Consider the following 43,657-nt stretch of genomic DNA (forward strand, 5'->3'; position numbering starts at 1 on the left):
AGCACTGATTTGCCATTGGGCGCCATGGTCGGGTCATAACCGTAATGCCTGATACTGATCCGATCAAGGATTTCTCCTGCAACTTCAATCACCTCGGAGGGTTGAATTACCGCCTTATGCGGCTGGTCCGAGAAATCCCCTGAAACCCCCAGCGAAACCTGGATCTGTGATGCAAATATCGGCAGCGTATTATAATATTTCCTGATGGTTTCATTGGTATATCTACCGTGCAGCAATGAAAAAATCGTATTATGGCCGTCACCGGCAGAAATTAGCCGGTCAGCCCGATGCTCGGTTCCATCAGCAAGACAGACCCCTACCGCGGTGTCATCTTCGACGATTATTTCGAGAACTCTTTTTTTATAATGAACTTCTCCACCCAGATCCAGATAACGCTTTTCAATACTGCGCGCAAAGGGGAGCGAGCCACCCACCGGATAACCAGCATCACCGCAATGCATCCAGGCCAGAGTCATCAGCATGGCAAGCATGGAAAAATCCGGCTGGTCAAAGGTGATTGGAAAAGCGTATCGCAAGAATGGATCTTTAAACCGCCCTGCAAATTCCTGAACCGTTATACGACTGTATTTTTCAAAAATCGGCATCAGCGGCAGCATCATGAGTCCGACCTTTATTCCGTATGCAGCGCCGCTCAAACCCTCATCCATGGGTTCACCCAGCGGTACCAGCGCCCGTGCCGCATTGCAGAATTCCGTGATAATTTCATCATCAGCAGGCGACAAGTCCTTCATATGCCCTTCAAGCTTATCAAGGTCACTATAACAGGTAAAACATTTGCCGCCCCTTGCTTCGACCCTCATGAACTCCTGATGTTGAATTATTTCCCTTCCCTGGACTGCTCCAAGTTCCTGCCACATAAGGTTATAACGCGTTTGGGGTCTGGTTCCCACCAACCAGTGAACACAGCCGTCAAAGGTGTACCCATTGCGCTTCCACGCGGTGCACAAGCCGCCGGGTTTATCATGCAGTTCAAAAATCCGGGTACGGTAACCATTCATCCGTGCATAACATCCTGCGGATAGGCCGGCGATGCCAGCGCCGATTATGATAATTGATTTGTCCATTATTCTTTATCTATTGATGAAAATTATCTAGATTATGAGATTTCATTGATTTACTATTCCAGGGGTCGGCTTACTTTCCACAAAACTTACAATTGACGGATTCTAACAAAACGGTTCATATCTATCAATAAATGAGTACTTGACACAACATTGAATCCATAAAGACTCCTTTTAAATGCCAGAAAACCTGCTGGACCAAGTGAGTTGCTAAATCTTTTTTATTTTATACTAATTTACAGAGTTATCCTCATTTATACACCTGTCATTCGCAAGAGAGCAGATTTGACAACTCGACATACAAAGTGTCATCATGCCTGAAGGATATATTTCCCTCAAGACCTAACCCTTCAGATACTCATTAAAAATACTTAATAAAATCCTTCGGACCGAATAGCCAATGGGACATCTTGTCGGCAAGACTTTATATAAAAGACTCTCAGTCAACATTGACAATATGGGTTTTCCCATCGCCGGGAACCAGGCATTTTTTGCTGTTCTCCGTCACCTGTATTCTGAAACCGAGGCGAGCATTGTTATTCAATTGCCTTACCGGCTGTCCTCATTACAACAGATCGAAAAGCTTACTAAAATCAGTTGCCCAAAGCTCGAACATTACCTTGAAAAATTATGCTTTAAAGGCCTGGTGATAGACATCTGGGTTGAAGACCAATATCTTTATATGCCTTCACCTTATGCTGTGGGTATTTTTGAATTCACCTTCATGAAAACCGGGCCCGATGCTGATATCCGGACAATTGCCAAACTTTTCCATGAATATCATTTGTCTTTCACGAAAGGCGACAGGTCATCAGAAAACCGTAAAAGGACAAAAAAGCCCCTGCCTTCAATAGGGATTATGCGGACAATTCCCTATGAGGAACATATTGCCCGTGATGCCTATGTGGAAGTACTTGACTACGAAAAGGCAAGCGCTATCGTCGAGCAATCAGGGGATAAAATGGCGATCAGCCATTGCTCTTGCCGTCACCAGAAGTATCATGCCGGAACCAAGGAATGCGACCATCCGCTTCAGACATGCTCCAGCTTCGGCTGGATGGCGGACTTTGTAATCCGCAGAGGTCTCGGCACACCAGTCACTAAAACACAGATGCTGGAGAATATCGCCCGTTCAAAGGAATTAAAGCTTGTCCTGAACGCGGATAATGTAAAGCAAAATATTACTTTCATCTGCCATTGCTGCAAATGCTGCTGCCATACTTTAAAAAACATGCGGCTTTGCGGTTATCCTAATATTGTGGTCACCTCAACGCTTATTTCAAAAGTCGATGAAAAAAAATGCATCGGCTGCGGCCTGTGTGCTGAAGCCTGCCCGGTTGATGCGATTAAGATGGTTCCCACCGGTGATAAAAAGAAAAAAAAGAAGCCCGTGCTTGATCAAGAAATGTGCCTGGGATGCGGTATTTGCGCCCAGACCTGCAAGACGGACGCGGTCCTGCTGGATAAACGAGAGCAGCGGGTGATTCATCCTGAAAACACCTACGAACGGATACTGCTCCAGTCCTTGCGGAACGGCAAACTGCAGCACCAGCTCTTTCCAAATCCCCAACAGATCACTCATAAAGCAATGCGAGGCATACTTGGTGCTTTCCTGCGGCTCGACCCCGTTAAACGCGGACTCATGAGCGACATTCTGCGCTCAAGATTTCTAAGCGCCATAAAAACAACCACAACAATTTTTGGTGCTTCCCGCAGTTGGCCTGAGTAACCATGATCAAACAAAAATTTAGAAAAATACTCATCAAGGCTGTCCGTTCAATTTATTATTGCCAGCGGCATATCATATTAACGCGCGACCTGAAAGTTCCTAAAATCTCGCTGGATGATATTCATATTCGCTCTATCAGAGAGGACTCCGAAGCACTCACAGACCTCAGCAACCATGTGCCGCATAAGGCAAAAATAATTCAACAGCGACTTGAGGCCGGGGTTGACTGCTATGTGGTCTACAATGACACAAACAAAATGATTGCCTACGGTTGGTATGCAACCAGGGACTTTTATGAACCGATGCAGGACGTTACTTTCATGTTACAAAAAGGCCAGGTATACCCATTTGACGTTGAACTTTTGGAAGAATACCGGGGGCAGTTCATGCTCGCCCCCAAACTTGCCTATCTTTTCTGGAACCATTACATCACATTAGGATATAATAACATAATCTGCATGGTTGATCTGAAGAATACCGCCAGCTTGCAACTTCATGCCTTTATGAACTTCAAGGAATTCGGTGAAATGATTTTGACCCGTTTCATTTTCACCAAACCTTTCACCACCCGAAGACGCTATACAGGTTCATATTTTGACCAATAATCACGGAATATTTCCAGCTCGACGCCTCGGGCGCTAGCTCAATATCATCCTGAAATCCTATACTAAATGTCCAAACTCACTGTCGAAACAATCCGGGATATTGCTGGTCTCGAAAAGCTGAAAACCTGCTGGGATGAATTGCTTGCAACAAGCGAAGCTGACCCTGTTTTCGGAAGTTACGAATGGACCCGGATCTGGTGGCAATCCCATTCGGCAGATAATGTCGATCCTTTTCTGCTGGTTTTCACGCTTAACAAAACGGTAAAAGGGATTATCGGTCTTTACCATACCCGCGCACAACAGGGGCCGTTCACCGTCCACACCATAAAATCACTCGGGGTGCCTGCAGCTGATTATTATAATTTTATTATTGCGGATGAATTTAAAGTCGAAATAATCAATCAATTTGTGGAAAACCAGATAACACAAGGTGATTTCGACGCCATTGCTTTGCGACATATCAAATCATCCTCCGGCAATCTGGCGGAGCTCGTCAGGATTTCCAAAAAGAACGGGTTGATCGCGGTTATTGAACAAACCGAGCCCTGCCCGTATATCCGTCTTGAAAAAACCTTTGAAGATTACCGGCAAAAACAGCTGAACTCCCGCAGCCGTAATATGTACAGCCGGAAATATAAAAAACTCCTGGCCTTGGGGGAAATCCGCTTTGAAATGGTTACGGACAAGGCCGCAATCATCAAGGTTCTCCCAGAAATGGCGGCGCTTGAAGATAAATCCTGGAAAGGGCCCCGGCAAGTGGGCATATTCGCCTCTCCCGAAAAAAGAGACTTCTATTTCAAAGTCACCGAAGCCCTTGCAGAAAAAGAACAGGTCGCCCTTCACTTGCTCTGGCATAATGCCAGGCTTTTATGTTATTATTTCTGTTTTCTGCTTGATGACAGACTTTATTTTTACAATACTGCCTTTGACCCCGAATACAGCCGTTTCTCTCCGGGATCGTTGAGCTTTCTCGATTTGATTAAATGCTGCCACGAGCGGCGAATTATAATTATCGACATGCTCCGCGGCGGTCATGATTATAAATCAGGCTGGGCCGCGCAATGCACCGAAAACATCAATCTGCACCTTTTTCCCCCTACGATCAAAGGGCGGATACTGGCTCTGCTTTTCGAGCTACGGCTTAATTTGCGGAAGTTGAAACGAAAATTTATAGGCAAGAAACATGAAAACTGAAGATGCACCAATTTACATTGTTTCAGGACTGCCCCGTTCCGGAACATCGATGATGATGAAGATACTGGAAGCGGGCGGACTGCAGACCATGGTGGACAATATCCGCACCCCGGACGAAAATAACCCCAGAGGCTATTATGAACTGGAGGCGGTGAAAACCATAAAAAAAGACCATTCCTGGCTCGCAGAGGCCAGAGGCAAGGCGATAAAAATCATCTCAAAACTACTCCAGGCACTGCCTACCGGATATTCCTATAAAATTATCTTCATGAAACGGCGGCTCGAAGAAATAATTTCATCCCAGGAAACCATGCTCCAAAGAGAAGGAAAATCAGCGGCTGTTGACGGCAAAAAACTTGCGGCCCTGTACCATAACCATCTGGAGGAAATTGAAGAATGGCTTTCCCGGCAAAAAAATATCGAAGTATTGTATGTCACTTACCACGAAGTCATTGCCGACCCCAAAACCAACCTGCAATTGTTGAATAACTTTTTGGATAATTGTCTGATTATCGAGAAGATGGTTCGTGTAGTTGATAACAGCCTCTATCGGCAACGAACTGATCCTGGCCGGGTTTCAGATCATCAGGAAAACACAAAAATTTCCGGGAATACCGTAGAAGAAAACGCCACTGCCGAATCCAACAAAAAAATAGAAGATCAGCTCAAGGCTCTGGGATATATGTAAAACCAACCTTCTCAATCCGTAACCGTAATGCAAGACGACAGTTTCCTGATTCTGGAGAAATCTTGACACATACAAAGGTGTTACCCATGCCGCTCCCTAATTTTTTTATTATTGGCGCGCCAAGATCCGGCACGACCTATATGCATAATTGTTTAAAGCAGCATCCTCAAATATTTTTCCCGATAATAAAAGAACCCAGTTTTTTTTCTTATGACAAAAACAACCCGAAAATTGTTGAATTATACTCAAAGCTAGATGCTGCTTATGGGCACAAACTTATCAGATCAATGGATGAATATGCCAATCTGTTCATTGATGTAAAAGACAAATCCTCGATCGGCGAATCATCAACAAATTACTTATATTTCCCAAATACTGCTCAAAATATATACAAACATGTACCAACGGCAAAAATCATTGTTTCGCTAAGAAATCCTGTTGATGCTTTATATTCAATATGCACATGGGCATATATGTATAAATTCATTTATACACCTTTTTTTAATCTCTCAATAAAAGAACAACTCAATACAATTAACGAATTCGATAGATTCTATTTCAATCCTTATTTTTATTATAAATATTTATCTGAATATCTTTCTGTATTTGACAGAAGCAGAATAAAAATTGTTATTTTTGAAGAATGGATTAAAGAGCCTGAAAAATGCATTCCGGAAATTTTCAATTTTCTAGAATTAGATACAAAGTCTAAAGTAGAATATAATGTTGAAGAATTTAAGAGTGATATTATCAGGTCTCTTTTTATTAAAAAAATTATCAGAAGATTTTTTTTAGAAATATCAAATATCATTAATCCGTTTTCTGCCAAATTTGCATATTCATTAAAAAACAGAATAAAAGCCACGTTCCACACAAAACCTCCTCCAATCTCACCGGAGTCGAGAAATGAATTATTAAAACTTTATCATGATGATATCATGAAACTCCAAGACCTCCTCGACCGGGACCTTTCTTTATGGCTCAAGTAATTCTTGAATGACACTCAGAAAATTATGAATATTTTTATTTTATCATCTGCAATCGAAATGTACTCTTTTCAGCTCGCCAACGGCCTTGCGGAAAAAGACAACGTGATGATTGGCATGCGAAAATCCGAGGGTCTGAAACTTTTTTCTCAGTTTCAACCTTTTATTTCCGCTTCCAAGGTGACGAGTTACCTGACCCCTCATTATGCTTTTCCTGATCCCCGTTGTTTCTGGGAAGGACTGAAATTGTACAGGGAAATAATACATCATGACTCGCATGTGCTGCATTTCCATTCTGGCAATCTTTTTGCGGAATATCTTATCGCCCTCTTCCTGGCCCACAGAAAAAAAATCCCTATTATTACCACCTTTCATGACACATCTAACCATTCCGGGGAACAGCGGAAACTGCGGCATAAATACATCAGCTCAAACCTCATAATGCATGTAACGGATCATGCAATTGTGCATGGTAAAGTTCTTGCTGATGACGGTGTAAATTTCGGCTTTGACAGGAGCTTGATTACTGTGGTCCCCCACGGCAATTATGATATCTATCATCACACGGCCAACCCCGCAGAAGAGTCGCAACCCGTACCGGGCAGGGTCCTGCTTTTCGGAAGAATGATTCGGTATAAAGGCCTTGAGATTTTAATCAAGGCGGCTCCCGTCATCGCCTCAAGGGTTCCCAATTTAAAAATTGTTCTGGCCGGGACTGGCCCTGAGCTCAATCGCCTGCTGCCGGAGGTGGAAAATAATCCCTTATTTGAGGTGCACAACAGGTTTATCGATTCGGGAGAAGTAAAAACTTTTTTCAGCCGTGCAAGTGTAATTGTCCTGCCGTACCATGATGCCACCCAATCCGGTCCGCTCCACCTCGCATACACATTCGGGCGACCGGTGGTCGCAAGCAAGGTCGGCGCCATCCCCGAAGCCCTGACCGATGGGATTGAAGGCATTCTCGTCCCGCCTGATAACCCTGAAGCCCTGGCCCAGGGACTCACCAGAATCCTCCTTGATCCTCAAACGGCTATGGATATGGGGCTGAATGGAAGGGAAAAGGCATCCACCCGCTTAAACTGGGCCGGCCCAATTGCCGAGCAGACAAGAAAGGCTTACGCCAAGGCTGTCGATCACCATGAAAACCGAAAAAAATACCTTCGCCCAAGCTTATTAAAAATGTTACTAAAGAAGTACACCTCTAATAATTAAAACAGTTAGGCACGGATCATCTTTCAATATCATCTAAGTTAAGGACCGCAAGGTTTATCCATTCACAACCGTTTAATTATGCTGAAAAAATTATTCCAAAAGAAAAATAAAAAGGTTGCGGTGCTTGGCCTTGACGGCGTGCCATACACCTTGCTGGTTACGATGATGAATAATGGTCACATGCCGCATCTTGAGAAAATCATCAATCAAGGGACCCTCACCAGCATGACCGCCTCCATCCCCGAAGTGTCCTCCACTTCCTGGAGTTGTTTCATGACCGCCGTGAATCCGGGAAAACATGGCATTTACGGCTTTATGGAAATTGACCCCGACTCATACTCCTTCAAGTTTCCTAATACGAATGATCTGGCGAGCAAGACCCTTTGGGAGATTGCCGGGGGGAATGGCCTGAAAAGTATTGTTATAAATATTCCATCCACCTACCCTGCAAAACCTCTAAACGGTGAACTCGTTGCCGGCTTTGTGGCGCTTGACTTAAAGAAGGCATGCTATCCCGAATCAATGTTTACGCATTTATCTGGCATGGGATACCGTCTCGATGTTGATGCTGGCAAAGCCGCGTCATCAATGGATGCATTTATCGAGGATTTAACACTCACATTTAAGAAACGAAAAGAAGCCATCCTTCATTATCTCAGAAAAAAAGACTGGGACCTGTTTGTAGGTGCCATAACCGAGACAGACAGACTGCATCATTACCTTTGGGAAGCTTGGGAAAACTGTGATCATCCGCGTCATGCTTTCTTTATAGATTTTTATACAGAACTGGATACATTCATCGGGGATTTCCATAACCTACTTGATAAGCAGACCCCTTTTATCATGCTATCCGACCATGGCTTTACAACAATCAGACAAGAGGTGTATCTGAACCGTTTTCTTCAGGAAAAAGGCTATCTGAGCTTCACTTCTGATTCGCCCAGGTCTTTTCAAGATATGGCGCCACAAAGCACCGCATTTGTACTTGATCCTTCCCGGGTTTATATCCACACGAAAAAACGCTATAGCCGGGGATGTGTTGAAACCAGTGATTATAAACAACTATGCGATTGCCTAAAAAAAGATCTGCTGGAATTTCAGATTGACGGGAAACAGGTAATCAAGGAAATCTTCGATGCACGCGATCTGTACATCGGCAGGGAAACCCATCGCGCCCCTGATCTGGTGCTTCTGCCCCATGAAGGATTTGACCTCAAAGGCAAGATAACCGAGAGAAATTTATACGGCAGAGGACTGCTCACCGGCGGCCATACCCGCGAAAACGCCATGCTCTATATCAATCGGCAAATACCATCAGGCAATCCTAATATTACCGATGTCGGAGCAACCATCCTTGATCTCCTGGGAATCCTCACAGCGGATCTTGATGGAAAAAGTCTGGTATAAAAGATTATGCAATCGACAAACGCAACAGACAGGAAGATTCTGGTTATCGGCATTGATGGCGGCACATTTGATGTCATCATGCCGATGATCGAGGCCGGGCTTCTGCCGAACCTTGGAAAACTCGTGCGAAACGGTATTCGCAGCGAACTTCTTTCAACGATTCCACCGGTTACCTCCCCGGCCTGGTCCTCTTTCATCACCGGCACCAATCCCGGCCGCCACGGGGTCTTCGGTTTTTTTGATCGAGATCTTGCCAATTATGAACTCAACAGCGTCAACACCCTGATGAATCTCACAAACATGAAAGGCATTCCTTTCTGGCGGGCATTCAACAGATACGGCAAAAAGGTCGGCCTGATAAATATCCCCTTGACCTATCCCCCCGACAAAGTTGATGGATTCATGATTTCCGGAATGCTTGTGCCCGAAAACGCCAAAGATTATTTCCATCCCGCCGAAATCCGCTCAGACCTCGACGGCTACCAGGTGGATCTTCAAGGTTTGCGGGACAACAACAACTGGAATGCCCGCAACCTTGTAATGGCCGACCGGGATGGATACATCCGGAAGGTTTTTAAAATGACCGAAAGCCGTGCACATCATGCGCTTAAATTCATGAAAAATAAAGAATGGGATTTTTTTATGGTTGTGTTCACCGGTTCTGACAGAATCTGTCATCATTTCTGGACAGATAATGAGACCGGCGAAGCCCCCTCCCCGTTAGTCAAAAAATACTACCGATTCCTTGATGAAAAGATCGGTTCGCTCATCGAAGGGTCCGGGGAAAAAACCGTCAAGATTATGATGTCGGACCATGGATTCGGCAAAGCCCCTGAGAAATCCATCAATGCCTTTGCCTTAATGAAAAATCTTGGATATCCGGCGGTAGGCCTTAATGAGAAATTCCGTTTCCTGGCCAATAAGATTACGCAGAAAATGGGCCTCCCCAGAAACAAGGTCGAGCTTGATGAAAGCTACTGGCGTAAATCCAAGGTCTTTCCGGTGCCGATTTATGGAAACTTCTTGGGCATAAGCATAAATACCATTGGCGAAAAAAAATGGGGAATTGTTCAACCGGGGCATGAATATGAATCGATCATCAAGGAAATCATCGCGCAACTTGAAACCATGAAAGATCCTGAAACCGGCAAGAACATTGCAACCAGCATCTTCCGCAGGGAGGACCTGTATTCAGGGCCGCATCTCACCCAGTCGCCGGATTTGACAATTCAGTTTTCCTATGATTATCAGATAGTATTCAGACCGCTCAAGAAACGAATAATTGAACGGATCAAGCCGGCAAGGACAGGTGATCACCGGCGCGAAGGAATTTTTATTGCCCACGGCCCGAATATTCCCCAAGCTCTGCTGAGCAGACCCATTGAACTTGCGGATGTGACCGCCACCCTTTTTGCCCTGCTTGACATTCCTTGTCCCGCCAGCTATGAGGGCCGGGTTATTCATGAAGTCATGAGCAATGATTTCAAGGAATTTGCCAGGAGCAACGAATTCGACAACTTAAGCCTTGAGGTGGATGCCCGACAGGGGGGGACTGACGAAGATTTTGAAAAATCCAAAGAACTCTTGAAAAATCTGGGTTACATGTAATCCTCGGTGAGGAGCCGGCCGATCTTGAACAGCGAAGATACACCTCACACAAAAAGTAATACAAGGAATCAGGAAACCTCTTTTTCGATTCTCAAAAGCGCCGGCATCGGCGGCATCGGAAGCATTATCTTCGGCGTTGTCAACTTCCTCAACAATGTCCTGCTCACCCGGTATCTTGGGGCGGAATCCTACGGTGTCTTTGTCTTAAGCACTACCATCATCTCCTATCTGATTCTCATATGCCTGCTCGGCATGGAAACATCCATGCTGAAGCTCATTGCCGAATACCGGGCAACTCAAGACACACCAAAGCTAAAAGGTTCTTTATGGGCCGGGATGGGCACTCCCTTTGCTTTCAGCATATTCGTAGTTCTCATTCTTTATTTTTCAGCTGATTTTTTCTGCGGCTCCCTGCTCCATAAACCGGAAATTTCTCCGGTATACAAACTTCTGCTCCTCTCGGTTCCTTTTTCAGTACTGGTCCGCGTTCTCCTCGGGGCGCTGCAGGGGGCCAAGGCCATCAAATTCAGGGTAATAATTGAACGGATTGCCACCCCTCTGCTTCGCGCATTGATTATCGTTGCAGTAATCATAGTCGACCGCGGGGTAACCGCCCTGGCAACAGGTTATGTCATTGTTGCAATTGCAGGTTCGGCTCTGAGCATTTATTATCTGACCCTGGCGATTCCAGAATTTTTTGCCAAAGACAAAATGATAATTGAAAGCCGAAAGATTAAAAACCTCGCAGCAACAATTTATTTCACAAGAATCTGCCAACAGGTGCTGACTAAGCTCGACATAGTAATCATCGGTTATTTTCTTCCCGCCGCAATGGTGGGCATCTACAGCGCCGCCTCCCGGATTCCACCGTTGATAGCCGTGCCGATGGTTCTCGTCAACCTTGGATTCGCGCCGATAATCTCGGCCATGCATGCCCGATCCGAAATTGAAGAGTTAAACCTGCAACTGAAAATAACCACTAAGTGGATTATAACCGCAAGCCTGCCGCTGCTGTTTCTGCTTGTTTATTTTGCACCTGACATCCTCAGAATCTTTGGAAAGGATTTTGCCGCTGGCGCAACGATTATGACAATCATCTGTTTCGGTTTTTTTGCCGATTCGGCAACCGGATCATCCGGATATATGCTGATGATGACCAATCATGCGAAATTCAATCTTCTTAATTCCATTATCACCGGCATCCTCAGTGTCCTCTTGAATCTGGTTTTGATACCCAGGTTTGAATTGATCGGTGCAGCAGTTGCAAATACAGTTTCTATCTTGGTACTTCAGATCCTTCGATTGATACAATTATTCTATTTATTGAAAATTCATCCATATTCTCTTGATACTCTCAAGCCGATTTTCAGCTTAATAATGGCCGTTGCCATCGCCCTTTTGGTCAACTTCATCTGGTCTCCGGAAAATGTTCTCTTTTCGTCTATTGCAACCACCGTGCTTTTCCTGGGATGCTATGTTCAAGGACTACGCATCCTGAAATTTTCCCCTGAAGATGAAATAATATTGAACCGCATAAAAGAAAAAATTTCAGGGCTTGTGAACAAAATTTTCGGATCTAAAAAAACATTGGAGTGATAAATGGTGCCTTTTCTGGATAATCATCAACTTGTTTTCATAGGAGGTCTTCATAGAAGCGGCACTTCCCTTTTGCATGAAATTCTCCGCGATCATCCTGAAATCAGCGGCTTTTCAGATACCGGGGTCACTCAAGACGAGGGGATGTTCTTGCAAAACGTTTACCCGACAGCCAAACCTTTTGGCGGACCGGGACGATTCGGATTTGACAATAAATCGTTCATGGACGAAGATCACCCACTTGCAACCGAAGAAAACGCCAAAAAGATTTTTATGGAGTGGGGCAAACACTGGAAGCTGAATAAAAAATATCTCATGGAAAAATCGCCCCCCGATCTTGTACGAACAAGATTTCTCCAAAAGCTCTTCCCTCATTCGTTATTTATCATAGTCCTGCGGCATCCGGTTGCCGTTGCATATGCCACAAAAAAATGGGCCGGATCCGGCATCCCATCTCTGATAGAACACTCCCTCCGATGTTATGAGAGATTCATGACCGACAAAGCTTATCTCAACAAATTTTTCATACTCAGATATGAAGACTTTGTCCGGGAACCGGAAAAGATCCTGAACTCCATTACAGGCTGGATTGGCATTAACCGAATTCAAACCAATAAACCAATCCGCTCTGATATTAACAAAAAATATTTCCTGAAATGGGAAGAGGACCAGACGAATTTTGTAAAGCAGATTCTTTTAGGATATAAGGACCTTCCGGAAAAATATCAAAAAAGATTCAACAATCTAGGGTATTGCATAAAGGATATTGAGCAACTGATGCCTGTTGCCTGGCTGGGGCCGAATTCGGACAACAAAAAAAATATCTAATGGCAGATAATTCTCTTTAGAGTCGGGCTTACGTCAATTCTACTGTAATTGCTACTGTGGGATCTTTCCGGTCTCTTCGGCAGAGTCCTTCTTCCTTTCGCGCCTATCTATAAAAATCAGAGCGAATGCAATCCCCATAAAACTCCAAAAAGGCGTATTGAGCATTACATAAACATAGGCAACAAGATGATGAATACTGAACGCTACTATCCCTCCAATCAAAGCAAAAGCGGTGTAACCCAACAAGTCATCTTTCGATTGAAAGGCCGTTTGCAGCAACTTGAACAGCACTACTACGATGATGAAGCAAAAAGACAACATGGCAGGCAAACCCATTTCCGCACCAATCAATAAAAAGTCATTGTGTACCGGCCAGGGGAAAACGATGCTGATCCATTGGAAAATATCATAGTGCTGGTTAACACTGGTATAGTTTCCCAATCCAACACCCAGAAAAGGATTATGGAGAATCATATTAAGCGCGTTTATCATCAGAGGAATTCTTATGATTGCGGAACCGTAATCATCTTCAAAAAGCCGTTGCCGAACCGATTCGCTGAGAGCAAGAATCAAAACAATAAATGCAACAATCACAATTGAAACAAAGAATAGCGAAAGGACCTTCCTGCCGGACAATCTGCAAATACACCCATAAAAGGTCAATGTTCCCCCGACGGCTAATCCCATCCATGCTCCTCGAGAAAATGTCAGAATTTCCAGGGTAAAAGCCAGGAGGATTACCGGCAGGAAAAAACAAATTTTCGTGCGAAGTTGAATTTTCGTAAAAAATAAAGCGAAATTGATTGGAATTATGAAGGAAAGATAAGATGCCAGAGCATTTTTTGACATCGACCCTCCCACCCGAAGCAACTCCTTAGAACCAGCCGTCACAGTTTCAACTGATGTTTCTGTTTCACCGAGAAATCCCAACCCAAGGCTACTTCCTGAGATTATTTGCGCCAAACAAATAAATGCTTGAAAAAAAACAGACACAAGAAATAAGTAAAAAATAAATTTCAGAATATCCTTGGTCCGAATACTGTTTGCAACAATCAGAAAAGTCAAAAAACATTTAAAGACCGTCACCAGGGACCAGAACTTAATCACAGTAGGAGATTCGATCCGTGGACTCCCAAGCACCGCACTCATAAAAATCAGCAGAAAAGGAATTGAAACAGGCAGGATCAAATCAATATCCTTCCTCTCTATTGAACAAAGTCGCTTCAGTAAAAGCATAAACAGAAAAAACAATGGAATATCATATCCATAAATCACTACACCAACTATGGGCTTGAAAAAGTCCCGCGCCGGAATGAGTATCGGATGATAGTTGAGACCGATGGGCAAAAGAAAGAAGAAACCAAAGGTTAAAATGGTTTCTTTAAAGGGGCTTACGATAAACAACATGGCGCCGAAAATTATGCACAGAAAAAACAGCGACCATTTGATTTCGATGGAACCGATGGTTGCAACGACAATGCCGACTACTAAACCTATGACAACTACAAGTAACTTATCAATTACCTGTAATGGAGGCTTGCTGGCGGAATGCGCATCTAATATAACCATTGGTAGAGCCAGGATGGAATTGGCCTGTGGATTCGATTCAGAACTGCTGAGTTCAGGGTGCAGTTATGGTCGGTAAATTTGGAAACGGCATTCTGGAGTACTTTAATGTTGCTTCTGCCGGACTGGATGACAAGAAAGGTTTCATCCGACGCCAGAGCTATCGCAATGGCATTATGTGAACTCATGATCGGCACAGAATCTATTAAGATAAAGTCAAACCGTTTCCGGAGTCCATCAAATGTTTCCGTCAGTTGCTCAACGGACAACTGGCAATCCGGATTTCTGGTTTCAGTACCGGTAAACATAACATACAGATTTCTCGGTTCAACCTGATTGATTGCGTCCGAATCAGTGAAATCCTTTGCCAGCAATTGCTGAAAACCCGGTTTTGGCGCCAGTTCGAAACAATTAAATAGCTGCGGATTCTGGAAATTTGCGTCAATCAACAGCACATTGGAGTTTTTCTCACGAGCAGCCAGAAGCCGTGCAACATTCACGGCAAAAGTAGTGCAACCTTCACCTGAATGTGCAGAAGTGAGTTGAAAAACCCGCTTGTTGTTTTCTTTGCGCAATGTGCTGAGATGAACACAGAAATCCCCGGTCTGCTTTTCTTTGGTAAGATCGAGAATCGCAACTGTTCCTGTATTCATTTTTTCTTCTGCCATAATTGTTGTTCTCTAATCGGAAAAAATACTGATCAAACCTTTTTTTCATCTTTTTTGGGGTAGGCGCTGATTACCTTGAGCTTAACTGATGATTCCACATCCGCCGCGGTTTTGACCCTAAAATCAATAAACTCAAGAAAAACCGCCGAGCAAATTGCTGCAAAAAAACCGAAGAATAGACTTAAAACTATAATAAGGAGTCTCTTGGGAGAATCCATTTTTACCGGTATGTCAGGATAATCAACGATTCTGACATTTGCCAAATCGCGCTTCAGGCGCTCTTCGCTGGTCTTGGTGTCTTCCAGTTTTGAAGCATAAAGCTTGAGTTTCTCCATCTGGAAATCTTTCATTCTGAGCAGATTCTGGAGTTTGGCATTGTGTTCGGTAAGGGCGAGACCTTCGGTGCGCAACGCATCAAATTTTTCCTGCAGATTCTCCTTTTTACGGATCATGGTCTGCAATTCTATTTTGCTGGTCCGAAACGCTTTTTCCATTTCTGTCCTGATATTCGTACGAAGAAGCTCTATTTGTGATGTTATATTTTTATAATTGGAGCTGTTCTCCGAGTACTTTCTCTTTATTTCATTCTGCGTCATCAAAAGAGGCACCAGAGCTTTATCCAGCTCTAGGATAGCCGGTATGGCATGCATTTCTCTTGAAATAGCTATTTCCGCGATTTTGCCTTCTAACGATTTTTCAAAAAAATAGATCTGGTCTTCCTTTTCACTAATATCAACTTCAAGGTGCCCCAGATCCTGCAATAGCTGGGACAAACGCATCACATTCTCTTTATTTTGCAGATCAATATCAATGATCTGATTTTCTCCCAACAGGCGGTTAATCTCGGTTTCGGTTTTTTCCAGGTCATGAAAAAATTTATCGGTTAAGGTACTGAAGAGTTCCCCGCCCTGAACGTTTGAATACACAACATCATGATGTTTTACGTAAACCTTGATCAGTCGGTCCAAAACGACTTTGGCAGCCTTGGCACTTTCCGCTTCAAGAGTAACAGTGAACATATTGGTCATTACCACCTGTTCCGTTTCCAGGGAATCGTAGAGCAGGGTTAAGTAATAGTTGAAAATGGGCACTTCTTCGAGAAGTTTGATATAGACCAGAAACTGTTTTAGTTTCTTTTTTGTAATACCGACAGCCTTCACCAGCCAACTCAATTGGTCCTTGGGCAGGTTCAAAGCTATCGCCTGATTCTCATCTAAAAATGACTGAATGGTTTTCCTCAAAACATCATTGCTTTTGAGCATCTCCATTTCCGTGTTAATTTCCTGGGGGTTTACCGGTGTGAATGAATTTGGATCCCTACTTGTGGTAATAACGGAATTGGCGTTGCTTTTGGGGAGTACCAGAATTGTCGCGGATGTTAAATATGTCGGAGTCCAGAAATATGCATAGAGTCCGACCAGACCGACGATAATCAAATATACCGCCAGCATGTGATATTTCCAGGAAAACAATATCCTGGCGAAATCCTTAACCGTATGGAGATTTGTAAGTAACATGATGTCCTAAGAGCCGTTTCCAGTAAACAATTTCTTATCTTAATAAATCAACTTGGTCGCTAAATGTATATCCCACCCCTCTAAAGAAAGGTATAGACTCGGTTATTTGGCTGGCAATCTGACTGATCTTGGTAATCTTTGTGCGAGGCACAAAAACTATATCGTACTGGGAAAGCACCAGGTCTTTGCCGATATTTCCCGTCTCAATAATCTCGCCGTAATCAATAACCTTCGCCATTGGCTTTCCTTTGCCGTTCCTGCTGATCACAAGAATCGTACTCAGTTCAGCGGTGGCAAATGAGACTTTTGAACTGGCCAGGACCTGGCTTAAAGTTGTGGTGCTGTTGATCGGGTAAAAACTCGGTGCTCGTACCTCTCCCAAAACATAGACCTGATTGTTTCTCGCTTCAACCAGAGACAAGAAGACCTGGAGATTCATACTGTATTTTTCCTGGTAGAGCTGGTTAACTCTATTGCTCATTTCTGCAAGATTCATCCCCACCACTCGAAAGTCCTTTACAGCCGGGAAAGAGACATAACCGTCGGGTCGCACTCTCACCCTGCGCAACTGCCCCTGATTCTCTGAGATGATGGCATTCCTGAGCTGATTAAGCGCATAATAAAACCTGTTCAATGTGACTGTAACAACAGGCTCCGAAATCAGGTCGGCATAGCGTTCAGCGATCTTTTTTTCAAGGTCCGTCCTGGTCATGCCGATTACTTCCAATTTCCCTTTTGGGGGAAGCGCAATGAGGCCATCCGGCATGACTGTCTCTTCCCGGTTCAACTCAGGATACAGATAAAACTCTATTTTTATGATATCACCGACGCCAATTCTGTATTCATTGGAATTCTGAGCTAATTCAAAATAGAATGTCGCCTCAATTATGTCTTCCGGTCCGATCAGATAGTCACTTGTATTCTCCGGAACAGAGTAGTCTTCATAGACGGTATTATTTTCTACATCGATAGACGGACCGACACATGCAGAAATCAATGCGCTTAAGAAAACCAAGAGCATTAATCGCATCATTTTTCTATTACAGGCTGTCTCAAGTATCTCAATCATTATCAGCTTATTACTCCTAATCTCTGTTGAATGAAACAAAAAAATAGGGCACTGCGGAGCAACGTAATAAATAATTACGTTAACTTCAAGTTGACCCTGATTTTTTTTAATATGCGCCGGTTCTTTTAATTACCGCAGGCAAAGTCAATAATAGGATCTTCAAATCATTAAATAAACTCCAATTATCTATATATTCAAGATCAAGCTTCATCCATTCTTCAAAATTAATCTTATTTCTGCCGCTCACCTGCCAGGTACAGGTAATCCCAGGGAGTACACTTTGACGGCGGCAATAGCAGTACTGACTAAATAATTTATAATCCCTCAAAGGCAACGGGCGTGGACCGACCAGGCTGATATCACCCTTGATGACATTAATTAGTTGAGGTAATTCGTCAATGCTAGACTTACGTAAGAAATTACCGATTCTGGTAACTCGCGGATCATTCTTCATTTTAAACGCGGCACCGTCCATTTCATTTTGGGTCTCGAGTTCCGCTTGAAGGTTTTCAGCACCGATAAACATTGTTCTGAATTTGTAACAGGTAAAAATCCTTTTATTGAGCCCGACCCTTTGCTGCAGAAAAAAGATTGGCCCCTTAGAGGTGGCTTTTATCAGCACAGCAACTGTTATCAATAATGGCGAAATCAAAAGAAATATTGCCGTTGCTAGAACTATATCCAGCAGACGCTTAATCACATACTGCCAACTTTGCATTGGTGAATCATACAATAGATTGCCTACCCTGGAATCGTGCAGAGAAAAATGAGACTGACCTGAAAGAGAATGTTTATGAGAATCAAACAGAGGATATGCATAACGGACAAGAACGCCCTGTTCCTCTGCATAAAGTATTGCTCTTTGGATAGCATCGAATTTGGAGCGAATCGGCAAGGCTATCACCACTTCGTCAATGACGTTTTCACGAAGTATCAGGGGGAGCTGGGAAATTGTCCCAAGATAATTCACCTGCTGTGGATGAATTACCAGCCGATCATCGACAAATCCCAACACCTGCATGCCGAGTTCTTTTTGTTTCTTAATCTTGTCTGCCCAGTCGTAAGCAATTTTATTTGTCCCCACAACTAAGACTTTTCTCAAATTCCTGCCACGGAGACGCATATAGTTGAGCAGAATCCTTAATGCAAAACGGAAGAGTATGGTAAGACAGTTTAATATCAGCCAAAAATAGGCGAGGAAAAGAGGGGATCCATAAGGGGTGTCAAAAATAAAATATCCCGGGGCGACACAAATCACCAATGAAGACGACATTTTAAGAACGTCAAGGATCTCCCTGAAAAAAGAATCAAGTCTTCTTGAAGCGTAAAAGCCATAAAAATCTCGCAACCAGTCGCCGAGATAAAGAAATATCCCAAAGTATATAATCGTTTCAATATTGATTGCGATATCAGTAATGGACTCAAGAGGAATGAGTTCATTGGCGTGTAGTGTATTACTAAGATAAATGGCGATAAAAAAGAGAAAAAAATCTGAGAGTTTAAGCAGAACCATTAATATTTTTCTTCTAAAAAATATCATTTCAATTCTCACTTTTCAGTTAAATGAATCGAGCATGGCCCGAAAAAGATTTCGTTGAAAAAAAACACTCAGCTTTGCACCTGCAAAATAAACAGTTTTTATTTGCAAAAACTATGCCCAGCCACGGGGCTTACTGCTTACACTCAGGGCAATACAACATCTTCTTTAAAATCAAACAATTAAAGCACAAATAAGAATTATTTCAAATGAAAACTCACCGAGAACCTAACACTAAAAATAATACATTTCAAGAGTATTTCCGTTAATTCGGAAAACCGGAATATACTGTATATCTATCTGATTTCAAGAACTAATTTCATAATTCCCCAACATCTTTTTCCAGAAAACCAGAAAGATTATTCCTCAAATTGGCTCCAAATTGCGTTTCTGGCCTATTACTTGATTAATCCGTGAGAAAAACCAGCTGATATAAAATTCATAGCAACAGTCTCTAATGTCTATTGTGGCGGAGTGGAAAAGATCGGTTAACTTCATGTTATAATTTTCTAACTGAAGTTTTTTACATTCATTCATCTTATCGAGAAGCATTAATAGCAAGAGCAAGCGTTAACCGTAAACAAAGGCGTAATTGCTAAAATTCAAATAATACCGGTTAATTGAAACTACAAATGCTGACATTCGGTTCAAGCGAAAAGGTCAAAAGCGGACCTGACATCTTTCCATCAATAACAAAGTGCCCACGGTTTTATTGGTTTCGCGGTGTCTTTAATAATTCAATCCGGGCCATTTTCATAACAACTTTAAAAGAAATTGGAAGCAGGCCCATTCGGTACAACAAAACAATGGTTTTGTTAATCAACTCAGGGAATAAGAGAACCCTTTTGGAACGCGAAGCTTTCAGCGAGAACTCGACCACCTCATCAGCACTCATCCATAATATTTTTGGCATGGTTGGTAGGTTTTGGGTGAAATGAGTTCTGTTGGAGTCAATCCGGGCCATAAAGCTTGAATTTGTCTTCAGTCTTTGCAGGCCTTTCTATTGATAAGTCTGGACAGTGTGATGAGATACGATTTCGTTGCCCCGTAATTTTCATTCACGAAATATGGGATAACACCTCCTATGGAGGCAACATTGATGATGGACCTTTTTTTTCTTTTGCTCATAAAACGGATTGCGGCACGGCACAAAACAGCAGACGCAACTGCATTGACATTTATAAACGCAACCGTCTGGTCAAGGTCCGCATCATTAAGAGGCGCACTCGGCATCCCGGCGTTATTCACCAAAAGATCAAGATCACTTTCTTCTATTTCCTCAGATAGTTTTTTTTATTTGATCTATTAAGGATAAATCAACAACCAGCGTTTCGACCTGCACGAAATATGAGTCCCGGATTTGATTTCCAACATCTTCAAGTTCATCTTTGAGGATGTCAACCAGGACCAGGGAAAAACCCTATGTTGTTCATCGGTTACATCCATCTGCAATGGCGTAAAACGGTCACTCAAGGCACCAACCAAACTGTTTGAATCGACCTCCTTCCGCACCGTACCAAAGACATGATAACCCTTCGCTCCCAAAGCCAAGGCTGCTTCATGGCCTATCCGGTTGAAACACCGGAAATCAGTACATATTTCGACTTCTTGTGCATGTTCACAAATATAATTTTCCCGGTATCTGAGCACTCCATATTTGTGATAATTTTAGAGATATTTCATCTCGTTATCATGGTGTTTGAATAATGTCAAGGCAATGACGGTGGGCGTCTCTGGCTATCCAACATAACCTCCGGGGGATGAACTTGGGGGCACAAATTTAAAAAGGTCTGTTGCTAAATTAATAGCAACAGACCTTTAAGTCACTTGTGGCGGGGCCGACCGGACTCGAACCGGCGACATCCTGCGTGACAGGCAGGCACTCTAACCAACTGAGCTACGACCCCGCAAATCGAAAAAAGGCTCAAACACTTTGAACGGATGAAACGTTTGAACTTTATAGTATTAATGGTGGGCGGAACAGGGCTTGAACCTGTGACCCTCGGCTTGTAAGGCCGATGCTCTCCCAGCTGAGCTACCCGCCCGTTCAGTGAAGAAATCAATAAACAAAAACGCGCCTACTAAGTCAAGAAAAATCAATAGAACAACCAAGAAAAATTACCGGTTGCCCATTACCCGTCGAATCAGTGTGCAATATTGAAAGGCGAAACAAGATCAGAACAAAGAGAGTCAACAGGAACGTCTCTGAATAATCGCTCTCCCTCTTTAAGAATCAGGGCCTTTTCAAGAACTTCATCAACATGCGAAACAAGCTCGATATGGAGACTCTTTCTGATCTTGAGGGGAATTTCCTTCAAATCACGTTCATTTTCCTTAGGGATCAGGACATGGGTGATATTACCCCGACGCGCCGCAAGAAGCTTTTCAGTAAGGCCGCCAATGGGAAGCACCCTGCCCCGCAGCGTCACCTCACCGGTCATGGCAATTTCTCTCCGCACCGGCACCTTTAACAGTGCAGAGACAATCGAGGTCACGATGGTGACCCCTGCAGAAGGACCATCCTTGGGAATTGCACCCTCTGGAACATGGACATGAATATCAAGCTTCTGGTAAAAGTCAGGCACAAGCCCAAGACTGATGGATCGAGTCCTCACATAGCTCAAGGCCGCCTGGGCCGATTCCTGCATCACATCGCCAAGCTTACCGGTGATGGTCAACTTGCCCTTGCCCTGCATCAGGGCCGTCTCGATCTGCAGCAATTCCCCACCGGCTTCAGTCCAGGCGAGTCCGGTTGTCAAACCGATATTATCCTGCACTTCAGCAAGTCCGAAACGATACCGGGCAGTGCCTAAATATTTAGGAATAGAGGAACTTGTTATCCGGAATTTTTTGATCTTCTTACTCTTTAGCCTTGTCCGTGCAACCTTCCGGCAGATGGAAGCAATATTTCGTTCCAGATTTCTGACGCCCGCTTCACGAGTATAGAGCCGGACAATATCCAAAATACTACTTTCATTAAAAGAAATATCACTTTTCCTGAAGCCGTTGGCCTCAAGTTGTTTGGGAATAAGGAACCCCTGAGCAATTCGCAGTTTTTCCTCTTCGGTATACCCGTTCAGCTTGATCACCTCCATCCTGTCCTGCAACGCAGGGGGGATAGCGGGAAGAGTATTCGCTGTGGTAATGAAGAAGATATTTGAAAGATCAAAATCAAGATCAAGATAATGATCATTAAAGGAATTATTCTGTTCCGGATCCAGAACTTCAAGCAGAGCGGAGGAGGGATCGCCCCTGAAATCCGTACTCATCTTATCCACTTCATCAAGACAGAATACCGGATTATTCACTTTGATCTTTTGCAGCGATTGAATCATCTTTCCGGGAAGCGCGCCGATATAAGTCCGTCGATGACCGCGGATCTCCGCTTCGTCCCGTACCCCGCCCAACGAAAGCCTGATGAATTTCCGCCCCATGGCCCGGGCAACCGACTTACAGAGAGAAGTCTTCCCTACACCTGGAGGGCCGACAAGACAAAGGATCGGGCCTTTAATCTTTTTGACCTGCGCCTGGACCGCAAGATATTCCAAAATGCGTTCCTTGGGTTTCATAAGGCCAAAATGATCTGCTTCCAGGATTTTTTCAGCTTCCCTGATATCAATTTTTCCACGGGTTTTCTCAAACCAGGGGAGACTTAAAATACAGTCTATGTAGTTGCGGACAACCGTGGCCTCGGCTGACATCGCCGGCATCATTTTCAGCTTCTTAAATTCCTGCTCCACTTTGGTGAAGGCGGCCTTGGGAAGCTTTTTCTTGGCAATAGCCTCTTCAAGTTCGGACAGATCGGAACCACTTTCATCATGGCTGCCCATCTCCTTCTGAATCGCCCGCATCTGCTCAGTCAGATAGTAATCCTTCTGAGTTTTTTCCATTTTCTTTTTGACGCGGCTACGAATCCGTTCCTCAAGAAACGCAATCTCTTTTTCCTTATGGATAAGTGCCAGGACAAGATCAAGCCTTTCAAGAAGCGGGAAGGTACTTAAAATCTGCTGTTTTTCTTCGGTCTTGACTGCAAGGTGTGCTGCCAGTACATCCACGAATTTTGCGGGTTCTTCAATCTTATTGACCGACTTCAAAACTTCATTGGGTATTTTTTTGTTCTGCTTGGCATATTCGGCAAAGGAGGCCTTAATCTCCCGGACATAAGCAACTGCCTGGGGTCGTGGCTCATTTTTCTCGGTGAGTTCTTCGACCTCTACCTCAAAAAAATCCTTATTTTCGAGAAATCCCTTAATCCTCGCCCTTCTTTTGCCTTCCACCAAAGCCTTGATTGTTCCATCAGGAAGACGAAGGAGCTGAAGCACGGAGGAAATCGTGCCGACACTGTTTACTCCATCCTGACCAGGGTCTTCATCTGCGGGATTTTTCTGGGTTGACAGAAATATTTCCGTCCGCTTGGACATCGCATCTTCGAGGGCCTTGATGGATTTTTCACGTCCCACAACAAGTGGAGCGATCATATAGGGAAAAACAACGATATCCCGCAGGGACATCATCGGATAGGTGTTTCGTTCAATATTAAATTGATCCATAAAAATCTATTACACTCAATTAGTTCGCAGAATCGTGACCGTTCGCTTAATCACGCGGTTTTCTTGGTCTCGTTCTCGTAAAGGACTACAGGATAATCTCCATTTACTATGACTTGTTCACTGATAACACATTCCCGGACGTTTTCTTCCGAAGGCAGCTCATACATGACATCGAGCATCGCTTCCTCTATTACCGACCGCAATCCTCTGGCACCGGACTTTCGCTCAATAGCCTGGTGGGCAATGGCATTCAAGGCACCTTCGGTAAATCGCAGACGGATGCCGTCAAAATCAAAAAGCTTTTCATACTGTTTGGTAAGAGCATTTTTGGGCTCGCGCAAAATGCGGACAAGGTCATGCTCATCAAGCTCTTCCATGGTGGCAATGACCGGCAGACGCCCCATCAATTCAGGGATCAATCCGAAGCGAAGAAGATCTTCAGGCAGGATTTCCGAAAGGATTTCACCCATCTTTTTCGCCTTGTCGCTCACGACTTTAACGCCGAAGCCCATGGATTTTTTCCCTGTCCTTCTTTTAATTACCGTATCAAGACCAACAAAAGCCCCGCCGCAGATAAAAAGAATATTTGTAGTATCTATTTTTATATAATCCTGCTGAGGATGCTTTCGCCCTCCCTTGGGAGGCACACTGGCAATGGTCCCTTCAATAATCTTCAACAACGCCTGCTGAACACCTTCCCCGGACACATCCCTGGTAATGGAAGCACTGTCTTGTTTTTTGGCGATTTTATCAATTTCGTCGATATATACGATCCCACGGCTGGCCTTCTGGACATCATGGTCTGCCGCCTGCAGAAGGTTTACCAGGATATTCTCCACATCCTCTCCGACATAACCTGCTTCAGTAAGGGTGGTGGCGTCAGCCATTGCAAAAGGCACGTTCAAAATTCTGGCCAGTGTTTGCGCCAATAAAGTTTTTCCGGTGCCGGTAGGTCCGATGAGAATGATATTACTTTTCTGTAATTCAACCTCGTTTCCACCGATCTGCTGTATGGCGTCGACACGCTTGTAATGATTATGCACAGCAACGGCAAGGATGCGCTTCGCCTGATCCTGGCCAATTACATAATCGTCAAGATATTGTTTGATTTCCATGGGCTTAAGAGCATTCATTTTCCCATGGGAATCAATTTCATGCTGCCGGTCTTCCCGGACAATTTCGTTGCAGAGATCAATACACTCATTACAGATGTAAACTGTAGGTCCGGCGATAAGTTTTTTTACCTCTTCCTGACTCTTGCCACAAAAAGAGCAGAGCACCTCGACCTGGCCATCCTTTTTGTCAGCCATGGTTACTTTTCCTCATCTTGGGTTTCCCTTTTTACAAGGACTTTGTCAATCAGACCATACTTCTTGGCTTCCTCGGCGCTCATGAAATAATCACGTTCCGTATCAGACTCGATCTTTTTGATATTTTTGCCGGTATGTTTTGCCAGAATATCATTCAAATCCTTTCGCATCCGTAATATCTCCCTGGCATGAATATCTATGTCAGATGCCTGTCCCTGAAATCCTCCCATGGGCTGGTGAATGAGAATCCTGGAATTGGGCAAAGCATACCGCTTTCCAGGCGCCCCGGCAGCTAGGAGTACCGCACCCATGCTTGCTGCCTGCCCCATACATAAAGTTGCTATATCGCATCGGACATACCCCATAGTGTCGTAGATGGCCATGCCGGCGGTCACAGAACCTCCCGGTGAATTGATATAAAAGGTAATATCCTTATCAGGATCATCAGCTTCAAGAAAAAGCAGTTGGGCAATTATCACATTGGCAACATCATCATTAACAGGCGAGCCCAGAAATACGATCCTTTCCTTGAGCAGACGGGAATAAATGTCATAGGCCCTCTCCCCCCTTGGACTCTGCTCGACAACCATTGGAATCAAATTCATTGATTTTCTCCTGCAGATTCTTCCTGTACATTCTTGTCATCGGATTGCGGAGCTATTCGAGTTATTGTCGCCTGATTACGCAAAAATTTCAATATTTTCTCGTTTAACAGTTCATTCATGAAAGGCAGAAGGTCTTCCCGGCGTTGAAAAAACTTCTTCACCTCATCAACAGTCATATTATACTGTTCGGCAATTCGCTTGAAACCTTGCGAAATATCTTCATCATTAAGCTTAATCTCTTCAAGATCCGCCACCTTTTTCAGGATAAAATCGCCTTTCACCCTTCTTTCAGCTGCTTCCTTGTATTGATTGGTCAAATCCTCGGTTTTTATGCCGGCTGATTCCAGAGTCAGATTCTGGCGCTTGAGGTTTGCCTCAAATTCATTGATAAGATGGTTGATTTCCTGAGCAACAACCCGGTTCGGCAAATCAAAGTCATGATTTTCGACGATTTTCATCATGACTTTATCAGAAATATCTCCTTCCTCAGCTTCCTGTTTTGTCTTGAGAGTCGTTTCACGGAGAAAATTTCTTAACTCATCCACTGTATTGAATTTCTCATCGATATCCTTGGCAAATTCATCGTTTATTTCGGGAAGAACCCTTTCCTTGATATCTTTGATTTCAATCCTGAACTCAACATCTTTACCTGCAAGAATGGGGTTGGGGAACTGGGGTGAAAATTCAATATTTTTTGAGGTTTTATCGCCTTTCTTAAGACCGATCATCAACTCCTCGAATTCCTTGCCCTGACGGCCGGATCCCACATCGATGGAATAATTTTCAGCATTGACCTGGGGCATGGGATTACCATTATCGTATCCCTCAAAATCCACAACCACCAGATCACCCTTCTGGATCTCGCGATCTTCAACTGTCCGTAACGGCGCAGAATCTTTGCGCATTACCTCAATCTGGCTATCTATTTCCTCATCCGTAATAATAATTTCCGGATGCTCTATTTCCACACCCTTATAATTCTTAAGTTCTATATTGGGGCGGACATCAACCTCGGCCTCGTAAACAAAAGTTCCATCATCTGCAAAACTCTGGGCCCTGATATCAGGATGAACAACCACTTCAAGTTTTGTTTCTGCCAGAGCATCAAAATAGGTTTCCTGGATTAATTTTTCCGCTAAATCCTGCTGAACCCTTTGCTTATATCCCTTTTCCAGGACCTGACGGGGAACTTTCCCTTTACGGAACCCAGGGATTGAAACCTCTGAACCCAGTTCACGGTAAGCAGTCTCAAGCCTTTTGGTAACCTGATCCTGCGGTAGGACAATTTTCATTTTCTTGGTTAACGAACCAACATCTTCAACGGTAACTTGCATGTAAAACCTTCCTTTTTATGTCAAAATTGATGAAATTGTATAAGTTTCGCTGTCGTTGCTTTCCTGTCTCCAGAATTAAAACACCTCTCGGCAGTAAAGTTAAAAACATTTCCCGCGAGGACTGCGCACCAGAAAGCACTTCTTTCAATCCCCGGTGAGGGGGATAAACGTTTCACTATTGAGTGGTCATGTTGAAATGCGTATAACACGCACGTCATTCTAACTATACACAAAAATTACAAAGCTTATTAATATACTAAAAAAATAAAGAGTTGCATAAATAAATATGCAACCCTTACCTCTTAAGCCTATTTCAATTTCCCGTCTCACTCATCAAAACACTATTCTCAGTTGGTGCGAGAGGGGGGAGTTGAACCCCCACAAGGTCACCCTCGCTGGATCCTAAGTCCAGTGCGTCTACCAGTTCCGCCACTCTCGCATGCCAACATTTTAAAATAATCAACTTTGCATGGTCAGTCAAGGGATGGGGAATGATTATCAGTCACCTCCCAGTAAAAATTATTATTTGATCCAGGAGGTTGGGTCTTTTTTATACCAAAATAATATTTTACAATAAATTTTCAGCAGGCCCTTACCTCGTGGTTTGACACATCAAATTCATTGACATATTTAATGAAAATTGATAGCTACTAGGGCTGATTTCAATCAAAACTTTATCATATTTCAAATGATCTCCATTTGATTAATAACTTCCGGTAATTCCAATGAAAACTGCCCAATTCACTCCAAACGGTCTGCCCACTCTTATTGGCAGTCTTCCGGTTAGAGCCCCCTCGGAAGCCCTGGATCTCATTTTCGCCCACACCCCAAGAATCCCGCTATGGCCGCAACTTCCCGGCATCCCTCAAGAAGGCATGCTCCAGCAGTTTATCGAAGGCTTTCCAGGAATCATCGAAGAGCAGGATAAAACCTATTTCAACACCCTTTCCGATACTTTTGAAGAAGAGATTCTTGCCTTCTTCGAAGAGTATCTCGCCCTGGCTGATGACCCTTCCGGGATATTATCCTCGCGGTTCGGTGTCAGCGAGTCCAGAGCAAGAGGCTTATATACCTTTAAAAAGTCCATTCAGTCAAAGGACAATATCTCTGCCCTCAAAGGGCAGATCACCGGCCCTTTTACTCTCCTCACCGGTCTTTACGACCAGGATCAGCGGCTCGGATACTACGACCCGACAATCAGGGAGATGGCGGTCAAGGGGCTTGCAATGAAAAGCGCCTGGCAGATCAACTTTTTAAAAGATGCGGGATATCCTGTGATCCTGTTCATTGACGAACCGGCCCTTGCCGGACTTGGCTCATCAGCCTTTATAAGCGTCTCCAAGGAAGACATCAGCCAGGACCTCACCGAACTGATCACCGCCATTCACCAGAATGACGGGCTGGCTGGAGTCCATGTCTGCGCCAATACCGACTGGAACCTTCTCTTATCACTTGACCTTGATGTAATAAGTTTTGATGCCTATTCCTTTTTTGATCGATTCGCAATCAATACAGAACAGGTCAACGCCTATCTTGACCGGGGAGGGATCATCGCCTGGGGTCTCGTTCCCACATCAGAAAAAGAATATATACTGAAGGAAACCATCGAATCCCTGGTCAAGCGTTGGGAAGAACAGGCAGACCTCCTGGTCAATGACCAGCGAGACAGAAAAGCCCTGCTTCAACAGACATTGATCACTCCGAGCTGCGGCACGGGTTCTCTCACCTATGACCTGGCAATAAAAGTGCTGGAACTTACCCGTGATCTTTCAGCAGCATTACGAAATAAATATCTGGCATAAGAAACTGACAAAATGGATGATCTCAATCAGGTTTTAAAACAAAGAAGGCAAAAGGCCGCAGAGCTTGCGGACATGGGCATTAATCTTTATGCCAACGATTTCAAACCCTCGCACCGGGTTATCAATGTCCTTGACCACGAAAAGGAAATCGATGCGGAAACCCCCCAGGACAGCACGCCACGATTTTCCATTGCCGGGCGGATCATCGCCCTCAGAAAATTCGGCAAGGCCTCATTTCTCACTATCCAGGATGAAACCGGCAGAATTCAGGTTTATGTAAAAAAAGATATCGTCGGCGATGACGCTTACAGCCATTTCAAAAAACTTGATATCGGCGATATCGCCGGTTTTTCCGGTAACCTGTTCCGCACACAGACCGGTGAATTGACACTGCTCACCGGCATTGTAAAACCGATCACCAAATCTCTGCGCCCCCTTCCTGAGAAATTTCATGGTCTCACCGACATAGAAACCCGATACCGTCAGCGATATGTCGACCTCATCGTCAATCCGGAAGTAATGGACACGTTCAGGAAACGGGTTGAAATTATTCAGCTGGTCCGCGAATTCCTGGTGAATCGTGGTTTCATTGAAGTCGAAACCCCGATGATGCACCCCATTGCAGGCGGCGCAACCGCCAAGCCATTCAGGACCCACCACAAAGCCCTGGATATGGAGCTCTACCTCCGTATTGCGCCGGAACTCTATCTCAAAAGACTCCTGGTCGGAGGATTTGAAAGGGTTTTTGAAATCAACCGTAATTTCAGAAACGAAGGTTTGTCCACCCGACACAATCCTGAATTCACCATGCTTGAATTTTATCAGGCCTTTGCGACCTATGAAGACCTGATGGATCTCACCGAAGAAATGCTGTCGTGGATCGCCTCGGAAGTCACAGGTTCCATGGTCGTCACCTACCAGGGCCAGGAAGTTGATCTCACTCCTCCCTGGAAAAGATACACCATCGAAGAAGCCCTGGTGGAAGTTGCAGGCATAGATCCCAAAATTCTTGCCGATCCCGACAAGATCAAAGCCCTTGCAAAAGAAAAAGGTATTGAACTTGATTCCAACGCCGGTGCGGGTAAAGCCAAGACCGAGCTTTTTGAGCTTCTCGTTGAAGAGAAACTGATTAATCCAACCTTTGTCACCGCCTATCCCACCGAGGTTTCGCCGCTGGCTCGAAGGAATGAGCAAAACCCGGAGATAACCGACCGCTTTGAGCTTTTCATTACCGGTCGGGAAATCGCCAACGCCTTCAGCGAACTCAATGATCCGGTGGATCAGAGACAGCGTCTTGAAAAACAGATCGCCCAACGCGGCGACGACGAAGAGATATTCCCGATTCTTGACGAAGATTTCTTAAGAGCCCTTGAATACGGCATGCCTCCCGCCGCAGGAGAAGGTATCGGTATTGACCGGCTGACCATGCTTCTTACGGATTCACCCTCCATCAGGGATGTCATCCTCTTTCCCCATCTACGCCCTGAAAATAGATAATGAAGAATACTCGATAAGTGTGCCATGAACTACTGTTCATACATTGATGATTCCAAAAGCTGAAGAATTCGTATTTATGCCCTGTGGGCAACAAGCCCAAACCTGAGACCTGAAGAGAACAATATTGCACTTTGAATGGTTTATCTGCCTTCGATACCTGAAGGCCAAACAAAAACAGCAGTTCATTTCCCTGATTACGATCATTTCGATTACCGGCGTGATGGTCGGCGTTATGGCGCTGATTATGGTGCTCGGTGTGATGACCGGATTTACCGAGGGTTTCAGGGCAAAGATCCTCGGCATCAACTCCCATATCGTCATCCAGAAATTCGGCAATTCAATTGACAATTACGAAGTCCTCAAGCAACGGATTGAGATAACACCCGGGATTATCGCGGCAACGCCTTTCATTTATTCCCAAACCATGCTGACCAGCAACTCCACAGGAACCGGCGCGGTTCTGCGCGGCATTGATCCGGTTTCAGCCGGCAGGGTTCTTTCTATTGAGGAATATATTGTCGAAGGCTCTCTGGCCGATCTCGCAAAATCCTCTGACTCTTTACCGGGAATCCTTCTTGGCAAGGACCTGGCGCACCAGTTACGGGTTTCCGTGGGAGACCGGATCAAGCTCATTTCTCCGTCCGGGCCGCTCACCCCCATGGGGGTGATCCCAAAAATGAAAGCGGTGACGATCACCGGGATTTTCGACACCGGCATGTACGAGTATGATTCCGCTCTGGCCTATGTATCCATTGAAACCGCCCAGGATTTCCTCGACCTGGACGGCAGCGTTCATGGCCTGGAACTTAAAATAAATGACATCTACCAGGCTTATGCTCTGGCGATTCAACTGGAAAAGGAACTGGGGATGTCTTACATAGCCAAGGACTGGATGCGGATGAACAAGAATCTGTTTTCAGCGCTCCAGCTTGAAAAAACCGCCCTGTTCATTATAGTTGCCCTCATTGTCCTGGTTGCTGCCTTCAACATTGTCAGCACGCTGATCATGGTGGTCATGGAAAAAAACAAGGATATCGCCATCCTGAAATCCATGGGCGCAACCTCAGGAAGCATCATGCGGATTTTCATTTACGAAGGGCTGATCATCGGTTGCGCCGGCACCCTGTTCGGAGTCCTGGGCGGACTCCTGGGGTGTAAGATCCTCAGCTATTACCAGTTCATAAAGCTGCCCGATGTCTATCCGTTATCAACCCTTCCGGTAAAAGTACTGCCCATGGATGTAACGCTGATTTCGGTCTCTGCAATTATAATCACCTTTCTGGCAACACTGTATCCCTCCTGGCAGGCATCGAGGATTGACCCGGCCGTGGCATTGAGATACGAATAATAACAACTCAACTTTCCGACTTGCTTTATAATATTGTAATTACGAAAAAATTCTTAATTTCGAGACAATCCAATCTTTTTGAAGTCAGAAGCCAGGTGTCAGAATTCAGAAAACAGGCAAAAAAAATCAGTTACTCTGACTCCTGATTTCTGCCTCCTGGCTTCTACAAGAAATGAACAAATGGCAACAACCTTTTTAAAACTACAGAAATTCAAGAATAATTACTCACAAAGTTGAGATAACAATAAGCGCCGTAATACGGCTCCATTCAAAGACAATATGAGCAACTTTCTGGCTAAAGGCATTACAAAATTATTTAACGGACAACACAATCTCAACGTGTTATGTGGTGTGGACCTTGAAATCAAAAAAGGTGAAATGATTGCGATTGTCGGTGCATCAGGTACCGGAAAAACGACTCTCATGCATATTCTCGGCACCCTTGATCGACCCACCAGCGGCTGCCTGATGTATAACGGTGAAGATGTTTTTTCCAAAGATGACCTGGAACTCTCGAAATTCAGAAACACCGCCATTGGTTTTGTGTTCCAGTCTCATCATCTACTGCCCGAATTCACTGCCCGGGAAAATATCATGATGCCGGGACTGATCGCCGGCAAGGATAAAGCGCAACTGAAATCCGTTGCCGATGACATCCTCGATAAAGTCGGCCTTGCTAACCGGGCAGAACATAAGGTCGGGGAGCTCTCGGGGGGCGAACAGCAAAGGGTTGCGCTGGCACGCGCGCTGGTCATGAAACCTGAACTGCTTCTGGCTGACGAGCCCACCGGCAATCTCGATCCCAAAACCGGCCGCAAGGTTTTTAATCTTATTCGGGAAATGAATACTGATCTTTCCTTGTCAACTGTCATGGTCACCCATAATCTTGAACTGGCCAGAGAAATGGATCGGTGCCTTACCCTGGTGGAAGGAAAACTTGAGGTCTATATTTAGTAGGGCAACATTAGCAAGACACAATGGAACCTTTTTACTTTATAATGATCTAATCCATGAAATTAATGACATAAGTGTATCCCTCGACAGGTCTGGATGATGAAAAATAATTGATCCGCCCCATCGTAGAAATCCTTATCAACTTTTGTTTAAAAAAAAGCCTACATATTATAATGTTTCTTCAAAAATCACATAATCATCATTCCGCCCTTTTGACAAACCGCACCAGAAAATCTGCGATCAGCGATTTTGTAATGCTGATTATTTTTGTTTGTGTCATCCTGGCAATCCTTATGCCATCGGTTGCCCTTACCGCAGAAACAGATGAGATATTCAATAATTCCGAAAAGATACATGAAATTACCCCATCCGCAACCCCTCAGATAAATATCCTTTTTCTTCCTTTAAAAATTATTGCGGCGCATGATTCCGAGCTTTTTGGCAGCCAATCCGACGAAACCCTTTCTAAGGCGCTGATAAAAAAGGGTTACGAGATGATCCTCCGCCAGAGTGTTTCGCATTTATACGAAAACACTTCCTGGCCCCCGCCCCTGACTGTTCTTAAAGAAATAGACCGTGACCACGAAGCGCAATATGCCGTAACCGGCAGCCTCACGGTTCTGGGGGGAAAAACAAGCCTGGATCTGACGCTCAACGATCTATCCGGAATTACCGACCCGGTTTTCTATTTCAAAGACAGTGACTCGGTGGCCGATCTCGCTGAAATGATCGAACAACTTGTTGAAAATATTCATACCTATGTAAATCGCAATCATCTCATTTCCTCTATAAAAATACAAGGCAATCGGCGAATCGACAGCGGCGCAATCACGCATCATATCAAAACGAAAGCCGGAGATGAGTACAATCCGTCGCACCTTCGTGAGGATCTTAAAAATATATTCCGCATGGGATATTTTGACGATATACAAATCCTTGCACTGGATACAGACCGTGGAAAGGAGATCGTCTTCCAGATTACTGAAAAAGAACTGATCACCGAAATTACCATCAAAGGCTCCGACGAAATAAAGGAAAAAGACATAAAAGAAGTCATCCTGATCAAGACAAACACAATCATCAACCCGAAGAAAATTCGTGAATCTGTTGAAAATATACAACACCTCTATAAGGATGAAAGCCTCTATAACACAAAAGTTATCTACGAGGTAACTCCCTCGGGCAAAGATCGGGTTGCAGTGAACTTCATCATCACCGAAAGCACTAAGATCTACATCAAGGAAATCACTATTATCGGCAATAAGGCTTTTGATGCGGACACCCTGAAAAAAATCATGGAAACCCGTGAAAAAGGCTGGTTTTCCTGGATAACCGAATCAGGCAAACTCAAACGCGACATCCTGAACCAGGATGCCACCCGGCTGAACGCTTTTTATAACAACAACGGTTACATAGACGCAGTAGTCAGCGAACCGGAAATTGTCCAGAAACAGGAAATTGTAAAGAAACAGGAAACTGCACCCTCGAACACCTTTGATGATTTTAACAACTTCAGCGGTGCAGGAATTGTTGACGGCGAACCGGAAATTGATCAGATACATGAGTGGCTTTACGTGACTTTCAAGATTTACGAGGGGGATTTATACAAATTGGGAACGGTTGACATAACCGGAGAACTCATTGAAGAAAAAGAAAAACTCATGGGGCTCCTGAAGGTCGATGACGACAAACATTTCAGCAGGAAAACCCTTAGGCAGGACGTATTGGATATCTCCGACATCTATGCTGAAAAGGGCTATGCTTTTCCGGATATAAACCCGCTCATGCAGAGAAACGCCGCTGAAAAAACCATTGATCTGGTCATTGATATTAATAAAGGGCCCCTGGTTCATATCAACCGCATCATCATCAAAGGAAACTACACAACACGGGACAAAATCATCCGGCGGGAACTGGAGTTCAGCGAAAACGGCATCTTCAACACCAAGGCAATCAGAGACAGCAACCAGAAGCTCAACCGCCTGGACTATTTCGAAGAAGTCCATATCACTCCGGAGCAGACCCTTGACGAAAACCTCATGGACATCGTCATTGAGGTCAAGGAAAAAATGACCGGCACCTTCAGTGTCGGAGTTGGATACAGTTCGGTGGACAAGGCAATGTTTACCGGTGAAATCAGCAAGGACAACTTTCTGGGCCGCGGCGACAAACTCGCTTTCAAGGTTGATATCAGCGGCAGCAGCTCCCAATACAATCTGAGCTTCACCGAACCCTATCTTAATGACTCGAAACTCATGGCAGGATTTGACCTGTATAACTGGAAACGGGAATATGACGAGTATACCAAGAACTCTGTGGGATTCGCGGTCAGGTTCGGCTACCCGATCTGGGAACTCTGGCGCCTGTTCTGGAGCTACAGTTATGATGATACCGAGATATCGGACGTTGATGTTGCTACGGCTTCCCAGCAAATCCTTGAATCGATGGAGTTAAGCATTACCAGTTCCATCAAAATAAGCGTCCAGCGGATAACCTTTGATAAACCCGTTGCGCCCAAGGAAGGCTCAAAAAACAATCTTTCCGTAATATATGCAGGCGGTCTCTTCGGCGGTGACAGCGAGTACACTAAAATAGAAGGTGCCTCGAGCTGGTATTTCCCCTTGTTCTGGAATACCAGACTCCATTACAAACTGGCGGCCGGTATTGTCTTTGAAAACGTCGATGGCAAACTCCCGGTATATGAAAAATTTTATCTTGGCGGCATCAGAACCATCCGCGGCTTTGAAAACAGCCATATCAGCCCGATAGATCCTGTATCGGGAGACCGGGTCGGCGGCGATCGGATGTGGTATTCAAATGTCGAATACATTTTCCCCATCGCTGAAGAAGCCGGACTCTTAGGGGTAATTTTCTATGACATCGGCAATGTCTATGATAAAGAGCTGCAGAATAATTACAGCCAGTTTCGCCACAGCGTCGGCGCTGGTTTTCGCTGGATATCCCCTGTTGGTCCCATCCGGCTCGAGTGGGGGTATAACCTCAAGCCGGAAGGAAACGAAAGCCAGAGCAACTGGGAATTCAGCCTCGGAGGGGCGTTTTAGACCCTCTGTCCAAAACATGTGAGTCTCCTCCAGCATAGCTGGAGGCCTCAGGTAGCCACCTAAAAGGGGGCCTAACTACTACAGATTTGAATATCGAATATCGAACCGCAGAATAAAGAAGGATGAATGATAATACCCTGCAGATACTTCTTGACCTTCATCATTTTGAGGAGCGAACTGCCTGTATGAAAGGTCTTCTTCTTTGAACTTCATGTTGTTCACTTCGACATTCGACATTGTCCTCTAACAGAACATCGGACGATTGGCACCTTGTTCGATGTTCTGCGGTTTCAAAAAAACTGATTTTTCGCCGGATCGGTAAAACCTTTCCGGATCCACCATCGGAGATGGTGGGTTTCATGGCCACTAATTATTGACAATTCACCATGTCTTAATCTCCATATAAGTACCTGACTGCCAAAAACAATAATTAATAATTGTTAACGGGAAAGGTCTCAACCCCACCCAATAGAAAACCTCTTTTCCCCCATGAAAAACATACTCGCCGCCATAAGCAAACTTGCTTCAGGGGTTATTTCTATTTCAGGAATGCGGCAGGGAATCTCTGCCTTGCTTGCCGCAAAGACGAATGCTGTTTGCCCGGGACCTGTACTCTGCATCGTGCCCTCGGAAGAACAGACCGAATCTTTTTCCAGGGATCTCGGTTTATTCACCGACACGCCGGTGCATATTTATCCGGGGTATGATATCCCGCCATACACCCCCCTTTCCCCTGACCCTGCTACAGTTGCCGCAAGAATTTCCACCTTATACCAGGCACTTTCCTCATCCTCCCCTTTCATCATGGTGGCCTCCTGCGAGGCATTGCTCCGGAAGGTGCTCCCCAAGGAGCTTCTTGACAGGAAAACCGAGTTGCTCATCGCCGGGGAGGAAACCGACCAGAAAGAACTTGTGAACCGGCTTGTTGCCGCCGGCTATGAACCGGTTTCCCTGGTCCAGGAAGCTGGAGAATTCAGTGTCCGCGGCGGCATAATGGATATTTTCTCACCGGGATTCGATTTACCGGCAAGGCTTGATTTTTTTGGTGACACCGTTGAGTCGATCAGGCTGTTTGATCCTGTTTCGCAACGGTCTGTGGAAGACATTCACGAAATAATTCTGTTGCCGGCTTGCGACATCCTTTATGCAGCGGACACAAGAGGCAACCAAAAAATCTACGATACTTTCGCCCAGCTTGCAGAACAGAGGGATTGGGATTTTGACCAGTCAAGAAAAATCCTTGAGCGCATTGAAACACGCAAGCATTTTCCAGGAATTGAATTTTTCATGCCGTTGTTTTATGAAAACCCCGTTTCGCCCCTGGATTATCTTCCGGACACTGCAAAAATTTTCATGGTGAACCCCCATGACATTTCCCGGACAATCCACCTCACCTGGGAACGAATAGAAACAAATCTCCTGGAAGCACAAAGTCACCGAAACCCGGTTTTTCCTTCTGGAGATCTCTTTCTTTCAGAAAAGGAGTTATCAAGCACCCTCAGCAGATTTCCTCTGATCACCATGAGCGATCTGTCAATCTCCGAGCCAGACGGAATCGGTCAATCCTTTCATCTCCAATCAGGGAACCATACCCTGATCAAACAGGACCTGGAGCTTAAGAGAAAAGAATTCGGGCTCCTCACGCCGTTGGTCCAGCAGATTGATTCCTGGCTTGAGGAAGGCGGCCGGGCATTCCTTGCATGCCGCTCGAACCGCCGCGCTCAACAGCTTGGAGAAATGCTCAGAGAACATGGCCTTGACAATGAGATTAAAGGGCCGCCGTTTGATTTTTCGGATCAACCCAGAAACCGCGGGATAATTTTGTACACCCATCCGTTATCCGAGGGTTTTGATCTTGTTGCCGAGCAGGTGCATCTGCTTTCCGAAAACGAACTGTTCGGAGAAAAAAGAATCGGTCCCAAGGGCCGTACAAGGAAAACTTCCGAAAACTCGGCCCTGCAATTTGAGGAACTCCAGCACGGAGAGGTCATCGTCCATAAAGACCACGGTCTCGGTCTCTATGAAGGCCTGATCAATATGGAGTTACGCGGCGTCACCAATGATTTCATGCAGATTTCCTTTCAAGGCAATGACCGGCTTTATGTGCCGGTTGACCGGCTGAGTGCGATCACCAAGTACAAAGGTGTATCCGACAAGGAACCCAAACTGGACCGGTTGGGTTCGAAAATCTGGGCCACCACGAAAAACAAAATAAAAAAAGCGGTCTGGAAGATCGCCCTGGATCTGCTTGACCTGTATGCCAGGAGGGCAATGAATACGGGCAAGCAATTTTCAACACCTGATGAGCTGTATTACGAACTCGAAGAATCCTTTCCCTATGATGAAACGCCTGGTCAGATTAAAGCGATAAATGATGTGATCGCCGACCTCACCTCGGAAAAAACCATGGACCGGCTGGTTTGCGGCGATGTTGGTTATGGCAAGACAGAAGTTGCCATCCGTGCCGCCTTCAAGGTTGTCGAAGACAGCCACCAGGTGGCAATTCTGGTCCCCACCACGGTGCTCGCCGACCAGCACGCCGCCACTTTCGCCGAACGGCTCAAGGGTTTCCCGGTAAACATCAAGAGTCTCAACCGCTTCAGAACTGCCGGAGAGCAGAAAAAAATCATCAAAGGACTAGCCGACGGCTCAGTTGATATTGTCATCGGCACCCACCGGCTGCTGTCCAAGGATATCAAGTTCAGGAAACTCGGTCTGCTGATCATTGACGAGGAACACCGGTTCGGAGTCACTCATAAGGAAAAGCTCAAAAAGCTCAAATCAAGCGTTGATGTCCTGACCCTCACGGCAACGCCCATTCCCCGCACTCTACAGTTTTCGCTGCTGGGAATCCGTGATCTGTCGGTGATCAGTTCACCGCCGGCCCATCGCCGCACCGTAAAAACCTTTATTGCCAAACATGACGATCTGGTAATCAAGGAAGCGGTAACCAAAGAGCTCCTGCGCCGCGGACAGGTATTTATTGTCCATAACCGGGTGCACTCCATCCATGATATGGCTAAAAAAGTCCAGAAACTGGTACCCGAGGCCAAAATTGCCGTAGCGCACGGCCAGATGCCCGGCAAGAACCTTGAAGAAATCATGGTGCGGTTCGTCAACCGGGAAATAGATGTGCTGGTCTGCACGACAATTATTGAATCCGGTCTTGATATCCCCAATGCCAATACAATAATCATCACCAGCGCCGACCGTCTCGGCCTTGCGGAAATATATCAATTGCGCGGCCGGGTGGGAAGAAGCAACGAACAGGCCTATGCCTACCTGATGGTGCCCTCCCTTGACGGGCTTTCAAAGGATGCAACCCAGCGCCTCCGCGCCTTGATGGATTATAATGAGCTGGGCGGCGGGTTCAAACTGGCAATGACCGACCTGCAGATCCGCGGCGGTGGCAATATTCTCGGTGAATCACAAAGCGGAACAATAGCCGCCGTCGGCTATGATCTCTATCTAGACCTTCTCCAGAAAACCGTTGCCGATCTCAAAAGAAAGGCTGAGTTGGGAGATGATTTTGTAGAAACCGAGGACATTGACCCTGAAATTAATCTTGCCGTATCAGCATATTTTCCCGAACGGTATATACATGACGCAAATCAGCGATACATCGCTTACCGGAAAATCACCAGCATCGGATCTGATGAAGATCTTGCTGATTATAAAAACGAACTGGAGGACCGCTACGGCTTGATGCCCATGGAAGTCAGCAACCTTTTTGAAGTCATCAGCCTGAAGAGGGATCTCAAGAAATTCATGGTCATAAAACTTGACCAGGGTGCCTCAACCATCGTTATGGCTTTCCATGATCAAACTCCGGTAGATCCGCCAAAAATCCTTCTCTTCATAAATAAATCGAATAACAAGGCGCGGTTCACACCGGACAATAGACTTGTTTGCCCTTATAAGCCGGATTCAAAGACGGATATCTTCGAGACGGTGCGTAATATTCTTCAAAATATCGGTTAATCAGCATATGATTCACTTTTTTTCTGGACCATCGTCCCGGATGATTGTACAACATAAAATCAATTAACATTTCTCAATATATTGGGAGGTTATCAAGTCTTTTCATGCAAATACTCATAGCTGTATTATTCCTGTTATTTCTGCCGCACCTTTCAGACGCTCAAGTCATCGACCGGGTGGTGGCGGTGGTTAACGATGATGTCATAACCCTTTCGGATCTTGATGAGGAAGGCGGCCCGACTTTTAAAAAAATTCGTGCAATTACTCCACCGGACAAATTGGTCGAGACACTCAATGAGGCGCGCAAACAGATTCTCTCTCTGATGATTGATAAATCACTGGTGGCGCAGCGAGCGGAAGAACTGCACATTGGTGTTTCAGAGGAAGAGCTCGAAAATGCCCATCAGGGTACCCTTAAAGCAAATAAAATTTCCGAGGCGGAATTATTTGACAAACTCCAGTCTTCTGGCAGGAGCGAAAAGGAATACCGCGAATCCCTTCGCATCCAATTGCTCCACAATAAACTTATACGCACACAGATTAGTTCGAAAATCGTAATAACTGATGAAAATATTGAAGAATATTATAATAATAACTACAAAGATAAACCCGTGCCCGAGGGGTATCATGTTCTGCAGATAGGTTTTATACTTGAAAACAACGTAAAAGACCCGATGTTGCGCGCTGAGCTTGAAGGTCTGGCTCACAAAGTCCGTGACATGGCCGTTGAAGGAAGAAATTTCAAGACCCTTGCAAGGACATTTTCAAGAATGCCCTCTGCTGCCGACGGCGGGGATCTCGGCGTGTTTCAGAAAGACGAAATGGCCGGCCCCATGCGTGAAGCAATTTTTTCCATTGGACCCGGCGGAATAAGCCCGATAATTGAAACAGCATCCGGTTTTCAGTTTTTCAAGCTCCTGTCCATAAAGGATGGTACACAGATTAAACAGGTTCCCCTTGATTCCATCAGGGGAGAAATTGAAGAAATTCTTATCCAGGAAGAAACAGAGACTAAATACAAGGATTGGCTGAAGGAAATACGGCAGACGGCTTATATACAAGAGATGCTTTAAATCTGTCTGCAAAATCACGCTCTCCAGGGAAAACGCGCCGCATAAGAATCCATGACCGAAGAGACCAAACAATCTGCTGACAAGCTTAATACCACGGCTGGAGAACTTGATTCCCTGGGGAATTTTCTCAAATCCGAACGTTTAAGACAGGGTAAAAGCCTTGAGGATGTTTCGGCGGCAACCCGCATAAGTATCGTCAATCTCCAGGCCCTGGAATCTGACGCCCGCCATAAATTGCCAAGAGATGTTTTTGTTCGCGGCTATATCAAGCAGTATGCAACTTACCTTACTCTTGATGCTGCTGAAGTCCTTGACCGCTATGAATCAACCGACCGCGAACTCAAAATCGTTGGCGAAGAAATCAAAGAAACCGGCAAAGTACTCTCCGCTGAAACCCTTGCCGAAGAGCCTCTGTTTTTCGGCACCCGACAAATTCTCTCCGCCATATTCCTCGTGCTGCTTTGCATTCTCGGTTATCTGGTTTACAAGACATATTACCAAACGCCTCCCCAGGTGAAAACCGAGACAAATGATATTCTCGAACTTGAACGCGCCCTTTCCAGGGATCTTGAAAACGCCGAGCTCCGGAAACAACAGATTATCACCATTGAAGCGGTAAAGGACAAAAAACAACCAGCGCCCGAAGATCCTGCTAGCATTGAAACTCCCGCCACAACGACCATCCTGAAAAAACCGGTGGAGATTCCTGAAAAAGATGAAACCATCACTGTTAAGGCAAAAATACCCCTGCCTGAAATGTCTCCGGAATCATCCGCAGTAATTCCGCCAATAGAGGATGAGAGCCCGCCACTTCCCCAGGTTATTGCCCTCCCTGTGCCTGTTGCAAGTGAACCGCAAAGTGAACCAGATACCGTCATCGTTATTCCCCTTGATAGTGAGCCTGCGGCGGTTTATTTTGAAGACCCGCAGAAAGATCGTGATGAGGGAATAATCATCGAAACAATAGCTCCGGAGCCATCGGTTCTCAATTTGCCGCAGGTCTTTGAAGAGTCCGGGCCGGCCTACACTTCCGCATCTGGTGAGAATATTTCTGCTGCCCCGCCCCTGGAGCCCTATAAGTATGTCATCCGAACTTTTTTCACCAAAAGAACCGTCTTTAAAATCACCCTGGACAATGGCCCTTCCAAAGAATACCGGTTTCAGTCTGGTGACGAACGGATATTTAAAGCGCGCCAACAGGTTGAGATAGAAATTGACGATGCTGCAGGCGCAGCCATTCTTCTCAATGATTCCCCGATGGATTTATCCAAAACAGAAAAACCGGCATTACTCAAAATACCAGCTGATTCGCCCGAATAACCCCATGCTCCTCAAGCAGACAACAGCCGTGGTAATCAACAGCAGGGACCATGGTGAATCCGATGTAATCATTACCCTCTACAGTCTTGAGAACGGAAAATTCACCGCCATTGCCAAGGGCGCCAAACGCAGCAAGAAACGCTTTGTCAACCGACTTGAATTATTCACCCTGCTGGATATTCAATATGAACCGGGCAAACGCTCGACAATGGCGCGACTGGACCAGGCCGAGGTATTCAATCATTTCTCAGTACTCCGGACGGACTATCTGCGTTACGCCGCGGCCCAGCTTATCTGTGAATCGCTGTATTTCTGGACCAAGGAAAACGATTACGAACCCGAGCTCTTCGCCCTTCTGCTCTGGGCGCTCAATTCCCTTGATCAGCACGGTTATTCCAAAGAAACCATTATCTTTTTTTTCCTTAAAATGCTTTCGATTTTAGGCTATCAGCCCAATCTTTCCAATTGTACACAATGCGGCAGCCTTGATGCCATTAATGCGCCGTTTTGTTTTCGCACCGGCGCCAACGGCATTATCTGCGCAAAATGCAATAAGGAACTTGAAAAATCCAGCAGAACCATGGCACTTGGCACGATTAAACTCCTGCTTAAGGCCCAGAACCTCTCATTAGAAAAACTCGACCGCCTCCGCTTTTCAAAACCGTCAGCAGCAGAAGCTTTTGACATGCTCAAGCAATACAGCACCCACCTTTTGCAACGGGAACTAAATTCGTGGAAACCATTGATTTGATGGCGTCGTAAAAAATCCGATCTACTGCGTTGTACTAATTTTTGAGGCACTCAGCATACCAAATGTATAGCCTCGCACCTAAAAAATTAGTACGTCTTGTATATCAAACTTTTTACTTAGCTATCCTGATACCTTTTTTTAAGAGAATGTCTTGATTGAACGTGCGAGGAAATGATGGCCATTCTGCCAAAAGATACATTCATCGAAGTGATCAAAAATACACCGCTAGTATCCATTGATTTGATTGTCAGAAATGATCGGCAGGAGGTACTTCTGGGTTTACGGAACAACCAACCGGCAAAAAACTGCTGGTTCGTGCCCGGCGGCATAATCCGGAAAAACGAGACGATGAGTGCGGCCTTTGCGCGGATTTCACTTACCGAACTCGGCAAAGAATTTGCCAGAGAATCAGCGATTTTTCTTGGTGCCTTCGAACATCTGTATCAGGAAAATTTCGCTGAGGCGCCTGGATTCGGCACCCATTATATTGTCCTTGCCCATGAAATACAGCTTGAAGACAACCTGCCCACTATCCCCCAGGATCAGCACCGAGAATCTGCGTGGTTTTCAGTGGATCAACTCCTTAACGACCCTGCAGTCCATCCCAACACCAAAGCCTATTTTGAGTAGATTGAGGTCCCCCTGCCGCATGCCCCTTCGCCCACGAGAAATCACGGTAGCGTCCGGGTTTCAATCCACGACCCCACGCGGGGGGCGACTTGGCGTAAGCGATACCCCGCAATACCTGACTGGCGTTTCAATCCACGCCCCCACGCGG

General features: G+C 45.1%; 31 protein-coding genes and 3 tRNA genes. 20 read left to right on the forward strand and 14 right to left on the reverse strand.

Annotated elements, in window-relative coordinates:
- Positions 1-1,085 (reverse strand): NAD(P)-binding protein (locus tag KKE17_09975; protein ID MBU1710320.1); only part of this gene is annotated, 1,085 nt, incomplete at its 3' end.
- Positions 1,086-1,482: 397 nt separating this feature from the next.
- Here KKE17_09975 and KKE17_09980 point away from each other — a divergent pair.
- The 10 genes from KKE17_09980 (at position 1,483) to KKE17_10025 (ending at position 12,935) form a co-directional block, all read left to right on the forward strand.
- Complete coding sequence (locus tag KKE17_09980; GenBank protein MBU1710321.1) at positions 1,483-2,811, forward strand: 4Fe-4S binding protein; 1,329 nt, start codon at positions 1,483-1,485, stop codon at positions 2,809-2,811.
- A gap of 2 nt (positions 2,812-2,813) precedes the next feature.
- Entirely contained in the window at positions 2,814-3,416 is a 603-nt protein-coding gene (locus tag KKE17_09985; GenBank protein MBU1710322.1) for a hypothetical protein, read from the forward strand.
- 66 nt (positions 3,417-3,482) lie between these two features.
- The gene (locus tag KKE17_09990) at positions 3,483-4,610 is read left to right on the forward strand and encodes a GNAT family N-acetyltransferase (protein ID MBU1710323.1); all 1,128 of its coding nucleotides are present in this window, start codon (positions 3,483-3,485) and stop codon (positions 4,608-4,610) included.
- On the forward strand, positions 4,600-5,298 hold the full coding sequence (locus KKE17_09995; GenBank protein MBU1710324.1) for a sulfotransferase: 699 nt from the start codon (positions 4,600-4,602) through the stop codon (positions 5,296-5,298). Before KKE17_09990 ends, KKE17_09995 begins: the two co-directional genes overlap by 11 nt.
- 86 nt (positions 5,299-5,384) lie before the next feature.
- Positions 5,385-6,287: a sulfotransferase gene (locus KKE17_10000; GenBank protein ID MBU1710325.1), complete on the forward strand. Its 903-nt coding sequence runs from the start codon at positions 5,385-5,387 to the stop codon at positions 6,285-6,287.
- Positions 6,288-6,311: 24 nt separating this feature from the next.
- Positions 6,312-7,496, forward strand: a complete 1,185-nt coding sequence (locus tag KKE17_10005; GenBank protein MBU1710326.1) for a glycosyltransferase family 4 protein — start codon at positions 6,312-6,314, stop codon at positions 7,494-7,496.
- Positions 7,497-7,574: 78 nt separating this feature from the next.
- Complete coding sequence (locus KKE17_10010) at positions 7,575-8,903, forward strand: alkaline phosphatase family protein (protein MBU1710327.1); 1,329 nt, start codon at positions 7,575-7,577, stop codon at positions 8,901-8,903.
- A 6-nt stretch (positions 8,904-8,909) separates the two neighbouring features.
- A complete protein-coding gene (locus KKE17_10015) occupies positions 8,910-10,511 on the forward strand; it encodes an alkaline phosphatase family protein (protein MBU1710328.1) in 1,602 nt (533 codons plus the stop codon).
- Between the two features lie 24 nt (positions 10,512-10,535).
- On the forward strand, positions 10,536-12,107 hold the full coding sequence (locus KKE17_10020; protein MBU1710329.1) for a flippase: 1,572 nt from the start codon (positions 10,536-10,538) through the stop codon (positions 12,105-12,107).
- 3 nt (positions 12,108-12,110) lie between these two features.
- Positions 12,111-12,935, forward strand: coding sequence for a sulfotransferase (locus KKE17_10025; GenBank protein MBU1710330.1), 825 nt, complete (start codon positions 12,111-12,113; stop codon positions 12,933-12,935).
- A gap of 51 nt (positions 12,936-12,986) precedes the next feature.
- Here KKE17_10025 and KKE17_10030 read toward each other — a convergent pair whose 3' ends face one another.
- The 13 genes from KKE17_10030 to KKE17_10090 all read right to left on the reverse strand — a co-directional run bounded on the left by KKE17_10030 (position 12,987) and on the right by KKE17_10090 (position 27,530).
- Positions 12,987-14,342, reverse strand: a complete 1,356-nt coding sequence (locus tag KKE17_10030) for an O-antigen ligase family protein (protein MBU1710331.1) — start codon at positions 14,340-14,342, stop codon at positions 12,987-12,989.
- Between the two features lie 149 nt (positions 14,343-14,491).
- Positions 14,492-15,154, reverse strand: a complete 663-nt coding sequence (locus tag KKE17_10035; GenBank protein MBU1710332.1) for a CpsD/CapB family tyrosine-protein kinase — start codon at positions 15,152-15,154, stop codon at positions 14,492-14,494.
- A gap of 47 nt (positions 15,155-15,201) precedes the next feature.
- Positions 15,202-16,686, reverse strand: a complete 1,485-nt coding sequence (locus KKE17_10040) for a hypothetical protein (protein MBU1710333.1) — start codon at positions 16,684-16,686, stop codon at positions 15,202-15,204.
- A 34-nt stretch (positions 16,687-16,720) separates the two neighbouring features.
- The gene (locus KKE17_10045) at positions 16,721-17,755 is read right to left on the reverse strand and encodes a polysaccharide biosynthesis/export family protein (GenBank protein MBU1710334.1); all 1,035 of its coding nucleotides are present in this window, start codon (positions 17,753-17,755) and stop codon (positions 16,721-16,723) included.
- Positions 17,756-17,861: 106 nt separating this feature from the next.
- Positions 17,862-19,268, reverse strand: coding sequence for a sugar transferase (locus KKE17_10050; protein MBU1710335.1), 1,407 nt, complete (start codon positions 19,266-19,268; stop codon positions 17,862-17,864).
- A 1,005-nt stretch (positions 19,269-20,273) separates the two neighbouring features.
- Positions 20,274-20,525 carry an SDR family NAD(P)-dependent oxidoreductase gene (locus KKE17_10055; protein MBU1710336.1) on the reverse strand — a complete coding sequence of 84 codons (252 nt, stop codon included), beginning with the start codon at positions 20,523-20,525 and terminating at the stop codon, positions 20,274-20,276.
- Positions 20,526-21,122: 597 nt separating this feature from the next.
- A tRNA-Asp gene (locus tag KKE17_10060) sits at positions 21,123-21,199 on the reverse strand.
- Positions 21,200-21,261: 62 nt separating this feature from the next.
- A tRNA-Val gene (locus KKE17_10065) sits at positions 21,262-21,337 on the reverse strand.
- A 99-nt stretch (positions 21,338-21,436) separates the two neighbouring features.
- Positions 21,437-23,842, reverse strand: coding sequence for an endopeptidase La (gene lon / locus KKE17_10070; GenBank protein ID MBU1710337.1), 2,406 nt, complete (start codon positions 23,840-23,842; stop codon positions 21,437-21,439).
- Between the two features lie 50 nt (positions 23,843-23,892).
- Entirely contained in the window at positions 23,893-25,152 is a 1,260-nt protein-coding gene (gene clpX / locus KKE17_10075) for an ATP-dependent Clp protease ATP-binding subunit ClpX (protein ID MBU1710338.1), read from the reverse strand.
- Between the two features lie 2 nt (positions 25,153-25,154).
- Positions 25,155-25,757, reverse strand: coding sequence for an ATP-dependent Clp endopeptidase proteolytic subunit ClpP (clpP, locus tag KKE17_10080; protein ID MBU1710339.1), 603 nt, complete (start codon positions 25,755-25,757; stop codon positions 25,155-25,157).
- Entirely contained in the window at positions 25,754-27,091 is a 1,338-nt protein-coding gene (gene tig, locus KKE17_10085; GenBank protein ID MBU1710340.1) for a trigger factor, read from the reverse strand. Before tig ends, clpP begins: the two co-directional genes overlap by 4 nt.
- A gap of 352 nt (positions 27,092-27,443) precedes the next feature.
- A tRNA-Leu gene (locus KKE17_10090) sits at positions 27,444-27,530 on the reverse strand.
- A gap of 286 nt (positions 27,531-27,816) precedes the next feature.
- Between KKE17_10090 and KKE17_10095 the strand changes: the two genes are divergently transcribed.
- The 10 genes from KKE17_10095 to KKE17_10140 all read left to right on the forward strand — a co-directional run bounded on the left by KKE17_10095 (position 27,817) and on the right by KKE17_10140 (position 43,509).
- Entirely contained in the window at positions 27,817-28,893 is a 1,077-nt protein-coding gene (locus KKE17_10095; GenBank protein MBU1710341.1) for a hypothetical protein, read from the forward strand.
- A 12-nt stretch (positions 28,894-28,905) separates the two neighbouring features.
- Positions 28,906-30,390 (forward strand): lysine--tRNA ligase, encoded by a 1,485-nt coding sequence (lysS, locus tag KKE17_10100; protein MBU1710342.1) that lies wholly within the window; start codon positions 28,906-28,908, stop codon positions 30,388-30,390.
- Between the two features lie 124 nt (positions 30,391-30,514).
- Positions 30,515-31,738, forward strand: a complete 1,224-nt coding sequence (locus KKE17_10105; protein MBU1710343.1) for a lipoprotein-releasing ABC transporter permease subunit — start codon at positions 30,515-30,517, stop codon at positions 31,736-31,738.
- Positions 31,739-32,017: 279 nt separating this feature from the next.
- A complete protein-coding gene (locus KKE17_10110) occupies positions 32,018-32,692 on the forward strand; it encodes an ABC transporter ATP-binding protein (protein ID MBU1710344.1) in 675 nt (224 codons plus the stop codon).
- Positions 32,693-32,865: 173 nt separating this feature from the next.
- A complete protein-coding gene (gene bamA / locus KKE17_10115; GenBank protein ID MBU1710345.1) occupies positions 32,866-35,754 on the forward strand; it encodes an outer membrane protein assembly factor BamA in 2,889 nt (962 codons plus the stop codon).
- A gap of 489 nt (positions 35,755-36,243) precedes the next feature.
- Positions 36,244-39,735, forward strand: a complete 3,492-nt coding sequence (mfd, locus tag KKE17_10120; protein ID MBU1710346.1) for a transcription-repair coupling factor — start codon at positions 36,244-36,246, stop codon at positions 39,733-39,735.
- Positions 39,736-39,839: 104 nt separating this feature from the next.
- Entirely contained in the window at positions 39,840-40,808 is a 969-nt protein-coding gene (locus tag KKE17_10125; protein MBU1710347.1) for a SurA N-terminal domain-containing protein, read from the forward strand.
- A 51-nt stretch (positions 40,809-40,859) separates the two neighbouring features.
- On the forward strand, positions 40,860-42,128 hold the full coding sequence (locus KKE17_10130) for a helix-turn-helix domain-containing protein (GenBank protein ID MBU1710348.1): 1,269 nt from the start codon (positions 40,860-40,862) through the stop codon (positions 42,126-42,128).
- Between the two features lie 4 nt (positions 42,129-42,132).
- A complete protein-coding gene (gene recO, locus KKE17_10135; protein ID MBU1710349.1) occupies positions 42,133-42,879 on the forward strand; it encodes a DNA repair protein RecO in 747 nt (248 codons plus the stop codon).
- 174 nt (positions 42,880-43,053) lie between these two features.
- Positions 43,054-43,509 carry a GDP-mannose mannosyl hydrolase gene (locus KKE17_10140; protein MBU1710350.1) on the forward strand — a complete coding sequence of 152 codons (456 nt, stop codon included), beginning with the start codon at positions 43,054-43,056 and terminating at the stop codon, positions 43,507-43,509.
- Positions 43,510-43,657: the final 148 nt, after the last annotated feature.

The sequence above is a fragment of the Pseudomonadota bacterium genome, from assembly GCA_018823135.1.
Classification (GTDB): Bacteria; Desulfobacterota; Desulfobulbia; order Desulfobulbales; family CALZHT01; genus JAHJJF01.

Bases quoted from the DNA above. Each gene is read 5' to 3' on its own strand.
- KKE17_10125 (MBU1710347.1), top strand. From the start codon at position 39,840: ATGCAAATACTCATAGCTGTATTATTCCTGTTATTTCTGCCGCACCTT.
- KKE17_10025 (MBU1710330.1), top strand. From the start codon at position 12,111: ATGGTGCCTTTTCTGGATAATCATCAACTTGTTTTCATAGGAGGTCTT.
- clpP (MBU1710339.1), bottom strand. From the start codon at position 25,757: ATGAATTTGATTCCAATGGTTGTCGAGCAGAGTCCAAGGGGGGAGAGG.
- KKE17_10095 (MBU1710341.1), top strand. From the start codon at position 27,817: ATGAAAACTGCCCAATTCACTCCAAACGGTCTGCCCACTCTTATTGGC.
- KKE17_10030 (MBU1710331.1), bottom strand. From the start codon at position 14,342: ATGTTGTTTATCGTAAGCCCCTTTAAAGAAACCATTTTAACCTTTGGT.
- lysS (MBU1710342.1), top strand. From the start codon at position 28,906: ATGGATGATCTCAATCAGGTTTTAAAACAAAGAAGGCAAAAGGCCGCA.
- clpX (MBU1710338.1), bottom strand. From the start codon at position 25,152: ATGGCTGACAAAAAGGATGGCCAGGTCGAGGTGCTCTGCTCTTTTTGT.
- KKE17_09990 (MBU1710323.1), top strand. From the start codon at position 3,483: ATGTCCAAACTCACTGTCGAAACAATCCGGGATATTGCTGGTCTCGAA.
- recO (MBU1710349.1), top strand. From the start codon at position 42,133: ATGCTCCTCAAGCAGACAACAGCCGTGGTAATCAACAGCAGGGACCAT.
- KKE17_10035 (MBU1710332.1), bottom strand. From the start codon at position 15,154: ATGAATACAGGAACAGTTGCGATTCTCGATCTTACCAAAGAAAAGCAG.
- KKE17_10045 (MBU1710334.1), bottom strand. From the start codon at position 17,755: ATGATTGAGATACTTGAGACAGCCTGTAATAGAAAAATGATGCGATTA.
- KKE17_09980 (MBU1710321.1), top strand. From the start codon at position 1,483: ATGGGACATCTTGTCGGCAAGACTTTATATAAAAGACTCTCAGTCAAC.
- KKE17_10140 (MBU1710350.1), top strand. From the start codon at position 43,054: ATGGCCATTCTGCCAAAAGATACATTCATCGAAGTGATCAAAAATACA.
- KKE17_10055 (MBU1710336.1), bottom strand. From the start codon at position 20,525: ATGCCGAGTGCGCCTCTTAATGATGCGGACCTTGACCAGACGGTTGCG.
- KKE17_10040 (MBU1710333.1), bottom strand. From the start codon at position 16,686: ATGTTACTTACAAATCTCCATACGGTTAAGGATTTCGCCAGGATATTG.
- KKE17_10005 (MBU1710326.1), top strand. From the start codon at position 6,312: ATGAATATTTTTATTTTATCATCTGCAATCGAAATGTACTCTTTTCAG.
- KKE17_10015 (MBU1710328.1), top strand. From the start codon at position 8,910: ATGCAATCGACAAACGCAACAGACAGGAAGATTCTGGTTATCGGCATT.
- KKE17_10010 (MBU1710327.1), top strand. From the start codon at position 7,575: ATGCTGAAAAAATTATTCCAAAAGAAAAATAAAAAGGTTGCGGTGCTT.
- tig (MBU1710340.1), bottom strand. From the start codon at position 27,091: ATGCAAGTTACCGTTGAAGATGTTGGTTCGTTAACCAAGAAAATGAAA.
- lon (MBU1710337.1), bottom strand. From the start codon at position 23,842: ATGGATCAATTTAATATTGAACGAAACACCTATCCGATGATGTCCCTG.
- KKE17_10050 (MBU1710335.1), bottom strand. From the start codon at position 19,268: ATGGTTCTGCTTAAACTCTCAGATTTTTTTCTCTTTTTTATCGCCATT.
- KKE17_09985 (MBU1710322.1), top strand. From the start codon at position 2,814: ATGATCAAACAAAAATTTAGAAAAATACTCATCAAGGCTGTCCGTTCA.
- KKE17_10110 (MBU1710344.1), top strand. From the start codon at position 32,018: ATGAGCAACTTTCTGGCTAAAGGCATTACAAAATTATTTAACGGACAA.
- mfd (MBU1710346.1), top strand. From the start codon at position 36,244: ATGAAAAACATACTCGCCGCCATAAGCAAACTTGCTTCAGGGGTTATT.
- bamA (MBU1710345.1), top strand. From the start codon at position 32,866: ATGTTTCTTCAAAAATCACATAATCATCATTCCGCCCTTTTGACAAAC.
- KKE17_10130 (MBU1710348.1), top strand. From the start codon at position 40,860: ATGACCGAAGAGACCAAACAATCTGCTGACAAGCTTAATACCACGGCT.
- KKE17_09995 (MBU1710324.1), top strand. From the start codon at position 4,600: ATGAAAACTGAAGATGCACCAATTTACATTGTTTCAGGACTGCCCCGT.
- KKE17_10000 (MBU1710325.1), top strand. From the start codon at position 5,385: ATGCCGCTCCCTAATTTTTTTATTATTGGCGCGCCAAGATCCGGCACG.